Annotated in this window: 48 protein-coding genes, 1 rRNA gene, 1 pseudogene and 1 riboswitch; of the genes and pseudogenes, 3 read left to right on the top strand and 47 right to left on the bottom strand. The window is 60.4% G+C overall.

The annotated features are described in order from the left end of the window. The 22 genes from ACFPB1_RS21790 to pth form a co-directional block, all read right to left on the bottom strand. Positions 1-425 (bottom strand): hypothetical protein (locus tag ACFPB1_RS21790; protein WP_379228216.1); only part of this gene is annotated, 425 nt, incomplete at its 3' end. A gap of 1 nt (position 426) precedes the next feature. Continuing rightward, positions 427-2928, bottom strand: coding sequence for a stage II sporulation protein E (spoIIE, locus tag ACFPB1_RS21785; protein WP_379228215.1), 2502 nt, complete (start codon positions 2926-2928; stop codon positions 427-429). A 436-nt stretch (positions 2929-3364) separates the two neighbouring features. After that, positions 3365-3877, bottom strand: coding sequence for a S1 domain-containing RNA-binding protein (locus ACFPB1_RS21780; RefSeq protein WP_379228214.1), 513 nt, complete (start codon positions 3875-3877; stop codon positions 3365-3367). A 166-nt stretch (positions 3878-4043) separates the two neighbouring features. Continuing rightward, complete coding sequence (locus ACFPB1_RS21775) at positions 4044-4361, bottom strand: FtsB family cell division protein (RefSeq protein ID WP_379228212.1); 318 nt, start codon at positions 4359-4361, stop codon at positions 4044-4046. A gap of 24 nt (positions 4362-4385) precedes the next feature. Further along, positions 4386-5036 carry a spore cortex biosynthesis protein YabQ gene (gene yabQ / locus ACFPB1_RS21770; protein WP_379228211.1) on the bottom strand — a complete coding sequence of 217 codons (651 nt, stop codon included), beginning with the start codon at positions 5034-5036 and terminating at the stop codon, positions 4386-4388. Beyond that, positions 5033-5320: a sporulation protein YabP gene (gene yabP, locus ACFPB1_RS21765; RefSeq protein ID WP_090648855.1), complete on the bottom strand. Its 288-nt coding sequence runs from the start codon at positions 5318-5320 to the stop codon at positions 5033-5035. The genes yabQ and yabP overlap by 4 nt, the downstream gene beginning before the upstream one ends. Positions 5321-5516: 196 nt before the next feature. After that, positions 5517-5801 carry an RNA-binding S4 domain-containing protein gene (locus tag ACFPB1_RS21760; RefSeq protein WP_379228210.1) on the bottom strand — a complete coding sequence of 95 codons (285 nt, stop codon included), beginning with the start codon at positions 5799-5801 and terminating at the stop codon, positions 5517-5519. A gap of 2 nt (positions 5802-5803) precedes the next feature. Next, positions 5804-6076 carry an HU family DNA-binding protein gene (locus ACFPB1_RS21755; protein ID WP_379228209.1) on the bottom strand — a complete coding sequence of 91 codons (273 nt, stop codon included), beginning with the start codon at positions 6074-6076 and terminating at the stop codon, positions 5804-5806. Positions 6077-6258: 182 nt separating this feature from the next. Then, on the bottom strand, positions 6259-7737 hold the full coding sequence (gene mazG, locus ACFPB1_RS21750; RefSeq protein WP_379228208.1) for a nucleoside triphosphate pyrophosphohydrolase: 1479 nt from the start codon (positions 7735-7737) through the stop codon (positions 6259-6261). 342 nt (positions 7738-8079) lie between these two features. Beyond that, positions 8080-9186, bottom strand: coding sequence for an ABC transporter substrate-binding protein (locus ACFPB1_RS21745; RefSeq protein ID WP_379228207.1), 1107 nt, complete (start codon positions 9184-9186; stop codon positions 8080-8082). A 530-nt stretch (positions 9187-9716) separates the two neighbouring features. Beyond that, the gene (locus ACFPB1_RS21740) at positions 9717-11714 is read right to left on the bottom strand and encodes a putative polysaccharide biosynthesis protein (protein WP_379228206.1); all 1998 of its coding nucleotides are present in this window, start codon (positions 11712-11714) and stop codon (positions 9717-9719) included. 110 nt (positions 11715-11824) lie between these two features. After that, on the bottom strand, positions 11825-12367 hold the full coding sequence (gene spoVT / locus ACFPB1_RS21735) for a stage V sporulation protein T (protein ID WP_379228205.1): 543 nt from the start codon (positions 12365-12367) through the stop codon (positions 11825-11827). Positions 12368-12800: 433 nt separating this feature from the next. After that, complete coding sequence (gene urtE / locus ACFPB1_RS21730) at positions 12801-13496, bottom strand: urea ABC transporter ATP-binding subunit UrtE (RefSeq protein WP_379228204.1); 696 nt, start codon at positions 13494-13496, stop codon at positions 12801-12803. Further along, a complete protein-coding gene (urtD, locus tag ACFPB1_RS21725) occupies positions 13474-14265 on the bottom strand; it encodes an urea ABC transporter ATP-binding protein UrtD (protein ID WP_379228203.1) in 792 nt (263 codons plus the stop codon). Before urtD ends, urtE begins: the two co-directional genes overlap by 23 nt. After that, positions 14228-15319, bottom strand: coding sequence for an urea ABC transporter permease subunit UrtC (urtC, locus tag ACFPB1_RS21720; protein WP_379228202.1), 1092 nt, complete (start codon positions 15317-15319; stop codon positions 14228-14230). Before urtC ends, urtD begins: the two co-directional genes overlap by 38 nt. A gap of 41 nt (positions 15320-15360) precedes the next feature. Next, a complete protein-coding gene (gene urtB / locus ACFPB1_RS21715) occupies positions 15361-16269 on the bottom strand; it encodes an urea ABC transporter permease subunit UrtB (protein WP_379228201.1) in 909 nt (302 codons plus the stop codon). A 124-nt stretch (positions 16270-16393) separates the two neighbouring features. Then, positions 16394-17647 carry an urea ABC transporter substrate-binding protein gene (gene urtA / locus ACFPB1_RS21710; protein WP_379228200.1) on the bottom strand — a complete coding sequence of 418 codons (1254 nt, stop codon included), beginning with the start codon at positions 17645-17647 and terminating at the stop codon, positions 16394-16396. 396 nt (positions 17648-18043) lie between these two features. Beyond that, a complete protein-coding gene (locus ACFPB1_RS21705) occupies positions 18044-19093 on the bottom strand; it encodes a lactonase family protein (protein WP_379228199.1) in 1050 nt (349 codons plus the stop codon). A 117-nt stretch (positions 19094-19210) separates the two neighbouring features. Continuing rightward, positions 19211-20335 carry a peptidylprolyl isomerase gene (locus ACFPB1_RS21700; RefSeq protein ID WP_379228198.1) on the bottom strand — a complete coding sequence of 375 codons (1125 nt, stop codon included), beginning with the start codon at positions 20333-20335 and terminating at the stop codon, positions 19211-19213. Continuing rightward, entirely contained in the window at positions 20322-23849 is a 3528-nt protein-coding gene (mfd, locus tag ACFPB1_RS21695; protein WP_379228197.1) for a transcription-repair coupling factor, read from the bottom strand. The genes ACFPB1_RS21700 and mfd overlap by 14 nt, the downstream gene beginning before the upstream one ends. A 148-nt stretch (positions 23850-23997) precedes the next feature. Next, on the bottom strand, positions 23998-24228 hold the full coding sequence (locus ACFPB1_RS21690) for an anti-sigma-F factor Fin (RefSeq protein WP_379228196.1): 231 nt from the start codon (positions 24226-24228) through the stop codon (positions 23998-24000). A 142-nt stretch (positions 24229-24370) separates the two neighbouring features. Further along, positions 24371-24931: an aminoacyl-tRNA hydrolase gene (gene pth / locus ACFPB1_RS21685; RefSeq protein WP_379228195.1), complete on the bottom strand. Its 561-nt coding sequence runs from the start codon at positions 24929-24931 to the stop codon at positions 24371-24373. 157 nt (positions 24932-25088) lie between these two features. Between pth and ACFPB1_RS21680 the strand changes: the two genes are divergently transcribed. After that, positions 25089-25289 (top strand): hypothetical protein, encoded by a 201-nt coding sequence (locus ACFPB1_RS21680; RefSeq protein WP_379228193.1) that lies wholly within the window; start codon positions 25089-25091, stop codon positions 25287-25289. 45 nt (positions 25290-25334) lie between these two features. On the opposite strand, the gene ACFPB1_RS21675 is transcribed toward ACFPB1_RS21680, so the two are convergent. The 14 genes and pseudogenes from ACFPB1_RS21675 to ACFPB1_RS21610 form a co-directional block, all read right to left on the bottom strand. Next, entirely contained in the window at positions 25335-25985 is a 651-nt protein-coding gene (locus ACFPB1_RS21675) for a 50S ribosomal protein L25 (protein ID WP_379228191.1), read from the bottom strand. A gap of 177 nt (positions 25986-26162) precedes the next feature. After that, entirely contained in the window at positions 26163-27566 is a 1404-nt protein-coding gene (gene glmU, locus ACFPB1_RS21670) for a bifunctional UDP-N-acetylglucosamine diphosphorylase/glucosamine-1-phosphate N-acetyltransferase GlmU (RefSeq protein WP_379228190.1), read from the bottom strand. 125 nt (positions 27567-27691) lie between these two features. Beyond that, a complete protein-coding gene (gene spoVG / locus ACFPB1_RS21665) occupies positions 27692-27976 on the bottom strand; it encodes a septation regulator SpoVG (RefSeq protein ID WP_018759486.1) in 285 nt (94 codons plus the stop codon). Between the two features lie 129 nt (positions 27977-28105). Then, entirely contained in the window at positions 28106-28498 is a 393-nt protein-coding gene (locus tag ACFPB1_RS21660) for a RidA family protein (protein WP_379228189.1), read from the bottom strand. An 18-nt stretch (positions 28499-28516) separates the two neighbouring features. After that, a complete protein-coding gene (gene purR, locus ACFPB1_RS21655; RefSeq protein ID WP_379228188.1) occupies positions 28517-29353 on the bottom strand; it encodes a pur operon repressor in 837 nt (278 codons plus the stop codon). A gap of 84 nt (positions 29354-29437) precedes the next feature. Next, positions 29438-30292 carry a 4-(cytidine 5'-diphospho)-2-C-methyl-D-erythritol kinase gene (gene ispE / locus ACFPB1_RS21650; RefSeq protein ID WP_379228187.1) on the bottom strand — a complete coding sequence of 285 codons (855 nt, stop codon included), beginning with the start codon at positions 30290-30292 and terminating at the stop codon, positions 29438-29440. Between the two features lie 384 nt (positions 30293-30676). After that, positions 30677-30850 (bottom strand): annotated as a pseudogene (locus tag ACFPB1_RS21645) (small, acid-soluble spore protein, alpha/beta type); the annotation flags it as partial. Between the two features lie 164 nt (positions 30851-31014). After that, positions 31015-31287 carry a biofilm formation stimulator Veg gene (veg, locus tag ACFPB1_RS21640; protein ID WP_090648920.1) on the bottom strand — a complete coding sequence of 91 codons (273 nt, stop codon included), beginning with the start codon at positions 31285-31287 and terminating at the stop codon, positions 31015-31017. Between the two features lie 153 nt (positions 31288-31440). Further along, a complete protein-coding gene (gene yabG, locus ACFPB1_RS21635) occupies positions 31441-32316 on the bottom strand; it encodes a sporulation peptidase YabG (protein ID WP_379228186.1) in 876 nt (291 codons plus the stop codon). 145 nt (positions 32317-32461) lie between these two features. After that, on the bottom strand, positions 32462-33358 hold the full coding sequence (rsmA, locus tag ACFPB1_RS21630) for a 16S rRNA (adenine(1518)-N(6)/adenine(1519)-N(6))-dimethyltransferase RsmA (RefSeq protein ID WP_379228185.1): 897 nt from the start codon (positions 33356-33358) through the stop codon (positions 32462-32464). After that, positions 33355-33915: a ribonuclease M5 gene (gene rnmV, locus ACFPB1_RS21625; protein ID WP_379228184.1), complete on the bottom strand. Its 561-nt coding sequence runs from the start codon at positions 33913-33915 to the stop codon at positions 33355-33357. Before rnmV ends, rsmA begins: the two co-directional genes overlap by 4 nt. Positions 33916-34055: 140 nt before the next feature. Beyond that, complete coding sequence (locus tag ACFPB1_RS21620; protein ID WP_379228183.1) at positions 34056-35021, bottom strand: 3D domain-containing protein; 966 nt, start codon at positions 35019-35021, stop codon at positions 34056-34058. Between the two features lie 424 nt (positions 35022-35445). Continuing rightward, a riboswitch (cyclic di-AMP (ydaO/yuaA leader) is annotated at positions 35446-35652 on the bottom strand. Positions 35653-35836: 184 nt separating this feature from the next. Continuing rightward, positions 35837-36604, bottom strand: coding sequence for a TatD family hydrolase (locus ACFPB1_RS21615; RefSeq protein ID WP_379228218.1), 768 nt, complete (start codon positions 36602-36604; stop codon positions 35837-35839). Positions 36605-36625: 21 nt separating this feature from the next. Further along, positions 36626-37942, bottom strand: a complete 1317-nt coding sequence (locus ACFPB1_RS21610) for an HD domain-containing protein (RefSeq protein WP_379228182.1) — start codon at positions 37940-37942, stop codon at positions 36626-36628. A gap of 275 nt (positions 37943-38217) precedes the next feature. Between ACFPB1_RS21610 and ACFPB1_RS21605 the strand changes: the two genes are divergently transcribed. Then, on the top strand, positions 38218-38472 hold the full coding sequence (locus tag ACFPB1_RS21605) for an AbrB/MazE/SpoVT family DNA-binding domain-containing protein (RefSeq protein WP_090648939.1): 255 nt from the start codon (positions 38218-38220) through the stop codon (positions 38470-38472). A 138-nt stretch (positions 38473-38610) separates the two neighbouring features. Here ACFPB1_RS21605 and rsmI read toward each other — a convergent pair whose 3' ends face one another. The 10 genes from rsmI to ACFPB1_RS21555 form a co-directional block, all read right to left on the bottom strand. After that, positions 38611-39504: a 16S rRNA (cytidine(1402)-2'-O)-methyltransferase gene (rsmI, locus tag ACFPB1_RS21600; protein WP_379228180.1), complete on the bottom strand. Its 894-nt coding sequence runs from the start codon at positions 39502-39504 to the stop codon at positions 38611-38613. Continuing rightward, positions 39501-40286 (bottom strand): tRNA1(Val) (adenine(37)-N6)-methyltransferase, encoded by a 786-nt coding sequence (locus tag ACFPB1_RS21595; protein ID WP_379228179.1) that lies wholly within the window; start codon positions 40284-40286, stop codon positions 39501-39503. Before ACFPB1_RS21595 ends, rsmI begins: the two co-directional genes overlap by 4 nt. A 77-nt stretch (positions 40287-40363) precedes the next feature. Continuing rightward, positions 40364-40717 (bottom strand): initiation-control protein YabA, encoded by a 354-nt coding sequence (locus ACFPB1_RS21590; protein ID WP_379228217.1) that lies wholly within the window; start codon positions 40715-40717, stop codon positions 40364-40366. 96 nt (positions 40718-40813) lie between these two features. Then, entirely contained in the window at positions 40814-41617 is an 804-nt protein-coding gene (locus tag ACFPB1_RS21585; protein ID WP_379228178.1) for a PSP1 domain-containing protein, read from the bottom strand. Between the two features lie 4 nt (positions 41618-41621). Beyond that, on the bottom strand, positions 41622-42596 hold the full coding sequence (gene holB, locus ACFPB1_RS21580; RefSeq protein WP_379228177.1) for a DNA polymerase III subunit delta': 975 nt from the start codon (positions 42594-42596) through the stop codon (positions 41622-41624). A 61-nt stretch (positions 42597-42657) separates the two neighbouring features. Then, a complete protein-coding gene (locus ACFPB1_RS21575) occupies positions 42658-43101 on the bottom strand; it encodes a YaaR family protein (RefSeq protein WP_379228176.1) in 444 nt (147 codons plus the stop codon). Between the two features lie 17 nt (positions 43102-43118). Continuing rightward, positions 43119-43448 carry a cyclic-di-AMP receptor gene (locus tag ACFPB1_RS21570; protein ID WP_161747125.1) on the bottom strand — a complete coding sequence of 110 codons (330 nt, stop codon included), beginning with the start codon at positions 43446-43448 and terminating at the stop codon, positions 43119-43121. A 100-nt stretch (positions 43449-43548) separates the two neighbouring features. Further along, the gene (tmk, locus tag ACFPB1_RS21565) at positions 43549-44175 is read right to left on the bottom strand and encodes a dTMP kinase (protein WP_379228175.1); all 627 of its coding nucleotides are present in this window, start codon (positions 44173-44175) and stop codon (positions 43549-43551) included. A 77-nt stretch (positions 44176-44252) separates the two neighbouring features. Continuing rightward, positions 44253-45767 carry an aminotransferase class I/II-fold pyridoxal phosphate-dependent enzyme gene (locus tag ACFPB1_RS21560; protein WP_379228174.1) on the bottom strand — a complete coding sequence of 505 codons (1515 nt, stop codon included), beginning with the start codon at positions 45765-45767 and terminating at the stop codon, positions 44253-44255. Positions 45768-45928: 161 nt separating this feature from the next. After that, entirely contained in the window at positions 45929-46117 is a 189-nt protein-coding gene (locus tag ACFPB1_RS21555; RefSeq protein WP_379228172.1) for a sigma factor G inhibitor Gin, read from the bottom strand. Positions 46118-46337: 220 nt separating this feature from the next. On the opposite strand from ACFPB1_RS21555, the gene ACFPB1_RS21550 reads away from it, so the two are divergent. After that, on the top strand, positions 46338-46868 hold the full coding sequence (locus ACFPB1_RS21550) for a transposase (RefSeq protein ID WP_379228171.1): 531 nt from the start codon (positions 46338-46340) through the stop codon (positions 46866-46868). A 122-nt stretch (positions 46869-46990) separates the two neighbouring features. On the opposite strand, the gene rrf is transcribed toward ACFPB1_RS21550, so the two are convergent. Next, positions 46991-47081, bottom strand: a 5S ribosomal RNA gene (rrf, locus tag ACFPB1_RS21545); the annotation flags it as partial.

Genomic DNA, 47081 nt, shown 5'->3' with positions numbered 1-47081 from the left:
GCCACGGCCCGCTGCGGCCGGTCCGCCTCCGCCGGGCGCCACGGCTCGTCCCGCTGCCGCGCCTCCGCCTCGCGCCGGCGCGCCTCCGCGGCCGCCGCGCGCCGCTGCTCGTCCCGCAGGCGCTCCCGCTCCGCATCCGCTGCGGCGACCGGGACGAGCATCATGAGCGGCTGGCCCCCTAGCTTGCGGCGCCGATCCGCGAGCAGCCGCTGGCGCAGGCTGCTCCGCGACGCCCATATACCGCGGCCCTCCGCCGCATGGTCTTCGCCCGGGCTCGTCTTGGCCCGGCCTTCGTCCTTCAGGCCGCTTCGATTGTTCCCGTCCTCCGCCGTCATGCCGCTTCGATTGTTCCCCTCCTCCGCCGTCATACCGTCTCTATTCAAGAATGCTTGACGCATCCATGTCGTCATCTTCTTCATCGCCATTTCAGCTCACCGTCCTTGGACGCTCGACCTTGGTCATGCCAGGCCAGCGGAATGTCGCCCACTCGGGCTGATGCTTGTCCACTCTCGCGACGACGACCGTCATGTCGTCGACAATGTCTCCCTTATGGTACCGAACGACCGTATCGAGAAGCGCGTCGGCGATCTCCTGCGGGTGCTCCGTCTTAATCTCCTGGATCACCCGCTTCATCCACATTTCCTTGTTCACGGCGTGCCCCGGGGCGTCGTAGATGCCATCGGTCATCATGATGAGCGTATCGCCCGGCTGCAGCTGCACGCGAATCAAATCTATATCAATGTCCTGCAAAATCCCTACCGGCAAATTGTTGGCCGAGATCGGTATCACTTCGTTCCCCCGCTTGATGAAGCTAGGCGTTGATCCGATTTTCATGAACGTCGTCTTGGCCGAATACATGTCGATTAACGCCACGTCGACCGTCGCAAACACCTCGTCCGAGGACCGAAGCAGCAAGACCGAATTCACGGACTTGATCGCCAGCTTCTCGTCCATGCCGGACTGCAGCAGCTGCTGCAAAATCGTGAGCGCCGTGCTGCTCTCCTGCTTCGCGCGCTCCCCGTTGCCCATGCCGTCGCTAATCGCCACGGCGAACTTGCCATTGCCCAGCTCGACCGTGCTGAAGCTGTCGCCCGACAGCAAATCCCCGCCTTTCGCGAGACCGGCCACGCCGGTATCCACCTCGAACGCCTTCGCCGTGCCGAACGTCACGAGCGCGGCGCCGCCTTCCTTGTCCGGCGGCTGCTCCGACATGACCGCGATCGGCTCGCCGATGATGTCGGACAGCAGCGGCGCGATGATTTTGCGGCATTCGTCGTAGCCTTGTCCGAACGTGTGGTAGACTTCGACCTCGACGTTCCCCTCCTCCAGGTTGATGACTTCGATGCCCTGTATCGATAAACCGAGCCCTTCCAGCGCTTCTCGGATCTGTTCCTCCTGCAAATGGAGCTGCTGCCCCTCCCGTTGAATTTCCCTCGCCAGGTCTTCCATGACCTGCGAGACGCCGGACAGCTGCTCCGCCACGAGCTGGCGCGATTCGCTCAGCTGCTTCCGCCACTTGAGATCATGCTGATACAGTTCGTACTGCTGCTGCATCACCGACAGCACCTGCTGCGGCTTGACGCAGTGCACGCTCCACTCCTTCGGCACCTCCTTCGGCCCGAGCCGTCGTCCTTCCTCTACCGACGTCATCATGTTCGTCATCATCCGGTACGTGTCATAAAATTTTCCCTCCCAACACAGATCTTTGCGGTGGCACGAGCTGCAGGTCCGCTCCGCGGCCGCGTTCATGAAGTGGCCGACGGTATCTTCCCGCTTGTTGTCCGGCTCGTCCGCCGCGCCGCCGAACTGCCCGAAGCTGCGTGACAGCTGGCGGAACACCTCGGAGAATTGCGCAACCCGCTGTGCCGTCACGTCCCGCACGCGCTTCGCGTACTCGTGCTGGGATTTGACGTGTTCGTGCGTGCCTGGCACGTATTTGGAAATAATGCGAGTAATCGATTTGGGCGTGGCCATCAGCAGGGCGGCCGCAATAACGGACTCCCACGTGGACGCCATGACGTCCGACTGGTTGCCGATGTAGATGGCGAGAATGGACGAGCCTAGGAGCATCCCGAAGGCGACGGCCATCTTGCCCCCTTCCCGGAGCAGTCCGGCCAGCAAGCCGGCGAAGGCGAGCAGGCTCATCTGCACGATCGCGTTGGCGTCGGCGAGACTCAGAATGAGGCCGGCTACGACGCCGACGGACGCGCCGAGCGGGGCGCCGCCGACCAAGGCGAAGAGCAGGAGCATGTAGCGCGACATGATATGTTCCAGGGATAAGCCTTCCACGGTCCAGCCGACGGTTCCCGTCATGATGGAGGCCAGCATGATCATGAGGCAGATGATTTCTTCGTTCCTGAGCGCCGACGTCTTCTTCGTGAACGTCAGCACCGGGATGGCTTGGACAAACACCAGCGTCAGGACGAAGCCGAGTGAAGCTTCCACGCCGACCATCATCAGCTCGTACCAGCCGAGCGTGCTCTCGATGACGACCCCGAACAGCCGCACGAGCAAGGTCGCGACGAACACGAGCAGCGGCGCGTAAGAGAGCTCCGCCCGCTCGTACGCTTCCAGCCCCCGGAGCAGCAGGTACATGACCGCCAGCTCCATCGCGATCCACATCGGATCCGGGGCGACGGCGAACCAGCTGCCGGCGATGATCGCCGCGGCGACCGGCAGGGACAGATCCCTGCGCAGGAAGTAGATGACCGTGAAGTACGCGACCGCGAACGGGGTGAGCGATTCGAGGATGACGGCTCGTCCGAGCAGGAAGCCGACGGCCATAAGAATGAACATCCACTTGCGCGATGCGAGCATTCCGGCGAGCCGGAGGACGCCGGTGCGGGCCAGCCCTCTCTGAAGCGCCGAGTGGACGAAGCTGGTTTTGCGCACGCCGGGGAACATGACGACCTTGGGTTTGACTGCCATGGAGAAAGCACCACCCTTTTCCAAAATAGTGTATCGCCATTATAGAATCGGTCCCTCGCGAAAGTTTGTCAGATAGCGTTGTCAACGCCGAAGTTTTTTCCGACAAGTCCGCCTCCCGTGGGCGGCAGGCTTGTCGCCGCGGCGCGATCCTGCGCCTCACCTGGGATTCCGCCGTGGGCGGGATGCTTCGAGGACGCCTCGGGACGGCTCCGCGCGGGCGCAGCCTTTACGATTTCAACAAATTGCGTGGCGGGTTTTCGCGCCGCGCGCGTCGGTTCGCCGTCCGAACCTGTCGGGATACCGTGAGAAGGCGGGAAAACTTTTTTGCGTGGGCGGGTATATTTAAGCAGCGGACTGCATAAGCCGTCCCTCGAAGGGGGAGCGAACGCAAAAAAGGCAGTGCCGGGAGTGGCACTGCCTTTAAAACGCTATGGGGTTAAACGCGCTTGGCGCCGCGGCCGCCGCGTTTGGATTCCGTGTTCTTCTTCAGGGAGGACATGCGTTCTTCGCTGTCTTTCAGGAAGCGCGACATTTTATCCTCGAAAGAAGGCTTGCCGTAGGAGGGCTTGCCGCCGCCGGCTTTGTTGAATGGGCGTCCGCCGCCTCCGCCGCCTGGGCGATTGAAGCCTCCGCCTCCGCCGCCGCCTGGACGATTGAAGCCGCCTGGGCGATCTCCGGTGCGCTCACGCTGAGGAGGTACGGAACCTTCTGGCCGGTCGATTGCTTGTTTGATGGAAAGTCCGATTTTCCCGTCTTTGTCAACGTTAATGACCTTCACCGTCACGATGTCTTCCAGCTTCAAATGGTCCTTAACGTCCTTGACGTAGTTATCGGCAATCTCAGAGATGTGAACTAGCCCTGTGACACCTCCCGACAAATCGACGAATGCCCCGAAATGCGTAATGCCTGTCACCTTGCCTTCTAACTTGGCGCCCACTTCAATTGCCATAGGTAAAAATGTTCCTCCCTAACCGTTATGCGAAGCATTCGCTTCGAGGTCCGCAGCCGTGAACCGCGGGTAAAAATGAGGTAAGCCGAAAAATGCGGTTACTTAAGCTGATTATACCCGAACGGTTGATGCAAGGCAACAGACGGAAGCCCGTTTAGCCGCCCGGTTACGGCTTCGGAAGGACGTCGATCTGTTTCTCGCCCTGCTTGACCATGCCGAATTCCTGCGTCGCTTTCAGCCCGATGTATTCCGGATCGTTCAGCCGCTTCAGCTCGAGCTTCAGGTCCTCGGTCTGCTTGGTCGCCTCGTCGAGCTTCTGCTTCGCGGCGGCCAGCTTGTCTTCGGCTTGCCCCTGACGGCTCATCTGCGCAATGCCTGTATAAATCGCCCAGCCCATGAAAAGCACGACGAAAAATAGCCATAACTTCAATCTGCGTTTCGTTCCGGCTTGATTCGGAGCCGGATTGGAGCTTGCCGTTGCCATTCATGGACCTCCCGGCGTTGTGGATTAGTCGTCGTTCTTCTTCGCATCCTTGCGGTTCTTCCAGCGCTGCCAGAGCCCTTGCACGGCGCTCTTGGCCTGCCGGAACCTCTCCGGGATCCGCCACTTCGCGATAAGGGGATTTACCCGGTTGCCCCACCAGCGAAACGCCGGCTTCCACGCCGGCTTGGTCATCCAGGAGAGCAGAAGCCAGAACGGACGAACCAATTGTACCACAATTCTGAAGAGGAACATAGTAAGCGCCAGGAAAAACGCCAACAGCAGCTTGGCCAGCCGGAACAGCAGCACGAGCGGCTTCACGATCAGCAGCCGGAAACATTTGACCGCGAAGCGCGTCAGGGCGCGGACGGTCTCGATCAGCAGCCGTACCAGCCGAACGGTGATTTTGCTGAACAGCCAGTAGTAGCAGCCGATGCCGAGCAGCAGCCCCAGAAACACATAGAACCGGACTTCCCCGTGATTGCTCGACGACAGCACCTGAAATACCGTGAGCGTGGCGGCGATCCAATAGAGCAGGTCGAAGACCGGCACCCAGATGCGGCTGATCCGCAGCTCGTCCGACACGACGCGGTAACCATCGAAAACGATGCCCATCCCGATCCCAGAGAGCAGCATCGTCATCATGGTCCACCATTGCACGTCAAGGCTGACGGTCACTTGAAGATCTTCCCGAACAGGCCTTTGGATTTCGCGGCCGTATTGCCGTCCAAGTACGTAAGCGAGTGGACAAGCCCTTCGATGGCGACGAGCCCCTGCTCCAGGCTCAAATGCTTCATATGCAGATTCTGGCCGCGAATCGCCAGGAAGCCGAGCTCGGTCTCCAACAGAAACTCCTCCACATCGAAGCTTTCCACGTTCATGACGCCGGTAATCTCAAGGATCTTGCGGTTAAGCATTTTGATTTCCTGGCGCTTCTGCGTCTTGCCGCCCTGCTCTATCATTGCCCCGTCCCCTCCTACGAGCGTACTGGTAACTGAGACTAGCCTATGAGAGAGGGAACGGTTTTAGAACCGGGCCGCCGGGGGCGGTTGTGGCACGCGAAGGGGCGAACGATGATGAACCTGATCGTGCCTTCAGGCAGCCGCAAAACGCAAAAAAGACGGCCGCGCCGGCAACATCCGGGGCGGCCGTCTTCCGTTATGGCTGCCAGTCGAGCTTCCCCTCGGGCTGGCGCGATTCTTCCTTCAACAAAGTATACATGCCGCTCGCCTCGTCCTTCTTGGTCGTCTCCGCGATCCGCTCGACGCGGACGGTCACGATCTTCTGGCCGTATTGAATCTTGAGCTCGTCGCCGGCTTTGACGTCGCTGCTCGCCTTGGCTTCGCGGCCGTTGATCCAGACGCGACCTTGGTCGGAGACGTCCTTCGCGACGGTTCGCCGCTTGATCAGACGGGATACTTTGAGGAATTTGTCCAGACGCATGCTTACTTGATGGCGTCTTTCAGTTTGTTGCCGGCTTTGAACGCTGGGACTTTGGATTCCGCGATCGTGATCGGGCTGCCCGTTTGCGGGTTGCGGCCCGTGCGGCCGGAGCGCTTGCGCGTCTCGAACGTGCCGAAGCCGATCAGCTGCACTTTGTCTCCGCCTGCCAGCGCGTCCGTGACTTCACCGAGGAAGCTATTCAATACCGCTTCGACGTCGCGCTTCGTCAAGCCGCTCTTCGCTGCAATGTTGTTGATCAAATCCGTTTTGTTCATCTTAAAATCCTCCTAATAATTCAAATATGGTTGTAGGCGGATTAGCCGCCGATAGCCTCATTTCCTCAAAACGTACTATTCTGCCCGTTAGCAAAAAAATCCTGCCTGACCCTAAAAATATTTTGTGTTTTATGAGGAAATTAGCCGAAATTTGACGAATCGCTCTTGGACGTTTCCGAACGTTACGGAAGCTTTTTGGCTTCCTCCCAATAGCGGTCCATCTCTAGTAAATCAGTTTGGTCAAAGGATCGCCCGCTTATACGAAGCTGCTCCTCAATATATGAAAATCGTTTCTTGAATTTGCGGTTGGTCCGCGAGAGCGCCTCTTCCGGGTCGGCGCCGATGAACCGCGCGGCGTTGACCGTCGCGAACAGCAGGTCCCCGAGCTCGCCGGCCTGCTCCTCCTGGTCCTGGGACGCGATCGCCTCCCGCAGCTCGTCGAGCTCCTCCTGGACCTTGTCGAGCACCGGGCCGATCTCGTCCCAATCGAAGCCGACCTTGGACGCTTTCTTCTGCAGCTGATAGGCTTTCATCAGCGCGGGCAGCTCCGGCGGAATGCCGTCCAGCTGCGAGGCGGCGGCGGGATCGATGCCTTTGCGCCGCTTCTCCTCGGCCTTCATCTGCTCCCAATTCTGCAGCGCCTCCCTCGCGTCGCCCGCGGCGGAATCGCCGAATACGTGCGGATGGCGGAACAACAGCTTCTCGTTCAGCGACTGGATGACGTCGTAGACCGTGAACGTCCCCGTCTCTTCCTCCATCTGGCTGTGCAGCATGACCTGGAGAATGACGTCGCCGAATTCCTCGCGCATGCCATCGGGATCGTCGTTGTCGATCGCCTCGATCGCCTCGTAAGTCTCTTCGATGAAGTTTTTGCGGATGGACTGGTGCGTCTGCTCCTTGTCCCACGGGCAGCCTTCGGGACTGCGCAGAATGCCGACGATCTCGTGCAGCCGCTCAAAGGTGCGGTTGCGCAGCCGGTCGTCCTCGGACCGCGGCAGCCAGATCAGCGACAGATTGCCGAAGCCCGGCGTCCGGTCCAGCTCGTACAGCGGCACGGTCACGATCCGCTCCTCGCCGGCGACGCCCAGCGCATGGCCGATCGTCACGGGATAGTCGTCCGGCAGCGTCTCCATCAGGGTCAGCTTCACGTCGGACGCCGTAAATTCGTCATATACCTGGCCGATGACGGTGTGCAGCTCCGGACGGATCAGGGACGGCTTCAGCCCGCCGGCGTCGAGCAGCTGGAAGCCTTCGATCGGATCGAAGCCGAGCCGCGTGAACGCCTGGTCAAGGAAGCTCTCGCCGCCGAGCACGGTCAGCCCGACGCCCGCCTCCGGGCAGCGCTCGTGCAGCAGCTGTACCGTGCGTTCGGCGACCATGGGGTGGCCGGGCACCGCGTAGAGCAGCGATCCCCGCTCCAGGGATTGCCGGATAAGCTCGCTTGCGATCGCATCGTAGACGTCCGGGAACGAGTCCAGCCGTTCGTACAGCGAATCGAAGGATTCGTACGCCAGCCCGTGCTCGCGGAACAGCGCCATCATCGGGTGCTGCTCCGTCCGGACGTAGCGGCTGGGCGCCTCCTGAAGCCGGCGCCAGACGCCGAGCGTCAATTGGTCGGCGTCGCCGGAGCCGAGTCCGACGACGGTAATGATCGGTTGCATCGTTTCGATTTCCTCCTGGTCGGCACAAAATGTTCGTGCGTGATCGCGCTATGGCTAAGTGTATCATTTCGGCGGGAACGATCCAAATTCCCGGCGGATCGCAGGCCCTGGCGGCGTTGGGTGCATGCGCGTGGAGTGCGCGTGGAGTTTGCGTGCGGGGAGCGCGAAAAGACCGCCCGGAAAGAGGCGGTCTGTGAGGGGCGGCAAGCCGGGCCGTCCGGGCGCGAGACGCGGCCGGGCTTGAGGCGCGGCCCGCAGCGGCGCTCGGGCGATGGCCCGGCGGGAGGCCCGGCCGGAGCGGCGCTTGGCGCGAGACGCCAAAGCTTTTCGCGGCTACAGGGGCTAAGGCTTCGCCAGAAACTCCGTCATGAACGCCTTGGTCACGTCCTGCTTCGCCTTCAGGCCGCCGATCGTCATCAGCTGATCCTGCAGCTCGTTCCACCGGTCGGCGGTCATCGTGCCGATGCCGTTCGCTTTCGCCTCGTCCGTCAGGATGAATTCCTTCTCGTGCTCGGCCTCGTAGTCCATCGCGTCCAGCGTCGCCTCCTGGTTGTACGTCTTGATGAACGGGTTGACGGTCTTGTAGTTGTCGAGGTAGTAGCTCCAGCCCTTCTGGCTCGCCTCGACGACAGCTTTCACGACGTCCGGATGCTGCGCGAGGTAATCCTCGGTCGTGAACAGCACGTCGGCGTAGTTGGCATACCCGGAGTCGGCGATCTTGAGCAGCGACACGTCGACGCCCTGCTTGCCGAGCGCGTACGGCTCGTTCGTGATGTAGCCTTGGTTGAGCGACTTCTTATCCTTGATGAAATTAACGAGCTGGCCCGTGTACGCCATCGGCTTCGCGTTCGTCAGGCTGAATTTGTGCTTGATGTATTCCCAATAGAGCGTGCCGGGCGTGACGTAAACCGTCCGGTCGCCGATGTCGGCGAAGCTCTCGATCTTGTCGTCGGCATGGTGGATCAGCACCTGCGGGGAATATTGGAATCCGGCCAGGACGCCTACGACCGGAATGCCCTGCTCCCGCGCGAGCAGAATGTCGTCGGCGTAGGAAATGCCGAAGTCCGCCTTGCCCGAGGCGACCAGCGTCATCGCGGAAATTTGCGGTCCGCCGGGCGTGATCGTCATGTTGATGCCGGCATCTTTATAATAATTTTGCTGCAGCGCGGCAAAATAACCGCCGTCCTCGCCCTTCGCGTACCATCCCTCGATCAGGGTGACGTCCGCCGGCTTGCCGGACGCGGCAGGCGCGTTTGCCGCCTCCGTCTGCGCCGAACCCGCGTTCGCGGCCGTTGCCGCATCCGCCGCGGCGCTGCTTTGCGCATCGCCTTGTGCTTCGCCCGCGGCCGCGTTTCCGCCGGTGGTTCCGTTTCCGTTCGACCCGCAGCCCGCGATCAGCACCGCGCTCAGTACCATTGCCATCCAAACGCCTTTCGCCCGTCTTGCCATGGTTTCCCCTCCCAAGCCGGCTCAGGCCGGCGATATGCGATGCATTTCTGTATGTATCGTCGATTCGCTTCGATCGTACCGCCGGGCAGGAGATTATGTAAAGTTCCTTCACACAGAATTGGCGAAATGACGAATGGAAACGGCATCTTTTGGGCGAAATGCCAAGGTCGGACGAGAAAAAGCCGAACGTTCGGGTTCGGCGAATTGACGAGGAAGTAACATCTACGGGAAGTGTGATGCGAAAGGAAACAAAGCAGGAATGTGCCGGACCTGCGCAGGCTAGGCTTGGGGAAACGGTACGATGCGGGAAGCGTGATGCGGCAAGCGTGATGCGGACAAGCGTGACGGGCCAGCGTGATGCGGGAAGCGTGATGCGGACAAGCGTGATGCGGCAAGCGCGTTGCGGGCCAGCGTGATGCGGAACAAGCACGTTACGGGTAAGCGCGAACGAAAAAAGCCCGTTCGCCGATTGCTGATCGGGAACGGGCCGGAACGGCGGTGCGCACGGCATGAGGGCGGCGGCCCGGCGCCTAGCCTTCGTCGCGCAGCAGACGCAGGCGGATCAGCCGGGCGGCGATCGCCTCGCCGCCCGGCAGCGCGCGCAGCTCGCGCGCGGTCACGCCGCCGAAGCGCAGCGCGACGGCGAAGAAGAGCGCGCCGCCGAGGGCGGTGCAGCCGAGCGCGAGCGCGGCCGCCGCCGCCCTCGGCGGCAGCACGAGGCCGAGCAGCGGGGCGCCGCCGCGCTCGGCCAGGACAAGCGCCGCGGCCATGACCGCGAGCGCGAGGACCACGCCCGCGGCACGGCGCGCGGGCACGGCCGCGCCAGTGGCGCGGCGGACGGCGGCCGAGCCCAACAAGGCCGCCGCGGTGAGCGCCGCGATGCCGGAGCAGGCGGCGCCAGCTGTGCCGTAGGCCGGCACCAGGGCGGCGTTGAACGCCGCCTTGAGCGCGGCCGCGGTCAGCATGAGCAGCGCGGGCGTCCGCGCCGTGCCCAGCCCTTGCAGCACGGCGGCAGCCAGCGCGCTCACGGTGCCGGCGAGCGCCGTGCACCCGACCAGCGCGAACGTGCGCGAGCCGGCCGCGTCCGCGTACAGCATGACGTTCATGGGCTCGGCCAGCAGCGCGAGCCCCACGGCCGCGGCGGCGCCGACGCTCCAGGCGGCGCGCAGCACGAGCGCCGCCTGCCGCCGGATCCCGTCCGCGTCGCCGCTCGCGCGGGCGCCCGCCAGCGCGGGCACGAACGCCCCGCCCATCGCGCCGGCGACCATCACGACCAGCTGCACGAGCGGCTGGCCGCGGCTGTACAGTCCGAACAGCGACATCGCCTCGGGCTGGGCGAGGCCGTCCCCCTGCAGCAGCCGGGGCACGGTGAACGCATCCACGACGTTCAGCACCGGCAGCGCGAGCGCGCCCAGCGTCACGGGCACCGCCAGCAGCGCGAGCCGCTTCATCAGCGCGGGCAGGCTCGTCCCGGCGGCGGCCGCATCGCCGCCTGCCCGGGCGTCAGCCGCAGCAGCGGTCTCCGGGCGGGCCCGCTCCTCCAGGCCGGACCGCGAGGCCGCCTCATCCGGGCGCTGTTCGGCGGATGGCCGCGCGCCTGCTGCCCGAACATGCGCGCCCGGCCCGCCGGCCAGGCCGTCGCGGCTCCGCCCATGGCCGCGCGCCCGCTTCGGCGCCCGCGCATCCTCGCGGTCCGCCGCGCGTTCCTTCGCCGCGCCGTCCCCGTTACCGCCCGCCGCCGCGCGCCGCTTCTCCCACGCCCAGTACGCGGCGATCGCCGCGAGGCCGGCCGTGCCGCCGATCGCGGAGCCCGCCGTCGCGCCGGCCGCGAGCCGGGCGTCGGGCCAGCCGAGCTGCCAGCCGGCGAGCAAGAGCGCCAGCATGCCGGCGACGCGCACCGCCTGCTCGGCCAGCTGCGACGCCGCCGACGGCAGCATGTGGCCGCGGCCTTGATAGTAGCCGCGGAATGCCGCCATGACCGGCGCGACCCAGAACGCGAGCGACGAGGCACGGACCGCCTGCGCCGCGGCATCGTCGCCGAGCCAGTCCGCGATCTGGCGCGCGCCCGTCCACAGCAGCAGGAAGCCAGCGACGCCGCATGCCGCCAGCAGCCGGACGCTCGCCGCCAGCACGCGTTCCGAGCCGTGCTTGTCCCCGGCCGCTTCGCGCTCGGCGACGAGCAGCGAGATCGCGACGGGAAACCCCGCCGTCACCAGGACGAGCAGCAGCTGGTACAAAGGATAGACCGCGTTATAGATGCCGAAGACGCGGTCGCCCGCGATATTTTGCATCGGAATCTTCTGCAGCGTGCCGAGCGCCTTGCTGACCAGCATCGCGCCGCCCATCAAGGCGGCGCCCTTCATGAATCGCGGCCCCGTCCCGCCGCTGCCGCCGCGCCGGTCCGCGCCGTCTCCCCGCGAAGGCGGCCGGCCTTCCCCATGCCGGCCATCCTGTCCGCCCGGGACGCGCGCGTGCCGTCCCGCGCTCCCGGCGCCTTCCGCCAAACTCCCCGCTTGCTTTTGCTTCACGCTTCCGCACCTGCCTGTCTCTTCTCCTGCCCCCCATTATACCCTAACAGCCGGAAGAGCGCGCAAAAAAAGCCCTCCCGAAGGCGAACCTTCAAGAGAGCTTGTCGCGGTCATTGTTCCATCTGTTTGGCGAGGAACCCGGCTGCGGTTTCCGCCATTTTCGTTTCCATCTGCGACATCTTCGTCGCCTCGTCCTTGCTTAGCAGCACGACCGTACCGATCGGATCGCCGCCCGCGACGATCGGCGCCGCCACGAACGAGCTGAACGTTTCGCCGACGTCCTTCACGACCTCGAACGACCCGCCGGCGGATTCCACCACCGTCTTGCGGCTTTCCATGCAGCCCTCCAGCATCGAGCCGATCGGCTTCTCCAGGTACTCCTTCTTCGGCGCGCCCGCCACGGCGATGATGTTGTCGCGGTCCGTGATCAGCGTGATATGATTCGTGCTTTCGGAGAGGGATTCCGCGTACTCCTTGGCAAAATCGCCGAGCTCGCCGATCGGGGAGTACTTCTTCAAAATAACCTCGCCGTCGCGGTCGACGAAAATTTCCAGCGGGTCGCCCTCGCGTATACGCAGCGTACGGCGGATTTCCTTAGGGATGACGACCCGGCCGAGATCGTCGATGCGACGGACAATTCCAGTTGCTTTCATGTTCTAGTTGCCCCACTTTCCTTGGAAGGTTTTGAATTCGACTGGACTGGTGATGCCGGCAGAGCTTTATTATTCAAGAGGAGAGAATCCTTGAAAGAGGTGTTTAGCGAACTGACCATAGTATTCATCCCCTCCCATTTTCTTATGCATTGGTCAACACGCTCCGTTGCGGTCTCCGCGGGGCCTCGGCAGCGCCCGGGGAACGGCCCGCGGAACGCAAAAAAAACCGCCGCTCACAGCCGAGCGGCGGGATGACGGAAAAACATCAGCGTCACGATGAAACCGAAGACGGTCAATATTCGCCCTCGCGGGCCGGCCTTGCCAATACGTTCCATGGTCGATCGCTCCCCGTTTGGTCATGGCGACCCGATGCTTCACGCATCTGTCAATATTTGGGTTAGGTTCGATTACACAAACCCGGTTCGCCCGCGCATCATACCGTCAAGTAGTGCCGGATCACTTCGTCGTTCACGTCCGCCAGTCCGCCCTCCCAGGCCACCGTGCCTTTCTCGAGGATGTAGAAGTAATCGCCGACGCTCTTCACGAACTCGAGGCTTTGCTCCGCAAGCAAGATCGCGGTCTTCCCGTCCGCCTTAATGGACCGGATGACGTCGCGGATATCCTCGACGATGGACGGCTGAATGCCTTCGCACGGCTCGTCGAGCAGCAGCAGGTCCGGCTCCGACGCCAGCGCCCGGGCAAACGCGAGCTGCTGCTGCTGCCCGCCGCTCAGGTCGCCGCCCCGGCGATCGTACATGGCTGGCAGCGCCGGAAATTTCGCGATCGCCGACGCCGGGATCGCCCGTCCCTTCGCTTCCGACGCTTCCATGCCGAGCAGCACGTTCTCGAACACGGTCAGCTGCGGAAACACCTCGCGGCCCTGCGGCACGTAGCCGATCCCCTGCTTCGCCCGCTGCCCCGGCGGCCGCTTGGTGAGATCGGTCCCCTTATAGGAGACCGACCCTTTGCGCGCCTTCAGGACGCCCATGATGCTCTTCATCAGCGTCGTCTTGCCGACGCCGTTGCGCCCGAGCAGGCAGACCACCTGCCCCGGCCTCACCTGCAGCGTTACCCCGCGCAGGATCACGCTTTCCCCGTACCCCGCTTCAAGCTGTTGAACGGCCAGCATCGGCATCCCGCCTTTTCCCCAGATACACTTCCGCTACCCGGTCGTCGCGCTGCACCTCGTCCATCGCGCCTTCCGTCAGCAGCCTGCCTTCATGCATCACGGTCACCTTGCTCGCGAAATTGCGCACGAACTCTATGTCATGCTCGACCACGATGACGGAGCGCGTCTTGCGGATCTCCCGCAGCAGCTCGCCGGTCTTCGCCGTCTCGTCGTCGGTCATGCCCGCCACGGGCTCGTCGAGCAGCAGAATCTCCGGCTCCTGCAGCAGCATCATGCCGATCTCGAGCCACTGCTTCTCGCCGTGCGACAGCCCGCCGGCGCGCAGCCGCGCCTTGTCCGCGAGGCCAACCATCTCCAGCTGCGCCGCGATGCGGCCGCGCTCCGCCGGACGCAGCTTCGCGCGCATGGCGGCGAAGACGCCGCGGTCCTGCTTCATCGCGAGCTCCACGTTCTCGTAGACCGTCAGCGACGCGAAGATCGACGGCGTCTGGAATTTGCGTCCGATGCCGAGCTCCGCGATCCGGTGCTCCTTCTTGCGCGTGATGTCGATCTCGGCCGCGGCGCCGAAGAGCACCCGGCCGGAGGCCGGCTTCGTCTTGCCGCAGATGACGTCGAGCATCGTCGTCTTCCCGGCGCCGTTCGGCCCGATCAGGAATCGCAGCTCCCCGCGCGCGAGCGCCAGGTTCATTCCCCGCACCGCCTTGAACCCGTCGAAATCGACGGTCACGTCCTCACACCGCAGGATAACGGACTCCGTCGGCTCCTTCATCGGCAGCCCTCCTCCTTCCGAAGCCTTTCGCCAGCAGGCCGAACGCCCCCGCCGCGCCTTTCGGCAAGAACACGACGACCGCGACGAACAGCGCGCCCATGAGCATGATCCACATGTCCGGGTACGATTCGCTGAACGCGCTCTTGGCGTAATTGAGCAGCACCGCGCCGAGCACGGCCCCGATCAGCGTGCCGCGGCCCCCGATCGCGACCCACAGCACCATCTCGATCGACGGCACGATGCCCATCATCGACGGCGAGATGATGCCGACGTGCAGCACGAACAACATGCCCGCGAGCCCGGCCAGCCCGGCCGAGAAGGCAAACGCGACCGTCTGGTAGACCGCCGGGTCGTAACCGAGGAACCGGACGCGGTTCTCGCCGTCCCGGATCGCCCGCAGCACTTTGCCGAACCGGCTCTTGACGAGGAACCGGCACAGCAGGAACGCACCGATCAAGACCGCCACGGTCGCGAAGTACAGCCACCGCTTCGTCTCCGGCGCTCCGAGCGAATGGCCGAGCAGCTTGCCGTAGCCGGTCAGGCCGTTGGTGCCGCCCGTGTACGCCTGCTGGCCGACGAACAGCGTCGTCGCGATGATGACGAGCGCTTGGGTCAGGATCGTGAAGTAGACCCCGCGGATCCGGTTGCGGAACGTGAAGAAGCCGAGGAACAGCGCGAGCAGCACCGGCAGCAGGATGCCCGCCGCGAGCGCGAAGCCGAGCGATTCGAACGGCTTCCAGAACCACGGCAGCTTCGTCAGCCCGCTCCAGTCCATGAAGTCCGGCAGCCGGCCGCCGCTCGCCTCCAGCTTCAGGTACATCGCCATCGCGTAGCCGCCGAGCCCGAAGAACACCCCGTGACCCAGGCTGAGGATGCCGGTATAGCCCCAGATCAGGTCGAGCCCCAGCGCCACGATGGCGTAGGCCAGAAACTTCGCGAGCAGGTTGAGGCGAAAATCGCTCAGCGCGAGCGGCGCGCAGAACAGCGCCGCCGCTGCCGCCGCGTACGCCGCCAGCAGCCACAGCCGCCGTGCCGGCAGGTTGCGTATTAGCATGACGTTCTCCACCTTTCACGGGCGCCTCCGCCCGGGCCGTATCAGTTGTCGAGCGAGCGCGAACGCAGCGCGACGAAGCCGCTCGGCCGCCACTGCAGAAACGCGACGATGCACAGAAACACGAGCATCTTGCCGAGCGAAGCCGTCGTCCAATATTCGAACAGCGTATTGGACAAGCCGATGCCGAGCGCTCCGAGCACGGTGCCGACCAGCTTGCCGACGCCGCCGAGCACGACGACCATGAACGCGTCGACGATGTAATACGTGCCGATCGACGGCCCGATCGGCCCGATCAGCGTCAGCGCGCAGCCCGCGATGCCTGCGATGCCGGAGCCGATCGCGAACGTGGCGGCGTCGACCCGGCGCGTCGAGATGCCGAGGCAGGCGGCCATTTCGCGGTTCTGCATGACGGCCCGCATGCGGCGGCCGGCATGGCTCCGGTAGATGTACAGGTACATCGCGAGCAGGCAGGCGATGACGAGCCCGATGATGAACAGCCGCTTGTACGGCAGCACGATGTCGGCCCCGAGACGAAGCCCGCCGTCCAGCCAGGCCGGGCTCTTCACGCCGACGTTGGGCGCGCCGAAGACGCTGCGCGCGAGCTGCTGAAGCATCAGGCCGACGCCCCAGGTGGCCAGCAGACTGTCGAGCGGCCGCCCGTACAGGAAGCGGATGAGCCCCGCTTCGAGCGCCAGGCCGAAGACGAACGCCGTCAGGAAGCTGACCGGAATAGCCAGCGCGAAATACCAGCCGAACAGCGATGCAGGCAAATAGTCGGCGAACAGGTTCTGCACGACGTAGGCCGTGTACGCGCCGATCATGATCAGCTCGCCATGCGCCATGTTAATGACCTTCATCAGCCCGAAGGTGACGGATAGCCCGAGCGCGATGAGCAGCAGGATCGAGCTGACGCTGACGCCGTTGAACAGCTGAAGAATCGTGACGTCCATGCTTTCCCTCCCCATGGAGAACGGATTGGATGACGAGCGGACCGCCGGCCGCGCGAGCCGGCTTGCCGCGTCCGTACGAACCGGCGGCAGGGGAAGCCGGTGGCGCCCCCGCCCCCTGGCCCCGTCAACCGCCCGCGCTCAAGCTCTTCGCCCAGTCGTAGCCTTTCAGGTACGGATCCGGTTTGACCGGCGATCCCGAGTTCCACACTTCCTTGAACTGGCCGTCCGGCTGCACCTCGCCGATCCGCACCGTCTTATACAGATGCTGCGTCTCGCCGTCGATCTTGACCTTGCCCTCCGGCGCGTCCCACTCCAGTTCCTTGGCCGCCTCCTTCACCTTGCCGACGTCCGTAGAGCCGGCCTTCTCGACCGCAGCCGCCCACAGGTACACCGCGTCGTAGCCCGCTTCGATCGGATCCGCCGTGACGCGGTCCCCGCCGTACTTCTTCTTGTAGTTCGCGACGAACGTCTTGTTCGCCGGCGTATCCGTCGTCTCATAGTAGTTCCAGGCCGCGAAGGTCCCGGCCAGCACATCGGCGCCGATGCCGCGGATCTCTTCCTCCGCCACGGAGACCGACAGCGTCGTCAGGTCGGACGAGGAGATCCCCGCGTCCTTCAGCTGCTTGAAGAACGCCACGTTGCTGTCGCCGTTCAGCGTATTGAACACGACGTCCGGCTTCGCTTCCTTGATCTTGGCGATGACCGTCGCGTAATCGGTATGGCCAAGCGGCGTGTACTCTTCGCCGGCCAGCTCCCCGCCCTCGACCTTCAGCTGCTCCTTGATGATCTTGTTCGCCGTGCGCGGGAAGACGTAGTCGGATCCGAGCAGGAAAAATGTCTTGCCTTTGTTCTCGAGCAGCCACGACACCGCCGGCACGATCTGCTGGTTCGTCGTAGCCCCGGTGTACATGATGTTCGGCGACTGCTCGAGCCCCTCGTACTGGACCGGGTACCAGAGCAGGCCGTTCAGTTCTTCGAAGACCGGCAGCATCGCCTTTCGGCTCGAAGAGGTCCATCCGCCGAAGACGGTCGCTACTTTATCCTCGGAGAGGAGTTTTCGCGCTTTCTCCGCAAACGTCGGCCAGTCGGAAGCGCCGTCCTCGACGACCGGCACGAGCGTTTTCCCCATGACGCCGCCATTTGCGTTGATTTCGTCGATCGCCATCATTTCGGAGTCTTTGACCGACACTTCGCTGATCGCCATCGTCCCGCTGAGAGAATGAAGAATGCCGACCCTGATTTCGCCGCCGTCGTTCGTCTTGGTGCCGTCCGTATTTGCCGTCGTCGCCGCCGCGTTCTCGTTCTTCCCGCAGCCTGCCAGCGCGAGCGTCAGCGCCAGCAATGCAAATCCACCGCTTCTCCAAAACTTCCCCCTCATTCGCCCACTCCCCATCCGTTCCTCGTCTCTAATCCGAACGATCGACTGGGTATCGTTCCCATCGTTCGTGGGATCATTATAAAAGTGCGTTCGCTTGTATGTCAATAAAGTTTACATAAATGGTATAAATTTCACTTTTTTCGTAAGGTACCCGACTTCAATCGCGCAGTTTCGACTCGCTGCGTTAGGTCTGTGTTGCTTGTTCAGCTTCCCGGTTTCGAATATCCCCCTTATACCTGACATCAGTTGTTTTCGACGATGACGCGAACAAAAAAACCGTCCTCCGTAGGAGAACGGTTTAACGGTTGTTCATCATGCGTTTCAGACAGTGCGGGAATCCGGCGTCCATTCGTCGTTTTCCGCAAGCGGGTTAGCCGTCCTTATCATCGCCCGGCGCTAGACGAACGCGATGCATACCGGCTTGATCGTTGCGAACGATTCGCCGGTCGGCTGCAGCCGCCCGGTCCCCGCGTCGATGCGGAACACCGCGATGTTGTCGCTGTCCTGGTTCGCCACGAGCATCAGCCGTCCGCCCGGCGCGATCGCGAAGTTGCGCGGCGTCCGGCCGCCGCACGGCACGATCTCGATCGGCTCGAGCCGTCCGTCGCCGCCGACGCGGAAGGCCGCGATGCTGTCATGCCCGCGGTTCGAGGCGTACAGATAGCGCCCGTCCTCCGTCACGTGGATGTCGGCGCAGGTGCTGGCGCCTGCAAATTCCGGCGGCAAGGTCGATACGGTCTGCATCGGCGTGAGCACGGAATCTTCGCCGGAGTAACGGTACGCGCACACCGTGTTGTCCAGCTCGTTGACGACGTAGAACACGTCCCCCGCGGGATGGAACGCCATATGGCGCGGTCCGGCGCCGGGCGCCGTCTTCGTCGCGCCGTGGCGGATGAGCTTGCCCGCTCCGTAATCGACCCGGTAATGGACGATTTCGTCCGTGCCCAGGTCGGCGATGAGCGCGTAGCGGTTGGCGGGATCGAAGACCGCGGAATGCGGATGCGGCCCTTCCTGGCGGTCGTCCCGCGGCCCGCGCCCTTCGTGGGCGACGTTGTCCGTCAGCGTCAGCGCGCCGTCCGCCCCGATGGCATAGACGCTTACGGTGCCGCCGGTATAATTGGTCGCGATGAGCAGCCGCTCCTCGGCGTCCAGCGCGAGATGGCACGGCGAGCCGCCGAGCGTCGACGCGTCATTGATCGGCGTCAGCGCGCCGCTGCCGGCTTCAATGGCATAGGCGTAGACGGTGCCCGGCTCCGCCCCCGTCTCGCTGACGGCGTACAGCCGCATTCCCGCTGCGTTGCTCCGCACGAACGACGGATGATGAATGCCCGCCCGGCCGGACCGCCGCTCCAGGCGGCCTTCCTCCCCGCGCAGCTGCCAAGCCGCCAAGCCCTCCTGCTCCCGCTTCGCGTACGATCCCGTATACAAGCGCAATTCCTGTCCCATGATTCCGCGCCTCCTTCGTATTCGCTTATTGGATGAACCTAACAGGCCCGGCCCTCATCCGGGCCGGGCCTGTCGCTTAAGAAAAGCCGCGCTTATTCCCCGATTGCCGCCGCTTGCTTACTTGCCGCCGGTCTTAGCATTGTTCGTGGTCGCATCGTCTTTCTTATCCGTATTCGTGCTGCCGTTCTTGCCCGAGTCCGTGTTCGTCCCCGTACCCGAGTTGGTGCCTGCATTCGTGCCGGAGTCAGCCGGCGTCTCTGCTTTCGGCAGGTCGATGTTCGTGATGAGCTTCGGCAGCTCCGTCGTCATGAACGCGTTCAGCTTGGCGGACGCCGCCTCCTGCTTGATCGATGCCTTATCCGCGTCGGAGAGCTTGTCGAACGTTGTCTCCGTGCGCTTCTCGACCTTCATGACGTGGTAGCCGAACTGCGATTTGACCGGATCGCCGACTTTGCCGATCGGCTGCTTGTTCGCCGCGTCCTTGAACTCCTGCACCCAGCCCTTGGCTTGCTGGTCCGCGTACAGGCCGCCGTTGTCCTTGGAGCCGGTATCGTCGGAGTACTTCTTCGCGAGCGCCGTCCAGTCGCCGCCGGCATCCAGCTGCTTCTTGACGTCCTTGGCGATTTTGAGCGCTTCTTCGTCCGTGCGCTTCTCGGCGCCCGTGCTCGGGTCCGCGGTCGCGATCAGGATATGGCGCACGCTGATGACGTTGTAGTCCGCCTTCGTCGCGTCGAACTGCTTCTTCACTTCCGCGTCCGTCGTTTTGCTTTCCTCGTCCTTCATGATGCTAGTGATCATCGTATAGTAATACCGGATATCCGCTTCCTTCAGGCCGGCATCGTCCACTTTCTTCTTAAGGTCCTCGTTGGAGTCGATCTGCTGCTTCACCTGCGTGTAGAAGGTGTCGAGGTTCTTCTGGTCCTCGTCGCTCAGCTTCTTGTCCGCCAGAGGCTTGTACAAAATTTTATAGCCGATGTACTCGCGCAGGAACTGCTCTTGGAGCTGCGGGATGCTCAGGTACATTTCCGTCTGCGGCTGCACGATGCCGAAGAACGTGGAGTATTTCTTGAATTCGCCTTCCGTAACGGTACCGTCCTTGTACGTGGCGATCGTTTTGCCGCCGCCGGCACCCGGCGTGGACGCCTCCTCCTTCTTCGAGCCGCAGCCCGCTGCAAGCACGACGACCAATACGGCGACAAGCGCAAGCAGGATCGTTCGTCTTGCCTGGTTAATGCGTAACATCCTGTAGTTCCCCTTTCGATTGAATGGTGTCTTTGTACTGGGTGAGAAACCGTTCCAGCAGCTCCAGCTTCTGCTCGACGGACAATCCTTTGCCGCGCAGCAGCACGAGCGGGTTCGGTTCCTGGCCGTTCGAACGGGCGAACCGGTTCTCGAGCTGCAGGCAGAGCCGATCCACCTTCTTCGCGTCGAACCGCTTCTTCTCGGTCTCCGCGAATTTCAGCGTGATGTCGTCGGCCTTGCCGCTGACCTGCTCGATGCCGCACAGCGCGCCGAACACCTTGAGCCGCGCCACGGCAAGCAGATTATCCACCGACTGCGGCAAGTCGCCGAACCGGTCGATCAGCTCGTCGCGCAGGTCCTCGCATTCCTCGAGGGTGCGGACGGCCGCCACTTTCTTGTAAATCTCTATCTTCTGTATGCTATCGTAAATATAGGAAGACGGCAAGTAGGCATCGATGCTCATGTCGATCGACGTGCTGACTTCCTTGACGGCCTCCTCGACCTCGCCGCCCATTTCCTTCTTGCGCTTGGCGATCTCGTCGGCCAGCATTTGCGAGTACAAGTCGAAACCGACCGACGCGATAAACCCGTGCTGCTCCGCGCCGAGCAGGTTGCCGGCGCCGCGGATGGACAAGTCCCGCATGGCGATCTTGAACCCGGAGCCGAGCTCCGTGAATTCCTTGATCGACTGCAGCCGCTTCTCGGCGACCTCCGTCAGCACCTTATCCCGCTGGTACGTGAAGTACGCGTAGGCGATCCGGTTGGAACGTCCGACGCGGCCCCGCAGCTGGTACAGCTGGGACAGGCCCATCTTGTCCGCGTCGTGGACGATCAGCGTGTTGACGTTCGGAATGTCGACGCCCGTCTCGATGATGCTCGTGCTGACGAGCACGTCGGATTCGCCGTCGAGGAAGTCGAGAATCGTCTTCTCCAGCTCCTGCTCGGACATCTGGCCGTGACCGACGGCCACCTTGGCGTCCGGCACGAGGGCATTGATCTGCTCCGCCATCTGATAGATCCCCTGAACGCGGTTGTACAGGTAATACACCTGGCCACCGCGCGCGAGCTCCCGCTCGATGGACTCGCGAACGAGCGACGGGCTGTACTCCACGACGTACGTCTGCACCGGGAAACGGTTCTCCGGCGGCGTCTCGATGACGGACAGGTCGCGCACGCCGAGCATCGACATGTGCAGAGTCCGCGGAATCGGCGTCGCCGTCAGCGTGAGCACGTCTACGTTGGTCTTCAGCCGCTTCAGCTTCTCCTTATGCGACACGCCGAAGCGCTGCTCCTCGTCCACGATGAGCAGTCCGAGATCTTTGAAAATGATGTCCTGCGACAGCAGGCGGTGCGTGCCGATAACGACGTCCACCGAGCCCGCCTTCAGTCCCTTCATCGTCGCCGTCTGCTCCTTCTTCGAACGGAAGCGGCTCAGCACCTGCACGTTGAACGGGAAGCCCGCGAAGCGTTCGCGGAACGTCTCGTAATGCTGCTGCGCCAAAATCGTCGTCGGCACCAGCACGGCCACCTGCTTGCCTTCGATTGCGGCTTTGAATGCGGCGCGTACCGCGACCTCGGTCTTGCCGTAGCCGACGTCGCCGCAGAGCAGCCGGTCCATCGGGCGCGGCGTCTGCATGTCCTTCTTGATCTCGGAGATGGCGCGCAGCTGGTCGACGGTCTCGTCGTACGGGAACATCGCTTCGAATTCCTGCTGGTACGAGGTATCCTCGCCGAAGGCGAACCCGGACGTCGCCTGCCGCTCGGCGTACAGCTTGATCAGCTCGTCGGCGATGTCCTTGACCGACGACTGCGCCTTGCTCTTGACGCGCGTCCATTCGCTGCCGCCGAGCTTATAGACCTTCGGCTCCTTCTCTTCGTTGCCGACGTACTTCTGAATCAGGTCGATCTGTTCGATCGGCACGGACAGCTTGTCGCCGCCGGCGTACATGATATGCATGTAGTCCTTGTGGATCCCGGCGATCTCCAGCGTGCCGATACCCATATATTTGCCGATGCCGTGATTCTGATGCACGACGTAGTCGCCGACCTTGAGCTCGGTGTAGCTCTTGATCCGCTCGGCATTGTCCATCTTCTTATCGAGGCGGCGGGCCTTGCGCTGCTTCTGCGAGAACATCTCGCCCTCGGTAATGACGATCAGGTGCACCGAAGGCAGCTCGAAGCCGCTCTGCAGGTTGCCTTCGAGGAGCAGCGGCGGCTCGATGCCGTAATCGTGCAGCACCCGGCGCATGCGGTCCATCCGCTCCGCGCTGCCCGCCAGCATCATGACGGTCGCCCCGGCTTTACGCCAGCGGTCCATCTCCGCCTTCAGCACGTTCATCTGGCCGTGGAAGTTCTGCATCGCGCGGCTGACGACGTTCAGGATGTTTTGCGGCTGCGTGTGCGGAATCTGCCGGAGGAACAGCGACAGGAACAGCGTCGGGAAGGGACGGTGGAACAGCACGTCGTCCGACGGCCGCGCGAGGGCGAGCGCCGGCAGCGCCTTGCCGTTCGTCATGAGATGCGTCGACCATTCGGCCTCGTCGCGCTCCAGCTGCCGACCCGTCTCGATGAGGCGGGTCGGCTCGTCGTAGATCAGCAGCGTATCGGCGGGCACGTAATCGAACAAGGTCTGCCGTTCGGGATAGAGCAAAGAGATATATTTATAGATTTCGGGAAAATACTTGTGCTCCCGCAGCATCTCGATCTCGGCGCCGATCTCCGTGCGCAGGCGGTCCTTCGCCGTGCGGTCGGTCATCTTCTGCAGCTGCTGCTCCAGCAGCTCCGACGCGTGCTGGGCCGCGTTCTCGAAGCGGCGCTTATCCGCCGTCAGCTCCTGGCAGGGCGGCACGCTGTAGGCGTTCAGCTTGTCGATCGAGCGCTGGTCGGAGGAATCGAACGTGCGGATGGAATCGATCTCGTCGTCGAACCATTCCACCCGGAACGGATGCGGCGACGTCAGCGGGAAGAAGTCGACGATGCCCCCGCGGACGCTCATCTCGCCTTTGCCTTCTACTTTATCGACGCGCTCGTAGCCGAGCTCTACCATTTGCCGTAAAAACGCTTCCAATGCGAGCGTCTCGCCGACCTTGAGCGGAATGCGCGCGTTCGCCATGACGCTGTTCAGCGGCAGGAACCTGCGGACACCGGAAAACGGCACGACAACGATCCCGCGAAACCCCTGCGACAGCCGGATGAGAACGTCCATCCGCTGGGCCAGCGTTTCCGGGCTCGAGATCGCCGATTCCGCCGCGACCAGCTCGTTGGCGGGATACAGCAGCACTTCGTCGGGCGACAGGCATTCCACCAAGTCCTCGGCGATCTTCTGCGCCGCGAACATGTTATGCGTCACGACGAGCATCGGCCGTTCGAATTCCCGCTTCAGGGCCGCGATCATCACTTGCCGCGACGAGCCGGCCAGCCCCGACACGAGCTGCTCGCGCATGCCTTTCTTGATCCCGGATACGATGGAGCCAAAATCCGTATCCGCGGCGTATGCTTCCAATAATGCTTTCAACTTAGAAGGCACCTCGTTTCTTTCCAAACCGAACCGCCCGTTCGCCGTAAAGCGGCAAACGGGAACGTATCCAATGGTTTTCTGTTCGCGGCGTTACAAAAAGAAGCCTCAGCCGTTCGCCAAGGCTCTTCCTTCATTCTCCCGCCGCTTACTGCAGCGGATTGGCTATCAGCAGCAGCTCGGGATTGCTCTCTATCGCTTCGCGACAATAATCGCAGACTACGTTGACCGTAACGTCTCCGTTCGGATTATAGGCTATTATATCGCTGCGCTCTTCGGGGGTCAAGAAATGGAAACCGAGCTGCGCTTCCGTGATCTGCGCGTTGTTGATCGAACCCATCGGCGTCTTGCAATGCCGGCAAACGTAATTCACAGCCATATTTATGCCTCCTGAGTGGTCGTTATACCCTAGCCGCGAACTTTCCTCTGATCCGTAAGCTCCTCTCACCGGTTCAGCCGTACGTCCGAGTTCGCCGCTCGGGTGTTCATCCTACCCTCAGTATGCCCGCGCCCGCCGAAATTTAACGGTTATATTTGGCCATCGTCCGCTCGAAGATGTTGGTCAGCGCGTATTCGGCCGCGTCGCAGCTCTCCTCCACCATCGCTTTCACCAGCTCGCCTTCGCTCTTCGGGAAGTTCGAAAGCACGTAGTCCGAGATGCGCATGCCGTTCGTCGGCCGCGAGATGCCGAGCCGGATCCGGTTGAACGTCTGCGTCCCCGTGTGCTGGATGATCGACTTGATGCCGTTATGCCCGCCCGCGCTGCCCTGATAGCGAAGCCGGATCTTGCCGGTCTCCGTATCGAGATCGTCGTAGACGATGATGGCATCCTCGAGGTCGGCCTTGAAATAATCCATGAAGCCGCGCACCGTCTCGCCGGAGAGGTTCATATACGTCATCGGCTTGATCAGCGCGACCTTCGTGCCGCCGACGTTGCCTTCGCCGATCAGCCCTTTGCATTTGCTTTGCGTCACCGAGATGCCCCACCGCTTGGCGAGCATGTCGACGACCATGAATCCCACGTTATGCCGCGTCCCTTGATAAGCGGTGCCGGGGTTGCCGAGACCGACGATCCATTTCATGCTGCTGTCGTCAACTCCTGTTTACGAATATTCGGACCTGCGAAAAATCCGCGGTACCCATAATTTTTTGCGGCCTATGCAACCAAAAGTCCCGCCGGATTGTCATAGAGACAGAAACGGCGGACGCTAAATTCTGTGCAAAGGGGTGTTTGATGCGATGTATGTGAACGGTCAGCTGATTTTCGACGATCGCCATTTTCGCGAGCATCGTGAATGCGGCGTGCCCGTGCAGGTGTACCAGGGCAAGGAGCATCACGACATCGGCTATGTCGAACACATCAGTCCATCGTACATCAAGATGAATAATATGTTCTACAGCCGCAAGCAATTTACCTTCGTCTCGAGACCCGGCTACTGAAAAAAACAAAAAGGGCTGCCGACAGCAGCCCCGGGATGTTCATCGTTACTCGGACGTATGAACTTCCATCTTCGCTTCGTGCGTCCGCTCCGCGGCCGCCTCCGCCGCCTCGTCCGCCCGGGCGGCTTCCTCCTCCGTCAGGTCCTTCTGCGGCAGCAGAACCGTGACGATGACCTGCTCCGGATCGACCCGGGTCGTCACGCCCTGCGGCAGCTTCACGTCCCCGACCAGCAGGTTCTCCCCGATGCCGAGTGCCGTGACGTCAACCTCGATCGACTCCGGAATCCGGTCCGGCAAACAATGAATCTCCAGCTCATGCAGCATCGCCTGCAGAATCCCGCCTTCGCGTACGCCCGCGGAATCCCCGACCATATCGAGACGAACGGCCGTCTTGATGGCCTCGTTCATGTTCACCTGGTGAAAATCAACGTGCAGTACCGCGCGGCTGAGCGGCTCGCGCTGCACCTGCGTCAGCATGACCGGCTGCTTGCCGGACCCCGGAATATCGAGCTCCAGCAGCGCGTGCGGATGGGACCGCAGCAGCGAAGCCAGCTCCTTCTCGTTCACCGCGACACTGAGCGGCGTGCTCAGCTTGGTGCCGTACACGACGCCGGGAATGCTTCCCCGCTGCCTCATTTTCCGTAGATCGCCTGCCGTGCCGATCGTCCGTGCCTCGGCCTGAAACGGGATTGCCATGGTGGAAACCTCCTTGTACAAATCGATTTCCATATATTCATACCCATTCCGGCACGGAATTAAACGAAAACAAATAGGCTCCGGGACGCAACGGGCGTCCGCGGAGCCGGGAGAAGGCGGGAATCGCGGGATTCTATCGAAATTATTTCTGTTACGCGTGCTGCCGTTAGCCGATCTCTATTCTTTCTTGGCGCCCGCTTCTTTTTTCGCCCGGGCCCGGCCGCGCAGCTTCTCGGCGTAGCCCGGCTTGTTGACCTGGCGCTCGCGCGCGATCGCCACGTCATTGTCCGGCACGTCGGCCGTGATCGTGGAGCCGGCCACCACGTAGGCACCGTCGCCGACCTTGACCGGCGCGATCAGGTTGACGTTACTGCCTACGAACGCGTTGTCGCCGATTTCCGTCAGCGACTTGTTGTACCCGTCGTAGTTGACGGTGATCGCGCCGCAGCCGATATTGACGTCCTTGCCGACCTTGGCGTCGCCGACGTAGCTTAAGTGCGACACCTTCGTGCCTTCGCCGAGCTCAGCGTTCTTGATCTCGACGAAATCGCCGATCTTCACGCCCTTGCCCAGCTTGGCGCCCGGACGCAGGTAAGCGTACGGCCCCACGGCGCATTCGTCGCCGATGACCGCCTCCGAGGTCACGGAATGCTTCACCGTGACGCCGCTGCCGATCGTCGTATCCGTGATGTCCGCATTCGGCCCGATCACGCAATCTTCGCCGATAACGGTCGCGCCGCGCAGCACCGTGCCCGGGTATATGACCGTGTCGGCGCCGATGACGACGTCGGCTTCAATATACGTCGCGGCCGGGTCGATGACCGTCACGCCGTTCAATTGATGCTTGCGGACGATGCGCGCCCGCATGAGTGCTTCCGCTTCGCCGAGGCCGACGCGGTCGTTGACGCCGACGCCTTCGGCATAATCGGCCGTGCGGTACGTGCCCACCGCCTCGCCGGCATTCTTCATGATCTCCAGCACGTCCGTCAAATAATATTCGCCCTGCGCGTTAGTATTCGTCACCTGCGCGAGGGCGCGGAACAGCTTCTTATTATCGAACGCGTACATCCCCGTGTTGATCTCGGTAATCGCCGCCTGCTCCGGCGTGCAATCCTTCTGCTCGACGATGCGCAGCACGTGGCCGGCCTCATCGCGGATGATGCGGCCGAGCCCCTGCGGGTTCGGCACGACCGCCGTCAGCACCGTCGCGGCCGCTCCGTTCTCCGCGTGGCTGCGCAGCAGCGCCTGAATCGTCTCCGACGTCACGAGCGGCGTATCGCCGTACAGGATGACCGTCGTGCCGTCTTCCCCGCCGAGCAGCGGCTCCGCCCGAAGCACCGCGTGGCCCGTGCCGAGCTGCTGCTCCTGCAGCGCGAATTCGACGCCTTCGCCGAGATATGCGCGTACTGTCTCCGCGCCGTGGCCGACGACGACGACCGTGCGCGAGCAATCCGCGTCCCGGACCGTCCGGAGCACGTGCGCCACCATCGGCTTGCCGCATACGGGATGCAGCACTTTATATAATTTCGATTTCATGCGTTTTCCTTGACCCGCCGCAAGGACAATGGCCATCACGTTCATGTTCGTCCCTCCACCCTGAGTCCGCGGGGACTCGTATCCAATGCTCTACTGAATATAGCGTATACACAGGCAAAAGAAAAGGGAGCCTGGGCGGCTCCCTTCCTCTCTACCCCAATATTCCCAGTTTAAGCGCCTTCTTCAATGACTTCTTCTTCCGTGGCCGCACGCTCGTACTCTGCAAGAACGGCTGCTTGAATCTTCTCCCGTGTCGTCGAAGAGATCGGATGTGCGATATCCCGGAACTCTCCATCCGGCGTACGCTTGCTAGGCATCGCTACGAACATCCCATTGTTGCCGTCTATCACGCGAATATCGTGAACGACAAACTCATTGTCAATGGTAATGGAGGCGATTGCCTTCATGCGACCTTCGGAATTTACTCGGCGGAGTCTAACATCGGTAATTTGCATCTGTGTTCACCACCTTTGCCTATCGAAGACTTGGTGTATACTTCCACATTTCGATGCGAAATCCTTCATGAATCTGGAAAATTACTGCTGAATTTGAAAATTTTTTTCGTGGCTGCGAACCGGCTTTCTTTATTCGACGCCAATCGAGGCAATGAGTTCGATTTCGACAAAGACGTCCTTCGGAAGCCTTGCCACCTCTACGGTCGAGCGCGCCGGCTTGTGGTCGCCGAAGTAAGACGCGTAGATCGCGTTGATCTCCGCGAACTGGTTCATGTCCTTGATGAAGACGGTCGCCTTCGCCACGTCGGCGAACGTCGCGCCCGCTTCCGCGAGCACGGCCTTCAGATTGCGGAACACCTGATGGGTCTGTTCCTCGACGCCGCCTTCGACGAGCTGGCCATCCGCGTTCAGCGGAATTTGGCCGGACGTGAAGAGCAGGTTGCCGAGCTTGATCGCTTGCGAATACGGTCCGATCGCCGCAGGCGCCTGCGTCGTCGATACGGGTTGCGGTTGCGGTTTCATGTTCGAATCATCCTCCGTTTACTTGTCGAGTCGATTGAAATAGTTGCCCGGAATGACGGTCGTCTGCTTCGTCTTCATGTCCACGTTCGCCAGCTTCGCCAGCGAGACGTAATCCTCGAGCAGCCGGTCCTCGCTGTCGAGATCCCCGGACTCCACGAATACGCCGACGCCCGCCACCTTCGCATTGAACTCGTACAGCAGATCCATCATGCCTTGGATCGTGCCGCCGGCTTTCATGAAGTCGTCGATGATCAGCACGCGCGCGCCTTCCTTCAGCGCCCGTCTCGTCAGGGACATCGTCTGGATGCGCTTGTTGGAGCCCGAGACGTAATTGATGCTGACGGCCGAGCCTTCCGTCACCTTGTTGTCGCGGCGCACGATGACGACCGGCAGGTTCATGCACGAAGCGGTCGCGAACGCGAGCGGGATGCCCTTGGTCTCCACCGTCATAATGACATCGATATCCGCGCCCGCGAACGCGGTCGCGAACATGCGTCCGACGTCCGCCAGCAATCCCGGCTGTCCGAGCATATCCGTCATATATAAATAGCCGCCGGCCAATACGCGCTCCGGCTGCTCCAGCTGGCGGCAGATACCGTTCATGATCTCCAGCGCTTCCGCATCGCTCATCTTGGGCGTGTATTTGACGCCGCCCGCGGCGCCGGCCAGCGTATGGAGCTCGCCCAGCCCTTCTTCCTCGAATACTTCCTTAATGATGGCCAGATCCTCGCTGATGGACGATTTGGCCGACTGGTAACGATCAGCGAATGCTGTTAGAGAAATTAACGTATGGGGGCGCGTAAGTAAGTACTGCGTCATCTCCACTAACCGTGCGCTTCGTTTCAATTTCCTCAATGCAGACTTCCCCCTTGCCAAATCCGAATAATATAAAGACAATATACCATTTTCATACGGATTTAATCAAGTTGTACGTCGCATTTATGTCAGCATTCTTACCACGTATACTTCCTTGCAAAATCCGCGCAGTCCATTATAAACTCGCGATACCTTCGCTTCCTTGCTGACGAGGCCGAATACCGTCGGGCCGCTGCCGGACATGAGCACGCCGTCCGCGCCCAGCCGCTGCATGGTCTCCTTCAGCTGCCGCACCTCCGGGTGCAGCTTCAGCGTCACGTTCTCCAGCACATTGCCGAGGTTCGCGCACACGCCCGCGAACGAGCCCGATGCAATCGCTTCCAGCATCTCCTTCGTCGAAGGGTGATCCTTAAGCTCCGAGGCGCGCAGCTTGCCGTACACGTCCGCGGTCGAGACGTTGATCGGCGGCTTGGCCAATATGACCCAGCATTGCGGCGGGTTCTCGATCCGCTCCAGCCGCTCGCCGCGCCCGCGCGCGACCGCGGTGCCGCCCGTCACGCAGAACGGCACGTCCGAGCCCAGCTCCGCGCCGAGTACGCGCAGCTCCTCCTCCGAGATGCCGAGCTCCCAAAGCCGGTTAAGGCCCCGCAGCGTCGCCGCGGCATCGCTGCTGCCGCCCGCGAGCCCGGCGGCAACCGGTATGTTTTTGTCCAGATGAATATATACGCCCTTGCGCACGTTATAGCGGTCCTTGATCAGCCTCGCAGCTTGAAACGCCAAGTTCTTCTCGTCGAGCGGTATGTAGCCCGCCTGGCTCGAGATAATGATGGAATCGCTGTGCAGCTCCTCCATCTCCAGCCGGTCGGCCAGGTCCACCATCGTCATGATCATTTCGACTTCGTGGAATCCGTCCTCGCGCTTGCGCAGGACATCCAAGAGCAGGTTAATCTTGGCCGGCGCCTTCTCATAGATCTTCATGTCGATTCACCCGTCCATTATCGTTAAACTTCACATATTATAACAAAAGGCCAAAAGAAAAGCTAAGACGGCGGCGCGTGCTGACAGCAAACGCGGCTTCTTAGCTTGTAGGCCTTCGATTCAGTGAGACATGGACGGAGATGCTTGCTGCGCGCCCGATCCGGCTTGGTGCATGTACGGCGGGACGCCGATCGCGGCGCCTGGTCGCGGCTGGGCGATGTTGTGCGCGCCTTGCACAGTCGGCTGCTGGTACGTCTGCGCTTGGTACGCCGGCGGCTGATAGGCCTGCGGCTGGTACGCTTGAGCACGGTACGCTTGCGGCTGCGCCGAGTAGGCTTGCGCCGGCGGCGTCTGCGCCGTCTGCGCGGCTTGCCGCGCTTGGTACTCCTTCGCGGCGGCCTGCTCCGCCAGTTGGATGGCGCGCTTTACCATGTTGCCTGCATCCTTCGCCTTGATGCCGCCCCAGCCTTCCTTCTGCACCGTGTCGTAGAACCCCAAGTCCTTGGCAAGCTCGTTCTTGAGCTGTTCGCTCATCGTGCTGCGGCGTTTGCGGGACATAACGGTTGCCTCCCTTTCGATACGTTGTAGTACCGTTAGTATGGATGTTTTCCGCATTCTCATTCCCGCGAAAAAAAAGCAAGCAACCCAAACGCCGCTTTCGCGTTTGCCGTTGCCTGCATGCCGAGAAGAAACGAATCGTGCCCTGTGTTTCTTGCGAATCTTTACTGAATATAGGTAATGCGAACCTGCCCATCATCGCTGTCGACCATCACTTCGACGGACTCCGTCAAAATATCGGCGTAGCTGTACGACACGCGCTTAAATGCATGCTGTTCCTGGTCAAGCCTGACGATAAATACAGAAGGGTAGATTTCTTCCAATACGCCGGTTCGTTCAATAGTCTTTCGACGACCACCGTTCGCGCGAAGACGTATTTTGGATCCGACGTGGGTTTCCAAACTGCGTTTAATCTCCAACAGCGCATTTTTAGCCATTGTGCACTACCACCTCTTTCCTTGTCCATTATAACGGAGAAGAGGCGATTTGTCAAAAAAATTCAATTATAACAGTGGATTTAATAAATTGTCAATATAAAAAATCGCGGCTTATAGCATGCCCATCGTTTAGTGTATCCCATGCCGCCATTCTTATACGGTCGCTTTGACGCCCGTCAACGTTCGGGGCTTCGGCAGCCCGACCCGGTACTTGCCGAACGTCTCGATGCCGCCCACGCCGTCGATGCCGCTGATCGTCCCATGAATGACGTCCGGCAGGTTGATCGTCTCGCTGATCGGGGTATAGCTCGCCTTGATCGCCACGTAGACCGGATCGAGCGCATGAATCAGCACCCTTCCCGGGGAACTGGCAAAGTTCGAGCCCGATTGCAGCAGCGCCTCGTAGTGGGACTGACAAGCGCCCGCCACGACGACCAGTCCGTCCCGGCTCTTCTCGTAATCCCGGGCGACCCGGACCGCGTCCACGAAATTTTGCGAATTTTTGTAGGAGGTTAGGTTGTTCAGATCGTTCTGTTCGCGGTTTCGGAGCACGCCGTCGTGGCCGGTGATGACGACGATGTCGGGCTTGATTTGCGGCAGCAGCCGATAGACGGCATCGGCCATTTGCGACTCATGCACGTACAGGCCGTGTGCCGGCACCCGCATTTGCGTATACAGCTGCATGCTCTTCTTCATATAATTGCCGTCCCCGTCCAGGTGAAGCACCTTCCCGGGCACGTCAAAATACGGCTGGTTTTGATTCTGCGCCCGCAGCAGCTCCCGCCGGATGATCTGCTGCTGCCGCTCCTCCTGCATCCGCTGCGTCGATTCGCCGGCCTTCAGCCGCGCCTGCCGGATCGCGACCGGCAAGTCGCCGTCCTTCACCACGGACAAGTCGCTCAGCGGCGCGTCGGCGAGCAGACGGTAATCGGTGCCTTTCAGCACGGCAGTTTGTTCTTCGATTATCGCAACACGAAAAAGGACGTCCCCGCCATAGGATTTGCGGACGACCAGGTCCCCTTGCATCATGGGCATATCACCTCTTCGTCTATCCTATGGGGAGACGCCCTCGAAGGTGCGCTTCTTCATCATCTTTTGCGGGGAGCCTTGGCCTGCTCACAGCAGCCTCGCCGCGCCAGGTCAGCCTCAAGGCTTAAGGCAGGCTCAGCCGGACTCAATCGGGCAAGCCCGCCTGCCGCAGCGCCTCGCTGAGCGCCGCGAACTCCGCCAGCGCCAGCGTCTCGCCGCGCCGGCTCGGGTCGATCCCGCAGCTCTCCAGCAGCGGCGCGATCCGCTCACGGTTCGCTTTCCCGACGAACGCGGTCAGGTTGTTCGCGATCGTCTTGCGGCGCTGCGCGAAGCAGGCCTGCACAGTCCGGAAGAAGAACGCCTCGTCTTCGACCTCGACCGCCGGCTTGTTCCGCAGCGACAGCTTGATGACCGCCGAGTCGACGTTCGGCTGCGGGATAAACACCGTATGCGGGACGATGCAGACCAGCTCCGGCACGCAGTAATACTGCACGGCCACGCTAAGGCTACCATAGTCTTTGCCGCCCGGCTTCGCGGCCATCCGCTCCGCGACTTCCTTCTGGATCATGACGACGATATGCTCGAGCGGCAGCTTCTCTTCGAGCAGCTTCATCAGAATCGGCGTCGTGACGTAATACGGCAGATTCGCGACGACGCTGACGCCGGACAATCCCGCGAATTGCCGCTCCATCAGCGCGCGCAGGTCAAGTTTCAGCACGTCCCCGTGCTCGACGTGCACGTTCGGCGTCTCCGCCAGCACGTCGCGCAAAATCGGGATCAGCCGGTTGTCGATCTCGACGGCCGTCACGCGGCCCGCTTCCAGCGCCAGCTGCTGCGTCAGTGCTCCGATGCCCGGACCGATCTCGAGCGCGCCCTTCGTCTCGTCCAGCTCCGCCGCGCCGACGATCTTGCGCAAAATATTTTGATCGATCAGGAAGTTCTGACCGAGGCTCTTCTTGAACGTAAAGCCGTACTTGGCGATGATGTCCTTCGTTCTTCTAGGCGAGCCGACGTCCTGGACCGCTCTCGTGCCTTCTGTCATGACGATTCTCCTTCGCTCTCCATCGTCTGCAGCGCGCGCAGGAATTCGTCGCGCGTAATCCGGAACGTGGAGCATCGTTTATAGAACTGCTTGCCGTTGGCATAGCCGATGCCAAGCAGATTGCCCATCTTCAGCCGCCGCTCGGACGCCTGCGGATGGACGAGCAGCCCGGCCTGCATGAGATCCTCCATCGTCACTTCCGCCAGTCCGCCCTCGCCGTCGGCCGCTTCCGTCCGCAGATTCGCCAGCGCGTGGCGGATCGCCTCGGGCGACGCGTTCTCGACGCCGATATCGCCTTTGTACAGCGCCTGCTCCTGCGGCAGGAACGCATGCTTGCAGCCCGGCACCCGCCGCGCGACGATTTTGCGGATCCGCTCGCCCGCATGGTCGGGATCCGTAAAGATGATGACGCCGCGGCGCTGCTGCGCGAGCTCGATGCGGCGAAGCACCGCCTCGCCGATGGCGGAACCGCCCGTCTCGATCGTCTCGGCCTCGACGGCGCGCTTAATGGCCACCGTATCGTCCTTGCCTTCGACGACGATGATTTCTTTAATCATGGAAGCTCCATTCCTTCCCGTTAGACAAACAATAAAAAGAAGAGGCGCCGCCTCTTCTTATCATGGCATATTTAATCATGAATTACGATATGAATCAAGTAGAAGGCTTTCCGATTCACGAACGGGGATGGCCGGGTTTCTTACAGAGACTCCGGCTTTTTCGGTCCCAGCACGTATACCGTGTAGCCCCGTTTCAGCCCGAACCGGTCGGCATAGGACTCGCTGTCGAAATAGACGTCAATCTTGTTGCCTTTGACGGCGCTGCCCGTGTCTTCCGCGCGTCGGAAGCCGATGCCTTCGATGTAGACCCACCAGCCGATCGGAATGACCTTCGGATCGACCGCGATCGTGCGGCCTTCCTGTACGCGCGTTCCCGAGGCGGTAATGCCGTACTCCGGATGGCCCTTGCTTTTGCCCGTGGAAGCCACGCCCGCCGAATACGCCGTCAGCGTGAAGTTCCGCATGACCTTCTTGGCGTTGAACGTAACGCCCCGCTTCGTGTAGGTCGACGCCCCGGCTTCGGCCGACAGCATCATCACCCTCGGTTCGGGCCTCATCGTCCCGATCGAGACGACTTTGTCGATCGCGGGCTTCGGCGTCACTTTCTCGACGAGCGTCTGCGAGACCGGTACGCCGTCCGCGAAGACCGTCTCATACCGTTTGACTACTTTGCCCTGCTGGCCCTGCCGGACAAGCTTCTGCTTCCCGGCCTCGAGCTTCGGATCGTTCTTCTTCACGACCGTGAACGGAACGTCGTACGAAGTCTCGGAATATTTCTTATCGATCCGGGTGACCGTGATGGTCATGTTCGGTTCCAGCGCAGCCTCGCTCGAAGGAAAGACCTTGTCTAAGCTGCGAACCTCTATATCAGCCTGATCGATCGCCGCTTGCACCGTTTTCACTGTCGTGTACAACGTTCTTGCTTTGCCGTCTGCCTTCACCGTAAGCGGGATGGCCCGATCGATCACGATCCGGTCGCCGTCGCTTATGCTGCCGTCAAGCGGCATCGACACCTTATCGTGCGGGCCGATGGTGATGGCTTGTTCATCCAGTAGGCGTTGAAGGACCCATTGCTTCGTGGAGACAATGGTTTCGCGTCCGTTCAATACTACGGAGACATGCTTGTCAGCCGTTCCGTACAACAACACCAAAAACATGAAAGTCATAGCGATTGAGATCATGGCGCTCAGTACAATTAAACGCACATTCTCATGCTTCCATCGCAATGCGAAAGACATGCTGGATGATCGTTTCCCATGGGTGTCCTTTAACTGGAGTGCTCCCACTTCTTCGGTCCTCCTTACATAGCCCCGCCGCCTTTGTAAACATGATACTTAGACGCGACTATAGAATATTGGCGCGCGAATGCACGCTTTCTTCGTACTACGCCTCGGCCCCACCTCCACCATATCACCCTATGTCGTCAGTTTACGCAATATTCAAACAAAAAAGAGAAGCCCGACGACAGAGGATCTGTTTCGTGGCTTCCCATTCGGATAAATGGCAGCGTGATGTTGCATGCACGAGGTTGATCTCTCTTTATGTACGCTTGCGAGGTTAGCTGACGGGTTCGGGCGCGAGAGTCGCCCTATTCGCTTCGCGGCGCACGGCAATGCGCGTCGTTCGGCGAAATTCACCCCATGAGAATGCTTGCTTCCGCTGTTCGATTGCTACAAACAGTTTCAAGCAAGTGGTTCCCCCGCTCTCCGGTAGCCGGAGATTAAGCGATAATTTGGAAAAGGAATACAGCTTTTGCTGCTCTGAGATGAATCATACCGTCTACCGCCGCTCATTGTAAAGAACTGATTAATGACGATTTTCACGAATTTCAAGGAAAATTCCGGGCTATTCCAGCGATACTCGGATGTAAAATCATTTTTTTCACCGGATATCCCCCGAAATCTAACGCATCGTCACGTTTTCATTGAATTCCAAAACATCTCTTTGCGTTTTCGGTCGTAATTTCGGCGATTTCTTCCACGGATTTCCCTGAAATTTCCGCCATCGTATTTGCTACAAGACGGACGAAGGACGACTCGTTCCGTTTCCCGCGATGCGGGTGCGGCGCCAAATACGGCGCGTCCGTTTCGATCAGCAGCCGGTCGAGCGGCACCTTGGCCATGACCTCTTTCGGGACCCGCGCGTTCTGAAATGTAAGCGGTCCCCCGAAGGAAATATAGAAGTTCATCTCGAGGCATTGCTTCGCGGTTTCCCAGCTGCCGGAGTAGCAGTGCATGATTCCGCCGACCTCGCTCGCGCCTTCCTCGCGCAATATCCGCACGACGTCCTCGTGCGCGTCGCGGTTATGGATGACGATGGGTTTGCGCTTCTCCTTCGCCAGCGCGATCTGCTGGCGGAAGACGCGCTGCTGCACATCCTTCGGCGATGTGTCCCAATGGTAATCAAGCCCGATTTCGCCGAGCGCTACGACCTTCGGATGCTCGAGCAGCGACGCGATCCATTCGAGATCCGCCGGCGTCATGTCAATGCTGTCCACGGGGTGCCAGCCGACGGCCGCGTAGATGAACGGATAGCGCTCGGCCAGCGCCATGGTGGTCGGAATCGTCTCGCGGTTAAAGCCAATATTGACGAGCGTATGTACGCCGGCTTCGAGCGCCCGTTCGATGACCGCCTCGCGGTCAGCGTCGAATTTCGGCGAGTCCAAATGCGTATGCGTGTCGATTAACATCACGTCTTGCGTAACCCCTTTCTACAGTAAACCAAATAATTCGCGTATCTTCGCGGAGAGCAGGTGCGCTGATTCAAGCAGCGGTTCTTCCGGGTAATACAAGTGGTACTTTCCTTGATGAATGCCCGTGATGGAACGGACGATGTCGGAGCGGCCGGAAATTTCCGACAACCGATCGTCTCCCGACAGCAGCAGTATCGGCGGTTTTTCTTCATTATCCGCTGGACCGGGCGAGCCGGGACGATACACATGGTAGGGCATGTCGTACGGAAAGTCAATTTCCAGGTGGTAGTCGGGATTCAGCCCGATCGCCCGGAATTGAGCCCGGATATCGTTCCACAGCTGCTCGTCGGGCCCGTCCATCGTCACGTACTTATATAATCGCCGGTTCAGGAACCGGCGGCATAGATCGGAGAGTATCGGATCCGATTCGTGCGACCAGGCGGAGAACGCCGCCTGCACGAGCGCTTCGTCCAGCGCGAGGTAATCCTCGATGCCGATGCCGCCGGAGATGAGCTTCTTAAGCGGCTCCATCATCCAGCCGAACGCATAGCCGCCCCCGTATAATTCTTTCGCTCTTCGAAATATTTGGCGGAGTATGATTTCCGAACTGCGCGTAACCGGATGGAAATACACCTGCCAGTACATTTGATACCGGGACATGAGATAATCCTCGACCGCGTGCATGCCGCTTTCCTTGACAACGATCCTTCCTTGATGCGGCCGCAGGACGCGCAGGATCCGTTCCAAGTCGAAGGTCCCGTAGTTTACCCCCGTAAAATAAGCATCCCGCAGCAAGTAATCCATCCGATCCGCATCCATTTGGCTGGACACCAGCGACACCACGATCGGCTCGTGGTACGTTTTGCAGATGACGGCGGCCACCCGCTCCGGATAGGACGGATCGAACTCGCGGAGCACGCGGTGAATCTCCGTATCCTCCCGAAGCATCCGGCAGGTCCACGCTTCATGGTGCGTGTCGAACACGTCCTCGATGGAGTGCGAGAACGGACCGTGCCCGATGTCATGCAGCAGCGCCGCGCAAAGCGCGACGAGCTTCTCTTCCTTCGGCCAGCCGGAATAGCCGCTGCGTTCGAATTGCGAGATGATTTTGCGGGTAATCTCATAGACGCCGAGCGAATGCGAGAACCGGCTGTGCTCCGCCCCGTGGAAGGTCAGATACGAAGTACCCAGTTGGCGAATGCGGCGCAAGCGCTGGAATTCACGCGTATTGATGAGGTTCCAGATCAAGGAATCCTGAACATAAATATATTTGTGTACCGGATCCTTGAAGACCTTCTCTTCGGGCAGGCGTAGTTGGCCTTGGTCGTTGCTCATTGTTTCGCTCACTCCCAACTGTTCGTAATTTCGACATATTTATCAAATGAATGTCGAATTATGTCATAACTCTATTTCCAATCTTACCGTGATTGTTGTACTATATAAAGTATAGCGGAATACATTAGTGACACGAAATCGTCGTTGCTACGGCGCTTGCCGGAATCTCCTTGCTAGTTGACTATTTTGGGAAACGTTGGTATTATTAAGACATAAAATGATAGAATAATGTCGAATCGTGGCGACATGGTTGAATAGGAAAGGGAGCGACAAATATGATGAAATCTACAGGTATCGTTCGGAAAGTTGATGAGCTCGGGCGGGTTGTCATTCCGATTGAATTGCGCCGCACGCTCGGCATCGGAGAGAAGGACGCGTTGGAAATCTATGTAGACGGCGAACGGATCATGCTGAAGAAATACGAGCCGGCTTGCATCTTCTGCGGTAACGCGGAGAACGTGGCGTATTTCAAAGGCAAGATCGTCTGTAACGTTTGTTTGACGGAAATGCCAACTCCTGTTACAAAATAAGAGACAAATCAAAAATAATAGGTTATAATGGTATCATCCCATTTGTTAATTCTAACCTTTTTAATACTCCTTGATGCCTTCCTGCGCCAGAACCCGGCCAGGAAGGTCTTTTTTTTTGTTTTAGCCCTTTTCGCAGGGCTACTTTTTCATCACTTCATTATATACGTCGCGTTTCTGCAGTCCCCGGTCCTGCGCCGCCCGCTTGATGGCCTCTTTCCGGTCCCCGCTTTCCGCTTCGTACCGGGCGACATGCTCCTCGAGACTCAGCGCCGTCCACCATGCGCCTTCTTCTTCCCGGATCTTTGCGGCTTCCGACTCGTTCATCCCTTCGATGACGAGGCAATACTCGCCCAGCGGCGGATGCTCTTCCAGCCATGCGATACAATCCGAGATCGTCCCTCGCGCGACTTCTTCGTGCCGCTTGGTCAACTCCCGGACCATCGCCATGCGGCGGTCGCCCCATATCTCCAGCAGGACGGGCAGCGTTTTGGCGATGCGGTGCGGTGATTCGTAGCAGATCAGCGTCTCTTCATAACGCTGCAGCCGGGTCAGCCACGCGAGGAGCGGCTTGCGGTCGCGCGGCGGAAACCCGGCAAACAGAAACTTGTCCGTCGGCAGCCCCGAGACGACTAGGGCGGACAGCGCCGCGTTCGCCCCCGGGATCGGCACGACTGCGATTCCCCGCTCCGCCGCGGCGGCGGCCAAGTCCGCGCCCGGGTCCGAGATCGCCGGCATCCCCGCATCACTGACGAGCGCGATCGACTGGCCGTCTTCCAGGAGCCGGACCAATTCCGGACCGCTGGCTTCCTTATTATGTTCATGATAACTGACCAGCCGGCCATTGATCTCGAAGTGCGCGAGCAGCTTGCGGGTCTGCCGCGTATCCTCGGCGGCGATCAGGTCAACCTCCTTCAAGATGCGGATCGCCCGGAACGTCATGTCCTCGAGGTTGCCGATCGGCGTGCCGACCAGGTAGAGCGTGCCGGTCTTCGGGTCCTTCTCCGCGGGTTGAAAGCTCCGCTGTACGTTCATGGGCCTGTCTTCTCCTTCTGCGCTGCCGCGGGCTCCGCCCGGCCGCCATAGTAGATCTGCATGATTTCTTCATTATATTGATGCTGCGCGTTATACACGATCAGCGGCGGCAGCATGCGCAGCTCGGGCTTGCCGTCCCGCGTCGCTTCGATGAGCACCATATTGGCTTCGGCTTCCGCGTTCGGATGGACGAACCGCATCCGTTTCGGCTCCAGCTTCCATTTGCGCATCGTTTCCATAATCTCGACCAAGCGCGCCGGCCGGTGCACCATGGCGACGCGCCCGCCGGTCCGTACCAGGCGCGCGCAAGCCGCCACGATGTCGTCCAGCGTGCCGTTGCGTTCATGACGGGCCATCGCGACGTGCTCGTTCTCGTTCTGGTCGCCGGTTCCGGCCGGCATGTACGGCGGATTGACCGTCACGACGTTATAGATGCCATGCCCTTGCCGCTTATGGAACTCGCGCAGATCCCCCTCGATGACCGTGATGCGGTCCTCCAAGCCGTTCGCCGCGATGCTCCGGCGCGCCATGTCGGCCAGCCGCGGCTGAATTTCGACCGCATCGATCTGCGCCTTCGTCCGCGTCGTCAGCAGCAGCGGAATCACGCCGTTGCCGCTGCACAAGTCGACAATCCTTCCGCGAGGCGGAACCGCCGCGAACCGGGCCAGCAGCACCGCGTCCATCGAGAAGCTGAACACCTCCCGGCTTTGAATGATATGCAGCTGATGCGTCAATAAATCGTCGAGCCTCTCGCCCGGCGCCAATACCACTTCTTTACCCACGTTGCCCTGCTCCTTACTCAAGTATCGGTTGTTGCCATCCTATGCAAACAAGACCCCGTGTCAGAGGGTCTTGTCGTTCAATCCTTATTCAAAAACGAAAGGCAGAACAAGCAGTCGCCCTCCGTCCGCAAATGCCCATAATACAAATTGCAAATATGGAAGCCTTCATGATACAACCGTGCCAAATTATCGTACCCTTGCCCGACGGCGGCGGGATCTCCCGTCAACACAGGCACTTCGTTCGGCTCGTCGCGCACCTCTTCTTCGTGGATGACGACGGGCTCCGGCTTCGGCTGCGGCGTATGGATGGCAGTCTCCCGCTTCAATACTTTGCGCAGCTGGCCGTTTTCTATGCTCAGCCGGTTATTCTCTTCAAGCAGTGCCTTAATCTTCTGCTTCATGGCGCCGAGCTCCGTGTACAAGCTGCCCATGTGCGCTTCCAGCTTGCTGATCTCGTTAAAAATGTCTCTTTTCAAGTTTCCACCCCAAGGCGAAGCAGCTTCGGATTACACGGCGGCCGAACGGCCTTACTTGACGATGACGTCGTCAAGCGGCAATTCCTTCGGTTTGCCGCCTACGTCGAACAGTTGGACATAAACCGATTTGGAGCCTGCGTTGATTCCCGTAACTTTGCCTTCGCCGTAGGACGTGACGACGATCTTGCCAACGGCTGGCAGCTCCTCGCGAACGCTTTCGTAATTATCGTGCTCGTACTTCAAGCAGCACATCAACCGGCCGCAAAGACCGGAAATTTTCGTCGGGTTGAGCGACAGGTTCTGGTCCTTCGCCATCTTGATCGACACGGGCTCGAAATCACCGAGCCAAGTCGAGCAGCAGAGCACGCGGCCGCAAGGCCCGATGCCGCCGAGCATCTTCGCTTCGTCGCGAACGCCGATCTGGCGAAGCTCGATCCGGGTGCGGAACACGCTGGCCAGGTCTTTGACCAATTCGCGGAAATCGACGCGGCCCTCCGCCGTAAAGTAAAAAATAATCTTATTGCGGTCGAACGTAAACTCGACATCAACCAGCTTCATCTTCAGCTGATGGTCGCGGATCTTCTCCAGACACGTCGCGAACGCGTTGCGCGCGGCCGCTTTGTTCTCTTCCACGACCCTCGCGTCGTTATCGCCCGCGATGCGGATGACCTTCTTCAGCGGCAGCACCACGTCCGATTCGCCGACCTGCTTCGGCCCGACCACGACTTTGCCGTACTCGATCCCTCTGGCCGTCTCGACGATAACGCATTGTTCCTTCTCGATTCGAAACTCGACGGGATCGAAATAATAGATTTTGCCCGCTTTCTTGAAGCGGACACCCACGACGGTATACAAGTATTCACCCCTCCTGTACGCGGATCAGCAGCTGCTCAAGCGCCAATTGCGGCGATACGTGTGCGCGTATGCGTTTGCCCGCCTCCAGCGTGTGCTCCATGCACGCCACCCAGCCTTCCGCCGGACGCGCGTAGGCATGGTTGCCGATCCAATCTAGCTGATCTATAAAAACGAGCGATTCCTGTCTTCCGGCTTGAAAATGAATCATATCTTTATACCACAGCGCCAATAAGGACAAAAGAAGCTGCGGTTGTTCAGCCAGCTCTGTCTTCATGATTTGCTGCAAGGACAGCATAGCGGCGGTAAACCGGTTCAAACTGTCCTTTCCCAATTGTATCACTACGTTTCTCATTTCTGCAAACCCATTCTGTTGGATAAGCGCCCGGCAAGCATCCAAGCCCGAAGCCAAATGAACGGCCGCCCGGGCCGCTAGCTGGGGATGCCCTTCGTCCGTGAGCGCTTGCAGCATCTCCTGCGGCGCCAGCGGCATGAACGGCACGAGCTGCGTGCGCGAACGAATGGTCGGCAGCATCGCTTGTCCGTTGTCGGTGAGAAGAATCGCCACGACGGGCGTCTGCGGCTCCTCCAGAAACTTGAGCAGGCTGTTGGCGGCTTGCAGCGTCATGGTTTCGGCCCGCTGCATGATGTACACTTTGCGGCCCGCCTGTATATTGCGATAAGCGAGCTCGCGCTGGAGCTCGCGGATTTGGTCGATTTTAATGGAGCTTCCCTCGGGCTCGATGAGGTGCAGATCGGGCTGATTGCCGTGCTCGAACTTTCGGCATTCCAGGCAATGGCCGCAGGCATCGTCGCCGCCCTGCTCGCAGAACAGCGCCTGCGCGAAAGCCATCGCCATCTTCAGCCGTCCGCTTCCCGGCGGGCCGCTGAACAAGTAGGCATGCGACACTTTGTCGCTCGACAGGGCGTATTGCAATATCCGCTTTGCCCGAGGTTGCCCGGCAAGCTGTGCGATGCGCATGGGAACTGGTCCTTTCTATCGTGAGAACAACATGAATTGCGCTAGAAAAACATGAATGGCGTTAGAAAAACAAATTAATGAGCATGCCGCGAATATCGCCGACGGATTGAAGCAGCTTCAGCCGTCCCTCTTCGCTCTCCAGCAGCTCCTCGCCCATGGTGACGAGCGACTGGTCGATTTCCTCCAGCAGCATGTAACGCTTCGTGCGGCCCCGTCTATCGAAGCCGCGCGTTTCCTTCATCCCGACGCCCCGCCGAACGGTATCCTCGAGAAATTGCTTCACCATCTGGCGGTAGAGCTTCAGCTCCCTGACCGTCATCGAACGGGCTAGACGCTCACCTTGATTATGAATATCTTTCAGCTTCTCCTGCAGCTGCTCGATCGTCCGCTGCTCGTCCTGCACGTTCAGGACGTCGGCGAAATTTTTGACCGCCGCCGGTTTCGCGCCCGTATCCGGACGCGAACGATCGGCGCCAAGCGGCCGCCACCCGGGATTGATTTTCATCGCTTCGTCACGCCCGATCAGAAGTGTTCGAATCGTTCGACCGGAACGACGAAAACCGCCGCACCGCCGACCTGCACTTCAACCGGGAACGGGATGTAGGAATCGGTAGTGCTGCCCATAGGGGAAACGGGGGATACGAGCTGATCGCGGACCTTGCAGTTCGAACGGATGACGTTCAGCACTTCATGCACCCGTTCGTCCTCGATCCCGATCATGAACGTCGTGTTGCCGGCACGCAGGAAGCCGCCGGTACTGGCCAGCTTCGTCGCCCGGAACCCCTCGCGCACGAGCGCGTTCGACAGCCGGTTGCTGTCTTTATCTTGAACAATTGCAATAACTAATTTCATCCCAATCCCCCCCAATAATGCTTGCCGATTTCATGCCTTGCGGTACGTTATTGAAAGTATGACGCTCTATAATAATTTGACATGGTACGAGCAAAATCCTTCAAATTCGTGCATTTAGAATTGCGAGCACGTCGCGAAGCACCGCTTCTGGCGCTTGATCGGCATCGATGCGTACGATTCGATCCGGTTCGCCAGCCATGAGCCGCCTGTACCCCTCTCTCACCGCTTCGTGAAACGCGAGCCCCTCCAGGTCGAGCCGGTTGATCTCCCTGCCTTCTCCCGCGTGAATCCGGGCCAATCCGGCTTCGGGCGAAATATCGAGCCAAAACGTCAGCGCCGGCATATGCTCGCCGATCGCGAAGGCATTGATGGACCTCACTTCCTCAATCCCGAGTCCGCGCGCGTGTCCCTGATAAGCCAGGCTGCTGTCGATGAACCGATCGCAGATGACGATTTCGCCTCTGTTCAGCGCGGGCAGCACCTTCTCTACCAGATGCTGCCGTCTTGCGGCGGCATAGAGCAGCGCCTCCGTTCGCGCATCCATCTCGGTGTTGCCCTTATCGAGCACGATACCGCGAATTTGCTCGGCGATCGGAATGCCGCCAGGCTCTCGCGTGAACAACACTTGCTTTCCGAGTCCTTGCAGCGATTTTGCCAAGCCGTCGATCAGCGTCGTTTTACCCGAACCTTCGCCGCCTTCTATCGTCAAAAACAACCCTTTATCCACGACCCTGCTCCTCTGTACATGTTTGTATATGTTAGTACCCCTATCATAGCAAAGCCAACCATGGCGCGTAAACGGAACTACCGCTCCGCGGCAACCGCGATCGTCCGCATCGCGGGATCCGCCGCGCCTTGGCATCTGGCCCCGTCCGCGAGGAGCTGCTTGATGACGGCAATCATCTCGGCCGTGATTCGTTCTCCCTCATAGAGGAGCGGAATGCCGGGCGGATACGGAATGACCGCCTCCGACGAGATCCGACCTTCCGCTTCGTCGAGGGCGATCCGCACCACTCCGCTGACGCCGCGGCGACTCGTTCCGACACGCCCGAATTTGACTGGCTCCGGAATCCTTTGCCGTATATTCGGGAACATTCGACTGGCCGGTTCGCTATGCGGCCATCGGTTTTCTTGTGCGGCTTCGATCGCAATCGCTCTCAACGCCTGCTGCAGCCGTTCCACGTCGGGCAGGGACGCGCCGATTCCGAACAGCAGCACGACATATCGGGAGTCCGCCATCTCGGCGTAGCAGCCGTATGCCTCGAGACGCCTCTGCAGCTCGAATCCGGTCATCGTGCCCGTTCGGTCAAAAACCGCCATTCGAAGCGGATCCACCCTGACGGTATCCCGCCCGGGGACCGCTATGCCGTACCGCTGCTGTTCCCCAATCCTTGCCCGAAACGCGGCCGCAGCCGCCAAACCTTGCTCGAACATCCCGTCACCGTGGATGTCGATCATTGCCCGGGTAATATCAAGCGAAGCCATAATGGGATAGGAAGGACTTGAGCTCTGGATCATTCGCAGCGCCTCCAGCACTGCATCCCGATCGATTCGGTCTCCTTGCACGTGCAGCATGGCTCCCATTGTCAGCGCCGTCAATGTTTTATGCGTGGACTGAACGACGGCGTCTGCGCCGTCTTGCAAGGCCGCGGACGGGAAAGCCGGATGAAGTCCGTAATGGGCGCCATGGGCTTCGTCGACCAACAGCATTTTGCCGTGTCGATGAATGAGATCCGCATAAGACTGCAGTGAAACGCTGAAGCCGTAATAGCTCGGATTCGTCAGGAAGACGGCTTTCGCCTCCGGATATTGATTGAGCGCTTGCTCCACCTGCTCAAGCGAAGGGATGAGTGGAAGCGCGGTTCCTTCATCCGTCTCCGGCATTAGGAAAACTGCACTCGCACCCGCGAGCCGCAGCCCGTTCAACACGGATTTATGCGCGTTGCGCTGGACGAGAATTAACGCTTCCGGCCCGCAGACGGCAAGCAGCATGGCCAGATTGCCGGCCGTGCTTCCGCCCACGAGGAAGTACGTCCGCTCGGCGCCGAACGTCTCCGCCGCCAAGCGCTGAGCGTCCTCGATGACGCCCGATGGATCATGCAAATCATCGGTCGGCGTCAGCTCGGTGACATCCAACCCCATAACGGCCCGCAGGGCATTCATGGCCTGGCTGCTTTCAGCCGGCATCTCGTCTGCCGAGGGGAGCGACGTGCCGTATTTATGCCCCGGCACATGATAACTGGCTGGCCCGGACGCCTGCAGCGCGGACAGCGTATCGAATAATGGCGCATGCCATCGTTTTCGCGATTGAAGGTTCAATTGGACGTTCCTCCGGTTCCATGTGATCTATCTCTCCATCATAACGGATACCGGTCTTGACTGAAACCTTTACCTTGCCCGATAAACAAGAATCCCAAACTCTCTCGTTCGCGGTAGGCATGCGAGAAATTCGGGATCATTGTAGAGTGCAGCTTGTCGCCCTATGCATTATTTTGGTACCAGATACGCCTCAGCTGATGAATAAAAAACGGATACTTCGCATCCTGCACGTCGGTTTGCACCATCTCGGTCTCGCACGAATCGCAAATAAACCCGTCGATGATGCGTATGCCTTCCAACTTCTCGATTCCGCAAACGATGCAGGTCGCTGGCGTCCTTTCTTCCGACATTTCGTTTCACCTCGTCCAAGAAAAATCATCATTTCTTCTAGTATGCCACAAAGTCTAGCAACCTATACGACTTTCATAGCCCATTTCAAATAGTAATACAGTTTATGTCGAACCGCCCAGATTGGTGAACGCAGACTTGTACTTCTTTTACGGGATAAGTCTACATCTTCCGGCTCCAAAATCCGATACATGGTTTAGATTATCGAAAGGCGTTGAAACGATGCGAGGAGCGCTTGCCGAGCAAGACAGGGTGACGATCTACCAATATCGGTTAATGCAAAAGGTGTTGGTTCGCGGCGAATTATATCGGAGCTACCTATGCGCCATCGGCATCTTGGCAGTTTTTCTTGTCCTCATGTACCGGCTCGACGGTGTTAAAGCGTTCGGAATCGGTATTCTCTGCACACAGTTCATTCATTTCCTGATCATCCGCTTGACGTTAATTCGCGTCGATGAACCGGATTACCGTCGATGGGGCTGGCGGGTGCTCGGCATCTGGATCGGCTATATCCCGGTCGCTTACATCGAATACGGCCTATTCCGCCGGCTGCACCGCCACCTTCTATGGCTTGGTCTATGCACGATCGGCATCCTGTACCCCTGGGCCAATGAGGCGACGATGATCAGCCTGATCATATGTCATCTTTGGTTTCTAGCCCCGCGCCTGGTCATTAATCGCAGGCTCCGCAAGTCCAGACGAGACGGCGTACTTAGAATCACCGCCAATGAGGTCGGCTATTATCATCGTTGAGGCGTTCCACGTGAAACAACGGATGATGGGAGCTGGCTTCTTTTATAGTTCATGAATGCCCTATTATCAACATCAATAAAAAGCAACAAAAAACCGACTGCAGCATGCAGTCGGTTCATCGTGCTTGGCAACGTCCTACTCTCCCAGGACCCTGCGGTCCAAGTACCATCGGCGCTGGAGGGCTTAACGGTCGTGTTCGGGATGGTTACGCGT

It is taken from the genome of Paenibacillus sp. GCM10023250 (assembly GCF_042653205.1).
GTDB lineage: Bacteria > Bacillota > Bacilli > Paenibacillales > Paenibacillaceae > Paenibacillus_Z.
The sequence above is the reverse complement of the archived record's forward strand: the minus strand, read 5'-3'. Positions and strand labels throughout refer to the sequence as shown.

Bases quoted from the DNA above. Each gene is read 5' to 3' on its own strand.
- spoIIE (WP_379228215.1), bottom strand. From the start codon at position 2,928: ATGGCAGTCAAACCCAAGGTCGTCATGTTCCCCGGCGTGCGCAAAACC.
- ACFPB1_RS21780 (WP_379228214.1), bottom strand. From the start codon at position 3,877: ATGGCAATTGAAGTGGGCGCCAAGTTAGAAGGCAAGGTGACAGGCATT.
- ACFPB1_RS21775 (WP_379228212.1), bottom strand. From the start codon at position 4,361: ATGGCAACGGCAAGCTCCAATCCGGCTCCGAATCAAGCCGGAACGAAA.
- yabP (WP_090648855.1), bottom strand. From the start codon at position 5,320: ATGATAGAGCAGGGCGGCAAGACGCAGAAGCGCCAGGAAATCAAAATG.
- ACFPB1_RS21760 (WP_379228210.1), bottom strand. From the start codon at position 5,801: ATGCGTCTGGACAAATTCCTCAAAGTATCCCGTCTGATCAAGCGGCGA.
- ACFPB1_RS21755 (WP_379228209.1), bottom strand. From the start codon at position 6,076: ATGAACAAAACGGATTTGATCAACAACATTGCAGCGAAGAGCGGCTTG.
- mazG (WP_379228208.1), bottom strand. From the start codon at position 7,737: ATGCAACCGATCATTACCGTCGTCGGACTCGGCTCCGGCGACGCCGAC.
- ACFPB1_RS21745 (WP_379228207.1), bottom strand. From the start codon at position 9,186: ATGGCAAGACGGGCGAAAGGCGTTTGGATGGCAATGGTACTGAGCGCG.
- spoVT (WP_379228205.1), bottom strand. From the start codon at position 12,367: ATGAAAGCAACTGGAATTGTCCGTCGCATCGACGATCTCGGCCGGGTC.
- urtE (WP_379228204.1), bottom strand. From the start codon at position 13,496: ATGCTGGCCGTTCAACAGCTTGAAGCGGGGTACGGGGAAAGCGTGATC.
- urtD (WP_379228203.1), bottom strand. From the start codon at position 14,265: ATGAAGGAGCCGACGGAGTCCGTTATCCTGCGGTGTGAGGACGTGACC.
- urtC (WP_379228202.1), bottom strand. From the start codon at position 15,319: ATGCTAATACGCAACCTGCCGGCACGGCGGCTGTGGCTGCTGGCGGCG.
- urtB (WP_379228201.1), bottom strand. From the start codon at position 16,269: ATGGACGTCACGATTCTTCAGCTGTTCAACGGCGTCAGCGTCAGCTCG.
- urtA (WP_379228200.1), bottom strand. From the start codon at position 17,647: ATGAGGGGGAAGTTTTGGAGAAGCGGTGGATTTGCATTGCTGGCGCTG.
- ACFPB1_RS21705 (WP_379228199.1), bottom strand. From the start codon at position 19,093: ATGGGACAGGAATTGCGCTTGTATACGGGATCGTACGCGAAGCGGGAG.
- ACFPB1_RS21700 (WP_379228198.1), bottom strand. From the start codon at position 20,335: ATGTTACGCATTAACCAGGCAAGACGAACGATCCTGCTTGCGCTTGTC.
- ACFPB1_RS21690 (WP_379228196.1), bottom strand. From the start codon at position 24,228: ATGGCTGTGAATTACGTTTGCCGGCATTGCAAGACGCCGATGGGTTCG.
- pth (WP_379228195.1), bottom strand. From the start codon at position 24,931: ATGAAATGGATCGTCGGTCTCGGCAACCCCGGCACCGCTTATCAAGGG.
- ACFPB1_RS21680 (WP_379228193.1), top strand. From the start codon at position 25,089: ATGTATGTGAACGGTCAGCTGATTTTCGACGATCGCCATTTTCGCGAG.
- ACFPB1_RS21675 (WP_379228191.1), bottom strand. From the start codon at position 25,985: ATGGCAATCCCGTTTCAGGCCGAGGCACGGACGATCGGCACGGCAGGC.
- glmU (WP_379228190.1), bottom strand. From the start codon at position 27,566: ATGAACGTGATGGCCATTGTCCTTGCGGCGGGTCAAGGAAAACGCATG.
- spoVG (WP_018759486.1), bottom strand. From the start codon at position 27,976: ATGCAAATTACCGATGTTAGACTCCGCCGAGTAAATTCCGAAGGTCGC.
- ACFPB1_RS21660 (WP_379228189.1), bottom strand. From the start codon at position 28,498: ATGAAACCGCAACCGCAACCCGTATCGACGACGCAGGCGCCTGCGGCG.
- ispE (WP_379228187.1), bottom strand. From the start codon at position 30,292: ATGAAGATCTATGAGAAGGCGCCGGCCAAGATTAACCTGCTCTTGGAT.
- veg (WP_090648920.1), bottom strand. From the start codon at position 31,287: ATGGCTAAAAATGCGCTGTTGGAGATTAAACGCAGTTTGGAAACCCAC.
- yabG (WP_379228186.1), bottom strand. From the start codon at position 32,316: ATGATGCAAGGGGACCTGGTCGTCCGCAAATCCTATGGCGGGGACGTC.
- rsmA (WP_379228185.1), bottom strand. From the start codon at position 33,358: ATGACAGAAGGCACGAGAGCGGTCCAGGACGTCGGCTCGCCTAGAAGA.
- rnmV (WP_379228184.1), bottom strand. From the start codon at position 33,915: ATGATTAAAGAAATCATCGTCGTCGAAGGCAAGGACGATACGGTGGCC.
- ACFPB1_RS21615 (WP_379228218.1), bottom strand. From the start codon at position 36,604: ATGTTAATCGACACGCATACGCATTTGGACTCGCCGAAATTCGACGCT.
- ACFPB1_RS21610 (WP_379228182.1), bottom strand. From the start codon at position 37,942: ATGAGCAACGACCAAGGCCAACTACGCCTGCCCGAAGAGAAGGTCTTC.
- ACFPB1_RS21605 (WP_090648939.1), top strand. From the start codon at position 38,218: ATGATGAAATCTACAGGTATCGTTCGGAAAGTTGATGAGCTCGGGCGG.
- rsmI (WP_379228180.1), bottom strand. From the start codon at position 39,504: ATGAACGTACAGCGGAGCTTTCAACCCGCGGAGAAGGACCCGAAGACC.
- ACFPB1_RS21590 (WP_379228217.1), bottom strand. From the start codon at position 40,717: ATGGGCAGCTTGTACACGGAGCTCGGCGCCATGAAGCAGAAGATTAAG.
- holB (WP_379228177.1), bottom strand. From the start codon at position 42,596: ATGCGCATCGCACAGCTTGCCGGGCAACCTCGGGCAAAGCGGATATTG.
- ACFPB1_RS21575 (WP_379228176.1), bottom strand. From the start codon at position 43,101: ATGAAAATCAATCCCGGGTGGCGGCCGCTTGGCGCCGATCGTTCGCGT.
- ACFPB1_RS21570 (WP_161747125.1), bottom strand. From the start codon at position 43,448: ATGAAATTAGTTATTGCAATTGTTCAAGATAAAGACAGCAACCGGCTG.
- ACFPB1_RS21555 (WP_379228172.1), bottom strand. From the start codon at position 46,117: ATGTCGGAAGAAAGGACGCCAGCGACCTGCATCGTTTGCGGAATCGAG.
- ACFPB1_RS21550 (WP_379228171.1), top strand. From the start codon at position 46,338: ATGCGAGGAGCGCTTGCCGAGCAAGACAGGGTGACGATCTACCAATAT.